Genomic DNA, 55,510 nt, shown 5'->3' with positions numbered 1-55,510 from the left:
CGCTGGTCGACATGGCGTTGCTGCTGGCCATGCTGACCTCGGCCGCCGCCCTGGTCGTGCACCAGGCCGAGGAGCTGATCGACCTGCGCCGCTCGTTCGCCGCGCTGGCCGCCGCCGGCGTGCCGGAGCGGTCGCTGGGCCGGGTGCTGGTGCGGCAGGCGGCCATCGCGGCGCTGCCCGTCTGCGCCGTGGCCGCCGCCGCGGGGGTCGGGGTGGTGGTGTTCTCCGTGCTCGACATCTACCAGGCGCGGTGGCTGGTGTGGGCGCTGACCAGGGCCGTGGCCATGACGGGCATCGGGGTCCTCACCGCGATGCTCATGGCCCTGGCGGCTCGCCCCCTGCTGCGCGGAGCCCTCCGGTTGGAGACGCTGCGGGCAGGCCGCTGACGGCTTCTGCCCCGCCCGCCGGGCCGATCGGGCCGGCGGGCGGGGACCGGAGCCCTCGGCAGGCGCTCGGCGAGCATCACCCGGTCCGGCCGTGCGGCGGGTCCTGATCGGGATGCTACGCTACTGTTCGTTCGGTAGTGGATCAGCGTGGAAGGGAGGTGAGGTTCGATGACCGCGGTGAAGACCGCTGCCCTGCGCAGCGCCCGGACCGACCTCACGTCCCGGGTCCCGGTCTGACCCTGCTTCCTCCCAGCCTCGAGCCGTCGGGCTCGCCAGGCGGGGTGACGTCCGCGTCTCGTCGGGGCCCCTTCTCCGCAAGGGTCTCACTTTGCCACACACCAACACTGATTCATCCGGCCTGTCCAGGTACGGGTGGACCGACGCGCTCGACCGCGCTTTCACCGAACACTCCGCAGCGGGCCTCGTGCCGGCCCGGGTCTCCCGGGTCGATCGCGGCCTGTGCACGGCGATCACCGCGTCGGGCCCGGCGCGGGCCACGTTCGCCGCGCCGCATCCGCCCGGCTCGCTCCTGACCCCCTGCACCGGCGACTGGGCCGCGCTGCGCCCCGGCGCCGAGCCGCATGTGGTGGCGCTGCTGCCGCGGCACAGCGCCATCGTGCGCTCGTCGGCGTCCAGGTCCTCGCACGGACAGGTGCTCGCCGCCAACGTCGACACGGTCGTCATCGCCCTGTCCCTGGCCACGCCCCTGGACGCGGCCAAGCTGGAGCGGCTGCTCGCCCTGGCCTGGGAGAGCGGGGCGCAGCCGGTGATCGTCCTGACCAAGGCGGACCTGGTCGACGCGCCCGATCCCGTCCGGGCCGAGGCCGAGGCGCTGGCGCCTGGCGTGGACGTCCTCATCACCAGCGTCGCCACCGGTCACAACGTCGACGTGCTGGCCGCGCGGCTGCGCGGCACCTCGGTGCTGCTCGGCCCCTCAGGTGCCGGCAAGTCCAGCCTCGGCAACGTGCTGCTGGGCGAGGAGGTGCTGGCCACCGGCACGGTACGCGCGCAGGACGGCAAGGGCCGGCACACCACCGTCCGCCGCGAGCTGCTTCCGCTGCCCGGGGGCGGCGTCCTCATCGACACCCCCGGCCTGCGCGGGATCAGCCTGCACGACGCCGCCGACGGCCTGGAACAGGTCTTCGCCGAGATCGAGGACCTGGCCGCGCACTGCCGCTTCGGCGACTGCGGCCACGACACCGAGCCGGGCTGCGCGGTGCAGGCCGCCATCGCGGCCGGTGAGCTGCCCGAGCGGCGCCTGCGCAGCTACCGGAAGCTGCAACGGGAGAACGCCTGGGCGGCCTCGCGGACCGACGCCCGGCTGCGCGACGAGCGCGTCCAGCAGAAGAAGGCCATCACCAGCCACCTGCGCGCCACCTACAGGTTCCGGGACCGGCAGCCATGACCGGCCGAGCCCCCTCCCGCCCAGACCCCTCGTCCATCGGCTATGACCTGCTCCCGCAGCAGGACAAGGAGACGAACCCGACCATGACCTCTTCCTGCACCACCCGTCCCGAAGGCGCCGGAGACGTCGCCGCCGTCCGCGACATCAACCTCGCCGCCTTCCCCACCCCGCACGAGGCCGACCTCGTCGAGGCGCTGCGGGCCGACCCGCTGGCGTGGCTGCCCGGCTTGTCCTGGCTCGCCGAGGCGCCCGGCGGCGAGCTCGTCGGGTACGCGCTGCTCACCCGCTGCCACGTCGGCGACGCCCCCGCCCTCGCCCTGGGCCCGTGTGCCGTCAAGCCCGCCTACCAGCGGCGCGGCGCCGGTTCCGCCGCCATCCGCGCCGCGCTGGACGCGGCCCGCGAGCAGGGCGAGAACCTGGTGGTCGTGCTCGGTCACGCCGAGTACTACCCGCGCTTCGGCTTCACCCCGGCCTCCGGGTTCGGCATCCGGCCGCCGTTCGAGGTGGAGGACAAGTACATGATGGCGCTCGCCCTCGACCCCGCGCGGCCGGTCCCCAGTGGCGTGATCCGGTATGCGGCGGCGTTCGGCGTCTGATCCGCCGGCTTCGTGAACGCGGCGCATGGCCCCCGGCGTCGTCGGGGCCATGCGCCGCGCCTCTCGTCCACCCGCGGCGTCGGCCCCAGCAAGCCGCGCGATCTTCACAAGTGCCCGGTACGGCGAAGCCTGAGGACAGTCAGTGCCCGGCCGACGTCGTGCGGCTACGATCGCCGTAGATACTCCTGAGTACGGGGAGGGATCGGCATGGACACGGCAGCGTCGGCCGGCCGGAGCACCGTCGAGCGGGAGCGGTCACGCCCGCCGATCCAGCCCGTCACCACCCTCGGCGTCGCGGGGCAGGGCGACGACTTCACCGCCCGGCGATGACCAGCCCTCCGGCCCCCAGGAAAGCGGCGGCACGCGGTGAGCGGGCCACCGCGATCGGCGACAACACCGGCATCGCCCAGCAGGGCGACCACGCCGCCGCGGGACAGGTGCGGGCCGAGACCGTGGGCGAGATCCACATTCACAGCGGGCCGCCGTCGCCGCGGAAGAAGGCACCCGACGAGGGCCGACGGCGGCTGCTCTTCATGGCCGCGGTGGGCGGCGCCTGCCTGGCCAGTGGCGCGGTCGGCGGCGGCCTCTGGTTCCAGCGGAGCCTGACAGGGCTGACGCCGGTGTTCGGCGGCGGCTGGGAGGGCCTGTTCGCCAGTGAGGAGATCGGGGACGTCTTCCGCCGGCGGGGGCTCGATGTCGACGTCAACAACCTGTCCGGCATCGACATGACCTACATCAGGGGCAAGGACCTGGACCGGTACGACTTCTTCCTGTGCCCGGCCGACACCATCGTCGCGGCGGTGAAGAACAACTTCAGGATGTCGGGACAGTCGCCCTCGAACCCCCGGCTGGTGTTCCAGGCGCCCATGGTGGTGCTGGTCCACCGGGACCTGCTGGAATGCCTGGCAAGCCAGTCGCTCGTCAGGCTCGAGAACGGCTTCTCCATGTTCGACGTCCGGCACTACCTGCGCCTGCGATTAACGGCGGCGAACTGGACCTGGGGCCGCATCGGAGCGCCGGAAGCGGTCACGCAGGGAGATTCGCAGATAGAAGTGGTCTCCGGCGCCCCGTGTTCCGCCGGCGGCGGCGACCTTTACCTGAGCCTGCTCATTCACGCGCACCGCAAGAGCTACCACGCGGACCGGCCGCGATTGATCAGCGATCTGCAGCGACTGTTCCAGAACAGCTGGCCGCCGAGCAGCTTCGGCCTTTTGCAGGAGTTCTTCTCCAGCCACCAGTATCCGATGGCCTTCGTCTACGAGCACGACGCGCTCAAGTATCTGGCGGACCAGCAGGGAATCGCGGCCGATGACTATCGCCTGCTCTACCCCGATCCCGGGGTGATCTCCAAGCACATGTTCGTCGGGCGCGACGACAAGGGCGGGAGCGAGCTCGTCGGCGACCTGCTCACCTCGCGCGACGTGCAGCGGATCATGGCGCGGCGGTTCTTCCTGCGCGGCGCCGACGCCGGGCTGTTCGAGCAGGCCGTCGTCGCCCACGGCATGACCGGCTGCATCCGGCAGGGCGACGCCCACGGGTCCCTGGCGCTGCCGAACACGTCCGACATCGCCCCGTTCCCCCGCCCGGACCTCATGATCCAGCTCAGGAACGAGATCGTGGCATGCGCCTGAACCGGCCGGCCTCCCGATGGGCGGGCATCGTGGCGGCGACGTCGCTGCTCCTGGCCACCGGGCCATGCGCACCACGCGCTTTGGGGCAGATCACGATCCTGGCCGCTCCCGAACTGATGGATCTGCGTCCCGTCCTGTCCGGCTTCGCCCGCTCCGAGGGGATCCGCATCGAGCTGCGCGAAGCCGGCGGCGCGCCCCTCTCGACGCAGCTGGGCACGCGGCCGCCCGTCGACGCGGTCTGGCTGCCGGCCGGTTTCGAGCAGAGCGGGGACGGCCACCGGCAGCTCGGCGCGGGAAGGACCATCACCTTCTCCCCCGTGCTGCTCGCGCTGAAGGCCCCGGTCGCCGACCGGCTCGGCTGGACCGGCGAGCGGGTCACCTGGAAGCAGATCGCCTCGGCCGCGCGAGGGCACCGCTTCACCTTCGGCATGAGCGCACCGGACTCGGCCTTCGCCGGGCGTGCCGCCGTCCTGGCCGCCGCCAGCGGGTTCACCGAGGTCATCGACTCGGTCGACGACGGCGACATCTATCCGGCGGCGGGCGGGCTGCGGGCGATGTCCACCGCGCAGACCATCACCGCGCCGACCGACGCCGAGCTGATCACCCGCTTCCTGCAATCCGGCGGCGCCGCCGCGGACGGGCTGTTCACCTACGAATCCCAGATCGCCCGCCTCAACGCCTCCGGCCGGCTCGGCCAGCAACTCGTCCCCATACGTCCGAGCGACGGCGTGGTCAACGCCACGTACACGCTGCGCCCTCTTTTGAAACCCCGTAGCCCCAAGGCGGCCGAGCACCTGTCCCGGCTCACCAGCCACCTGCTCAGCGCGGGCGCGCAACGCGAGATCGCCGACCGGATCCGTCACCGTCCCATCACGCCGGGCGTGCGCCCGCCCGCGGGGCTGCCCGCCGATCCGCCCAGGCTGCTCGGCATCCCCCGGGACCAGACCGTCGTCGACCGGCTCGTCGCCGTCTACCTGGGCCGCTACCGCTACGCCACCCGCACCGTGTTCCTCCTCGACGTGTCGGGTTCCATGCGCGGCGCTAGGACCGCGGACCTGCGCCGCGCCGCCGAAGCCCTGGCCGGCGCGCCCGCGGTCCACCCGTCCGGGGGCGCCGCCGACGAGCAGGCGATCTTCCTGCCGTTCGCCTCCTCCCCCGCCAAGCCGGTCATCATCGATCTGCCCGGCGCCCGCGACGCCGTCAGCGACTTCCTCGCCCGCCTCACGCCGGGGGGATACACCGCGACGTACGACGCCCTCGTGGCCGGCCTGCGGAACCTGGCCAGGATCGGCACCGGCGACCGCATTCTCTCGATCGTCCTGATCACCGACGGCATGGCCAACCGGGGCCGCACCCTCTCCGAGTTCATGAAATATCACGACACTCTTCCGCCCGATCTCAAGCGGGTGCCGGTCTACCCGGTGCTGGTCAAGGGCGCCGACGCCCGTTCCATGCGGGAGCTGGCCGACCGCACCGGCGGCCGTCTCCTCGACGCCCGCCACTCCGGCCTCGCCACCGCCTTCACCACCTTCCGAGCGCAGCAATAAGGTCCAGCGGTATGAGGTGACGACCTCGTCACAGCTCCTCGTCCGGGATCAGGCCGGCGCGGTAGGCGGCCAGCGCGGCCTGCACGCGGTTGTCGAGCCGCAGCCGCGTCAGGATGCGGTTGACGCGGCTGCGGACGCTCGTCTCCGTCAGCCCGAGGGCTTCGGCGATCTCCGGGTTGGTGTGGCCCTTGGCCAGGAGGATCAGCACGTCGCGCTCGCGTTCGGTGAGCCGGTCGACGAGGTCGGCTTCGCCGGTCGTCGCGCCGGGGCCGGCCACGGCCGAGCAGGTGAAGGTCTCGATGAGGCGGCGGGTCGTGGACGGCGACAGGATGGACTCCCCCTCCGCGACGGTGCGGATCGCCTCCGCGAGCTGGTCGGGCCGGCTGTTCTTGAGGAGGAAGCCGGCGGCTCCGGCGCGAAGGGCGGCGTGGACGTACTCGTCCAGGTCGAAGGTGGTGAGGATGAGGACCTGTGGGTGCGGGTCGGCGTGCGGCCACTGCCGGGTGATCGCCCTGGTGGCGTCGACCCCGGTCATCCCGGGCATGCGGACGTCCATGACGACGACGTCCGGCCTGTGCTCGAAGGCGGCGGCGACCGCCTGGGCGCCGTCAGCGGCCTCGGACACCACGCGGAGGTCCGCACGGCGTTCGATCACCATGCGCAGCGCCGTGCGGACGACCGCCTGGTCGTCGGCGAGCACGATCCTCAACGGCGGCCTCGTCACGCGGCCTCCGCGCCGAGGGGAAGCGTGGCGAGCAGCCGCCAGCCGCCTTCGCCGGTGGGGCCGGCGCGCAGGGTGCCCTCCAGGACTTTGACCCGTTCGCGTAATCCGGTCAGTCCCATGCCCGCGCCGCCGATGCGGCGCGGTGTGGCGCGGGACGGGCCGTTCGTGAGGGTGATGCGCAGCTCGGGGCCCCGGCGCTGGATGCAGAGCGTGACGTCGGTGGGGGCCGCGTGCTTGATGACGTTCGTCAGTCCTTCCTGCACGATGCGGTACGCGGTGAGGTGGAGCGAGCGCGGCAGCGGGTCGAGATCGCCGTCCATGCTCACCGTGAGGGTGCATCCGGCGCTTTCCGCGGCCTGGGTGAGCTGCCGCAGGTCACCGAGGGTGGCCTCGGGCGGCGGTGCGGCGGCTTCGTCCTCGGCGGCGAGCAGGCCGAGCAGGCGCCGCATGTCCGACAGCGCGGCGTCGGCGGTGCGGGCGATCGTCGCCAGCCCCTTGCGCACGGGGTTGTCGTCCGTCGCGGCTTCGACGTTGGCGTGGGCCACCACCGCGATGGCGCTGAGATGGTGGGCGACCACGTCGTGGAGGTCGCGGGCGATGTGGGCGCGCTCGGCGATGACCGCCCGGTGGGCGCTCAGCTCCCGCTCGGCCCGCAGCTGCCCGGTCAGCTCGCGCAGCCGCCGGACGTCCTCGTCGATGCGGCGCCGGCCCTGGCCGAGCAGCCAGACGCAGACCGGGAAGGCGAGCAGGATCAGGGTGCTCAAGGCGGAGGACAGCCCGTCCGGCCAGGACGAGGTGGCGACGTCGGCGAGGACGACGCCGCACAGCACGACCAGCCCCGCCAGCGACCGCGCCGGCGGGGCGTACCGGGCGAGCGAGTACAGCGCGACCGCCAGGAACACCGGGACGATCCGCACATCCGTGGCGGGGCCGATCACCATCGACCAGGCCACGCACGCGACGGCCACCGCGGCGAACGACAGCTGCGGATGAGTGCGGCGCCACAACAGCGGCACGGTCGGCGCGATCCACATCAGCACCGTCAATGGCATCGCGAATGGTCGCCACTCACCGTCCACCATCCACACCAGCAGATTGCACATGGTCGCGCCGGCGGCGAGGAGAGCGTCGCCGGCCCAGCGAGGAGGTCGCATAGCGTCCTTTGCTGAAAGCCTATGGAGCGCGTACGTCGAGGATAACGTGGGCCCGCGCCCCGGGTGCTCCTCCGCGAGAATGACCCGGCACGCGGCACCCGTTGCGCGGCAATTCCTGCTGTACGCCGAAGAGAACGTCGTGCGGGCCCGGCTAGGTTCGTCGGCATGAGCCTGAGCGACATCGGGAAAGACTGGACCGAGCTGGGAAAGAATGACCCGCTGTGGGCCGTTCTCACCGAGCCGGGAAGACGCCACGGCAAATGGTCCGACGCGGAATTCATGGCCACCGGAATCATCCAGGTGAACGACGACCTGGACTGGCTCGAAAGGCACGGGATATCCGTTCCGCGCGGGCGGGCACTCGACTTCGGCTGCGGCGCCGGGCGACTGACGAACGCGCTGGCCAAGCATTTCCCGGAGGTCGTCGGGGTGGACATCGCCGAGCCCATGCTGCGGGAGGCGCGCCGCCTGGATCGCAGCGGCGGCCGGGTGCGCTTCGTGCACAGAGCGGCGCCCGATCTGGCCTGCTGCGAGAATGACAGTTTCGACCTGGTTTATACGGATCGGGTGCTGCAACACCTTCCGCCGGACCTGGCGCGTGGATATCTGCGGGAACTGCTCCGGGTCGCCCGGCCTGGCGGAGCGGTCGTGGTGGGCATTCCCGACCGGGCGAAACATCCACTGGTGGGGTTGGGGGCGCGAATGATTCCGCCATCAGTTCTGCGTTTCGTTCAGCGTAGGGTGCTGCGTTATCCCGCTCCGATGCGTATGCATCCGATGCCCCGGCACGACATCGCGGCCGTCGCGGCCGCGCACGGCGGATCACTGCGCGGCACCAAACAGTACGGTCGTGACCCCATATGGCGGCACGTCAGGCACGTCATCCTGATGGGCGGCGGCGTGGAAACGGGTCTCCTTTCCGCCGCGTCCGCGCCCGCCGCAGCGCCGGCGCGTCCTCCTGGGCGACGCCGGCCGGTGACGCAGCCGTAGAGCGTGCGGCGAGGGCCAGGTGCTCGGCCTCACAGGAGCACGCAGCCCCGCGATCTCCCTGCCGGACGCCCGCCGCTCGCGCAGGGCGAGCCACGCTCCGAGGTGGAACCGCGCGTTGACGGCGAACTGCCGCCGGAACGCGGTGGCCCGCACTACCCAGGCACGGTGCGCGTCCTGCCGCACGGCGCGCCACGAGACGGCCGGCACCAGCAGCATGAGCGGGATGCGGTAGGCGGCGAACATGCTCGTGGTCTCCGGCCCGAAGTGGCGAGTGTCCCAAGAGGGGAAGCCGGGCAGTTCCTCCAGCGTGTGCAGGACGTAGACGCCGAACGGCTCCCGCAGCTCAGCACCGGCTGGCCGCCGGCTCGGTGCCGCAGGAGTTCTACACGGCTGCCTGAGCGGCGCCGCCCCTGACCGACAGTTGTCGTACGTGCCGTACGGCGACGAGCGGCACCGTCACACCGATCAGGTTGCAGTACGCCACCGCGGCGTAGAAGCCGTCCGCGCTGCCGGCGGCGTGTGCGGCCGCCGCGCCGACCGCGACGATCAGGCCGAAGTAGATGGCGTTGAGCGTGATGGCCCGGAAGCCGCCGCCGGTCTCCTCCATGACGGTCAGCGAGGCGAGCACGGGCCCCTGGACGGCGTAGGTGAGCGCCACGGCGCCCAGGTAACCGCCCGCCGCCGCGGCCACCCCGGCGTCGCCGCCTATCAGCCGCGCCACCACGTCATGCAGCGACCACACCAGCACCGCGATCACCACGTAGGTCGCGACGGTGACCTCGATGCCGCCGCGCATCGACGTACGGATCCGTCCCCATTCGCCCGCGCCGCGTTGCTGGTTGATGGTGATCGCCGTGGCCGTGCCCAGGACCATGCCCGGCAGCAGCACCAGGCCCTGGAGGGTGGACACGACGGTGAACCCGGCCACGGCGTCCTGCCCGTACTTTCCGAGGACGGTGATGACCGCGAAGTTGTAGGCGGAGAGCACGAGAAAGGACATGGCGATCGGTACGCCGATGCGGCGCAGGTCGGTGACCACCTCGCGCCGCCAGACCCGTACGGCCGGCGGATGCCACAGCTCGGTGCGGCGCAGCAGCACCACACCCATGGCCAGGCCGATCACGCCCGCTGCCGCCTCGGCGACGGGCACCGCCGCGATCCCGGCGCCGGCCCCGAGCCCGAGGCCGGCCACGACACCGATCCGCACGCCCGCCGTACAGATGACCAGCGCGGTGGCCTGCCGCACATACCCGTAGCCGCGCAGGCTGGACGCGCACAGCTCCACCCCGACCGCCAGCAGGCCGGCGGCGCTCGTCCAGCGCAGGAAGGAGGCGACGGTGTCGCGCAGCCCGGCGTCCACATGGAGGAGCCCAGGCACAAAGGGGGCCGCGACCGCGAGGACCAGGCACAGGGCCGCGCCGAGCCCGAGCCATACCCGGGCCAGGCTGGCGGCGTTCGACAGGACGTCCTGGGGCCGTCCGGCCCCCTTGCTGATGGCGGCGGCGACCTGGTTGCAGACCGCGAAACCCACACCCAGAGCAAGGACGATGAGGCTGACCGGCTGATACAGGGAACGCACATAAACAGCCTCGCCTCCCATGCGCCCCAGAATGGCGACAATTCCGAGCTGGGCGGCGAAATTAAGGGACTCGGCCGCAAAAAGAGGAATAGCGAGGCCGGAGACGGCCCGCCACACCCCGCTCCTTTTATGCGCGGCAAAGGAAAACATGCGAACCTCCGGGGACGCAACGGGCTCGGCACGCCAATTGACTGTGGGACCATAGCGAAATTTCTCAAGGAATGTCCACAGGGGGATGAAGCCCCGCGCAATCTCGATCGGCATCGGGACCTTCACCTCGGATACACCGCCCTCAGAACCCGATCTACACAGGATCTCGACGTCTCTTTCTCAAGAGCTGCATCTGCGTGTGATGGGCTGTCGGCATGATCGACAACGACTCTCGTTCTCGTCCGGACCCGATCGCCTACCTCGACCACGTCGCCGCCGGCACAGCAGGCCGGGACTACAAGCAGCAGGTCCTGGAATTGATGGATCTCCACCGGGGGCAGACCGTGCTCGACCTCGGTTGCGGACCGGGGACCGACCTGGCGGCGATGGCCACCGCCGTCGCCCCGGCGGGCCAGGTCATCGGGGTGGACCGGGACCCCCTGATGGTCGCCGAGGCCCGCGCCCGTCTGGCAGGACGACCCTCGGTCGAGATCCGCTCGGGAGACGTCCATGCGCTGCCGCTGGACGATGGGAGCGTCGATCGGGCACGCACCGACCGGGTGCTCCAGCATGTGGCGGATCCGACGCGGGTACTGGCGGAGTTGCGCCGGGTGGCCCGCCCTGGAGCGCGGATCGTCATGGCCGAACCCGACTGGGAGGGGCTGCTGATCGACTCCCCGCAACCGGCCATGAGCCGGGGACTGGTCCGGTTCCTGACCACGGAGATCATCCGCAACCCGGCCATCGGCCGCGGCCTGGCCCGGCTGTGCCGGGAGGCAGGACTGGTGGTGCGGTCGGTGATCACGGCCGCGCCCGTGTTCCGCGACTTCACGACCGCCGACCACCTCTTCGGGCTCCGCCGCAACGTCGCCCGGGCCATCGACGCCGGCTACCTCACGCAGGACGCCGAAGAATGGATCGACGACCTCAGCTCTCAGCCATTCCTGGCCTCGGCCTTGTTGTTCTTGGTGGTGGCCGAGATTCCTGGATGATGGGCCATCGGCTTATCAGCCAGCACCATGCTGTGCTGGGCGCCGTGCTGGCGATCAGGGCCGCTCTCTGGAGCCGTAAAAAGAAGGCTCAGGAAGAGACGCCCTCGTTAACAAGTCGGCGCCCGCTTGCCGGTGCGATTCGAGCCGCACCCGCTCGGCGCCGACCGTCAGGCTCCGGCGAGGGCGACTTGCCCGTTCCAGGGCGCGGCGGGCGTCAGTGACACGTGGGCTTACTTCAGCGGCCCCACAATTCTCAGGAGCGGCCCATGACGGGCGCCTAATCAATCGCGGGGTGAGCGGGTTTTGCTGCCGCGATGATACTACTCAGCTTCCTGTTATGAGGATTGACGCTACGCCAGGCCTCTACTGCGGACGGGCGGAGACGATGTGGAAACCCCGTAAGATCTCGTCAATGGGGTGGGAAGCACTGGCGCAGTGGGGTGACGACGTCGCCCGTATCGAACCGCTCACGGGCGGAGTAGCCAACGACGTGTGGAGCGTGCGCATCGACGGGCACCGTGCCGTCGGTCGTCTCGGCACCAGGAGCGACGCCGATCTCGCATGGGAGACCGACCTCCTCGTGTACCTCGACCGTGCGGGCATGACCGTGCCGGTGCCGATCCCGACCAAGGACGGCCGGCTCTTCGCCGACGGCCTGGTGGTGATGACCTACGTGGAGGGCGGGCCACCCGAGTCGCAGGCCGACTGGCGTCGTGTGGCCGACACGCTCCGCGAGCTGCACCGGTTGACGCGGGGCTGGCCGCAGCGCCCAGGGTGGCGATCGTCGACCGACCTCCTGCACGCCGACACCGGGACCAGGATCGACCTCGGCGCGATGCCCGCGGAGGGCGTTGCCCGGTGCCGGGCAGCGTGGGCGCGACTGTCCGGACGTCCGACCTGCGTCGTGCACGGCAACCCCAACAATCCCGGCAACGTCCGCATGACCGCGGACCAGGTCGCGCTGATCGACTGGGACGAGTCGCACGTCGACGTCCCCGACCTCGACCTCGTGCTGCCCGGCAACGCCGCCGGCCTCGACGACGCCGCGCACGACATCGCCGCTCAAGCCTCGGCCGCCTGGGAAGCCGCCGTCTGCTGGGACGACGACTACTCGGTCAAGCGACTCGCCGAGGTTCGCGCCGTCTGAGCACGCATGCGCCGAATGGCTGAGATGCTCCCACCGCGCAAGTGGACGTTCCGGGCGGACGACGTCGCATGCCCTCGCCTCTTGGGCCGATAAGCCCGCTGACACCTCTGCGCGATACTTCACCGAGGGCGAGCGGTGGTCCGGTAGCCGACCGTCCCCGTCATGACACGGAACTGCGACAGTCGTCGACGCATTCGCACCCTCCCCTGGGAACGCAGGGCTATCCGAGGAATGCCCATTGTTCGCGGAGATGCGTCTTCGTGAAGAGGCGGCGCGGCCATGCGCCGATGAAACTTTCATCAATGCCGGTGTGCGCTGGTCGAACCGACCATTCCAGAACGTGCACGTCCGACCGAAAAGGTGCGGCATAGCGCCCAGAAGTTCGCCAAGCACGGACGCGGCGACAATGGCCTTTTTAAGCTCTCGCTTCTGCGCAGAGTTCGGAATATGGACCAGAATAAATCCCGCCCCCTCCGAGCCCGAAAGCTCACCGCAGAAAGGGCCTTGTCACAACCGTTGACAGCGGTTCCCGGCAACGATCAAAGTATGCATGCTTGTCAAGCACTCGAGGGCGACTCAGCAGCGCAGTCAAATGTCCGAGCCGGTCGGTATTCGGGCCGGCCGACCCGAGGTGAGCGGAGGCAACGGCCGACAGCTTCTCGTGACAAATGGTCAATACTGCCGCTGCATTCGTATGGATCGACCAAATACCCTTCCCTGTAAGGAGAAGCATGCGAAACGTCACGTTGCTCCGCCGATTCGGCCTCGTCTCAGCGCTGGCGGTCGGCCTGGCAACCGCGCCGGCGGTCGCGCACGCCGACGGCTACGACACTCCCCGCAGCGCCACTGCTGTGGGGGCGGGCAACACCTACGCGGAAGGGGTGGCGGCGGCCGAACGCCGGGCCCGGCAGGCCGTCCTCGCGGTCGGCCACGACTGCACCCCGGGGACCTATTACACTTCCGGCGTCTACAGCTCTCCGGGTGGCGGCACCTGGGTCTTCCAGTCCACACACGAGGCGATGTGCGTGGACTGATCACGTTCCAGCAGATCGGCCTCCGCCGGCGTTGCCGGGGCGCTGCAGCGGAGGCCGTTCCACGGCAGGCGAATACGGCCAGCCTGGCGACTGCCTCACACATCCCCGGCGCGCACCGGTGAGGGTACGAGCCCGCACGCTCCCGAGACGCGCTGGCCGCGGCGTGACGGCGCCGCAGACATAGGCTTGATGGACGTGTGCACCGAATGAAGCTCCATGAGGCGCGTCAGCGCAGCTCGTCCCAAGCGACCCACGCATCAGAACCAGGTCCGCGAAGCTGCCCATGCCGCCGGAGAGTCTGAGGATGCCACGAACCGCGTACTGGAGCAGTTCGGGCGAGCCACGATCTCGGGCCTCCTCGACCTCCAGGAGGTGGCGCCGCAAGGCGTCGGCCCACCCGGTCTCGCCGACGCGGTCGAGCAACTCGATCAGGGCGACCAGCGCAGTGTGCATGCGGTCTTCCTCTAGCGGAGCGGCCATGAGTCCAGCACCTCTACGGCTGGCACACCTGAGGGGATCGATCTTGGCGGCGGTGACCGGGTTCAGGACATCGTCCCCGCCCTGTACGCCGTAGGGGGCCAGTCCCAAGGGGTCGGCGCCGGTGGACAGGGTGCTCAGGTCGCTGCCCCACAAGGTGGCGGGTGCGTGGCCGAGCAGGACACCGTCTCCTGAGGCGCCGCCGTCTCCTGTTCCTGCGGAAGCCAGGCTCTGCCGGGCGTCCATGGACGTGAATTCCGCATGGTGCCGGCCTCTCGTACCGTCGCTTCAGCGACCCGTTCGACGAGGTGGCGATGCCGCCCGGCTCGACTTTGAGCTGGAGCTCGTGGTCGGCGGCTGCTGCGTCGTGAACGGCTGGTCAGCCCGCGGCGGGCTCGGGCCCTCAAAGGGCGAGGGCTTCGCTACCACGATCGGCCCCTGGGGGGTCACACCAGACGAACGGGAGAGTCTGCGGGACGACGTCGTCGAGCTGGCCGTGGAGGGGGATCGGCGCCATCCGCGATCGGGTGGTGGCCTGGCAGGAGGACGTTCCGGCCCTCCCGGCGGCGTCAGGAGGGAGCGTGATGCCGTTCGACAGCCCTCATGGTCCGTTCGACATCCCCCGCGATGATCGCGTCCACCAGTTCGGCGTGCACGTCCAGGCGCAGGCGGAGATAGTCGGCGTCGCGGCCGTCGTCGGGGTCGGCGTGCTCCGACAGGTCGGTGATGAAGCGCGTCATGCTCAGGTAGACGGCTCTGGCCAGATGGTTGGGGCTGATCTCGGCGATGCGCTCGTGCAGGGCCCAGTTGGCTCGCATGAAGCGATCGGTGCTGGTCATCGCGCGTTTGAGGCCGGTCAGGTGCTTGCGCAGGTCGGAGATGTCCTGCCGGCTCCGGTGCTGGGCCGCGTCCGCCGCGATCAAGGGCTCCAGGGCCTCGCGCACGGCGATGGCGTCGGCCACGGTGGTGGGCATCTTCCGTACGGTGAGCAGGGTGTGCCGGAGCCGCACGATCGGGTTGGGCTGGGCCACGAACAGGCCGCCGCCGCGACCTGGCCGGATCTCGACACTGCCGCGATCGTTGAGCAGCCGGGCGGCTTCGCTGATGGTCGCCCGTCCGTAACCGGACCGGTCGCGGAACTCGTCCATGGTGCCGATCAGATCGCCGGGGCCGAGGCCTCGTTCGACGATCATCGACTCGATGTCGGCGGCCAGCGCCTCGGCGCGCGTCAGGGGTTCGGCGTTAACCACCCGAATAGTTCTAGCAGATTCCTAGCGAATCCGGCAGTCGGCCAGGTACGCTCCGCCGGAGACATAACACCCTAAACATCCGGGTGGTTAAATCGGGAGGCCGGCGTTCTGGCCTGCGACTTCGTTCGCACCAAGGAGGTTACGATGAAGCGTGTGCTCGTCAAGGGCGGCACCGTGCTCACCATGGAACCCGGCGACCGGCCGCGCCTGGCCGACGTGCTGATAGAGGACGACGTGATCGCCGCGGTGGAGCCGGGGATACAGGCCGACGCCGACGTGATCGACGCGACCGGGACCATCGTGCTGCCCGGGCTCGTGGACACGCACCGGCACGTCTGGCAGGCCGGGCTGCGCGGGCTCACCGGGGACTCGGTGCTCAAGGACTATTTCCGCAGTATCAGGTTCCAGGCCTCCGCGGTGTACCGGCCGGAGGACATCCGGGTGGGCAACCTGGCGGGCATGCTGGAGGCCATCGACGCCGGAGTCACCACGGTGCTGGACTTCTGCCACGCGGTCAGCACGGCCGAGCACGCGGACGCCGCGATCGAGGGCAGCCTGGAGTCCGGCATCCGCACGCAGTTCGCCCTCGGCTTCAGCGACGTGCCCGGCCAGGACGCGTCGCTGGCGAGCGCCGAGGGCCGGCTCGCGCTGGCGGCGAGACTGCGTGAAGGGCGGCTGGCCTCGGACGACGCGCTGGTCACGCTCGGGATCGCGCTGTCGGACCTGCCCGAGGTCGGCATCGACCGCATCCGGACGGAGCTGACGGGCGCGCGGCGGCTCGGCGTGCGCAGCACCACCAACGGCCTGGCGATCCTGTTCCACGAGCCGGTGGACGATCTGGCCGTCTTCGACGAGGCCGGGCTCCTCGGCCCCGACCTGGTGTGGGTGCATCTCAACTACGCCACCGCCGAGCAGTTGCGCATGGTGGCCGACTCCGGCGGCTCCGTGGCGACCTGCACCGAGGCCGAGATGGCCATGGGCATGGGCCGCCCGGCCACCGAGCGGGTGCTGGCGGCCGGCGGGCACTGCACGTTCGGCTGCGACGTCACGACGTCCGTCTCCGGCAACCTGCTCCAGCAGGCCCGCACCGCGATGCAGGTGGGACGCCTGCTCGCCGCCGATGAGGGCATGGCCGCCGGACGGGCCCCCGAGTCGGTGCCGCCGTCGTGCGAGACGATGCTCAAGGCCGCCACCATCTGGGGCGCCGAGGCGCTGGGCCAGTCCGCGCGCATCGGCAGCCTGCGGGCGGGCAAGCAGGCCGACGTGATCCTCGTGCGCGCCGACGCGGTGAACACCGCGCCGGTGCACGACCCGTACGCCACCGTGATCACCCAGGCGCATCCCGGCAACATCGACACCGTCATCATCGCGGGCCGGGTCCGCAAGCGCGCCGGCGCGCTGACGGCCGGGTGGGGGCCGGTGCGCGAGGCGCTGGAGAAGTCCAAGGAGTACGTGGCGGCGACCGTGGAGAAGAACGGCGGCTTCTTCCCCGACCCTCCGCTGTACCTGCCCTGGTAGTGCGAAAGGACCTTCGTTCATGACGGAACTTCCCGACTACGACGACCTGCCGCCGGCACCGGACGGAGGCCGCAGCGCCTGGGGGCTGTTCGGCGAGCAGGACCAGCTCGGCCTGGTCAACCTGCTGACCCCGGAACGGGTCGCCGCCGCCGCCAAGCTGGTACGCAAGGGGGCGAGCTTCCCGCTGGACGCGCCCCTCGGCATGTTCTCCCCGCCGCTCAACAGCAACAGGGGCAACCCCCGCCACCATGTCATCGCCCAGCCGGGCGGCATCGGCTTCGACGACGTGTGGGACAACGTCTACCCGCAGGCCGGCAGCCAGTGGGACTCCCTGGCGCACATCGGCTACAGCCGTCAGGTGTACTACAACGGCGCCACCTCGGACGACATCGTCTCCGGCCGCCGCAACACGATCGACCGCTGGGCAGAACACGGCATGACCGGCCGGGGCGTCCTGCTCGACATGCCCGCCGCGATGCGGGCCCTGGGCCGTCCCTACGATCCCGGCACCACCGTCGAGTTCGGCCCGGAGGAGCTGGAGGTGGCCCGGCGGATGGCCGGCGTCGACTACCGGACCGGCGACATCCTGCTGCTCCATACCGGCTTCACCGGCTGGTACGCCGACCAGCCGGACGACGTGCGCAAGCGGCTCCCGCGGGAGCTGCGCGCGCCTGGCCTGGCGCACTCGGAGGAGGTGTGCCGCTACCTGTGGAACGCCCACTGCGCGGCCGTCGCCTCCGACACCTTCGCGGTCGAGGCCTGGCCCGCGGACACCAGCCCGCAGGCGGCGCCGTTCGGTTTCATCCATCAGATGCTCATCGGCAGCTTCGGCATGGCCCTGGGCGAGCTGTGGTGGCTGCGGGACCTGGCCGAGGACTGCGCGGGCGACGGCGTGTACGAGGGGATGCTCGTCAGCGTGCCTGCCCGCGCGCCCGGCGGGATCGCTTCGGCCCCTAACGCGACTTTCCTGAAATAGGACGTAACACGCTCTTGACCCGCAGGTCACCGGCGGGCCACACTCACTTAAAACACCCGAACCTTTAGATGGTTTTCGGGCATCGGGGGGCTTGCGGCTTCTCGTCCGGCGCCCGGCGCGCCGCATCATTTGGGAGACATCGTGCCTGATATCTACGACGTAGCGATCGTCGGTTACGGGCCTGCGGGCGAGGTGGCGGCCGCCACGCTCGGCGCGGCCGGCCACCGAGTGGTGGTGTTCGAGCGGCACAGGGAGCTGTATCCGCTGCCGCGCATGGTCACCTTCGACGGTGAGGCCTGCCGCACCGTGCAGGCCACCGGCTCCTCCGTCGACAAGGCGCTCAGCACCGCCGTGCGGCTGGACGCGTGCCACTTCGGCGACGCCGCCGCCGAGCCCCTGCTCAGCATCGACTGGAGCGGCAGCCAGTGCGGCTTCCCCGCGCACTCCTCGATCTTCCAGCCGGACGTCGAGGCGGTCGTGCGGGAGAAGGTCGACACGATGCCCAACGTCGAGGTCAATCGCGGCACCGAGGTTTTCGGCCTGACGCAGCATGACGACTTCGTCGAGCTCACGGTGCGTCCCAAGAAGTCGACCGACCCGGCCGAGCAGCGGACGGTCCGGGCCCGTTACGTCATCGGCGCGGACGGGACAGGCAGCTTCGTGCGGGAGGCGGCCGGCATCACCATGCGCGACTACGGGCTGCACGAGCGCTGGCTCAACTTCGACATGAACAAGCTCGGCGACCTGCCCGAGCGGTTCGACCGCCTCATCATGATCATGGACCCGAAGCGGCCGCACATGTACATGCCGCTCGGCACCACCCGCCAGCGCTTCGAGATCCGCCTGCACGACCACGAGGACGAGGCGGCGATGTACGACCCGCAGGTGGCCTGGGACTTCCTGCGCGAGGAGCACGGCCTCGGCGAGCAGCACATGTCGATCTGCCGCCAGGTCGTCTACCACTTCTACACGCGGGTGGCCGAGCGGTGGCGCACCGGCCGGGTCTTCATCGCCGGCGACGCCGCCCACACCATGACCCCTTACATGGGCCAGGGCGGTTGCTCGGCCATCCGCGACGGCCGCAACATCGGCTGGAAGCTGTCGCTGGTGCTGTCCGGCGCCGCGGGCGAGGACCTGCTGGACGCCTACCAGGCCGAGCGCGAGCCGCACGTGTCCGCGATCGTGTTCGCCAGCGACGCGCTGTCGCGCCTGGTCAACATCGTGGACGAGGACGAGGCGGCGCAGCGCAACCACGCCATGCGCAACAACCTCAGCCCGCCCCCGCCGCCGTTCCCCAAGCTGGAGCACGGTGTCCTGCACCGCGAGCCCGACGGCTCGATCGCCGCGGTCACCGGCTCGCTGTCCCCGCAGGGCCGCCTGCGCAAGGGCGAGGTGGAGGGACGCGGTGACGACCTGCTCGGCCACGGGTTCCAGCTCATCTCCCGCCACGCCCCGCAGCTCACCGCGGCGCAGCTGCACACGCTGGAGACGATCGGCTGTTCCATCGCCGTCCTGGAGGACCCGGCCGACCCCCACGCGGTCACCGACCTCGACGGCGTCTACAGCCGCTTCCTCAAGGACCACCACGCCTACGCCTACATCACCCGCCCGGACTGGTACGTCTTCGGCGTCGCGCTGCACTCCGGCCTCCCCTCGCTGGTGGATGAACTGGCCGCCCGGCTTCACCTGAACAACGAAAGGCAACCCGCGTGACGAACGTGCGCACGGAGCCCGACATCGAGTACGCCAACGCGGACGGCGTCCCTCTCGCGCTCGACCTCTACGTGCCCGAAACGGACGGCCCGGCGCCGGTCGTGCTCTACCTGCACGGCGGCGGCTGGCAGGTGGGCGACAAGCGCGACGGCGCCACCGAAAGGCTGGAGCGGCTGGCCTCCTACGGCGTCGCCGTCGCCTCCGCCAATTACCGCTTCGCGACTCAGGCGACCTACCCGGCGCAGGTGCACGACGTGAAGGCCGCCGTGCGCTGGCTGCGCGCCAACGGCGCACAGCACGGCCTCGCCGCCGAGAAGGTCGGCGCCTGGGGCGCGTCCGCCGGCGCCTACCTGGCCAGCATGGCCGGCCTGACGGCCAGGAACGCCGACCTGGAGGGCTCGGTCGGCGACCACCTCGACCAGCCCAGCCACGTGGACGCGGTCGTCCACTGGTTCGGCCAGAGCGATCTGCTGGCCAACTCGCGCCGCACCTGGCTGGAGAAGGAGATCCTCAACCCGCCGTTCGAAGGCCCGCTGCTCGGCCTCGGCGAGGTGTCCGAGAATCCCGCCGCGGCCCGCGTCGCGAGCCCGCTCACCTGGGTCAGCGCCGACGCGCCGCCGTTCCTGATCGCCCACGGCGACCGGGACCGGGTCACCCTCGCCTCCGAGAGCCTGGCCCTGCATGACGCCCTCGTCCGCGCCGGAGCGGAATCCACGATGATCCTGCTCGGCGGCGCCGGGCACGAGGGCGAGGAGTTCGATCGCCCCGACCACCTGCGGCTCACCGCGGCGTTCCTGCTCAGCCACCTCGGCGGCACCGCCTGACTCCGCTCCTCCGCCCGCGACCCACAGGAGAACGCACGATGACCATTGCCCACTGGATCAACGGCAAGCGCGTGGCCGGCACGAGCGGGCGCACCGCACCGGTCACCGATCCCTCGACCGGCGCCGTCACGGGCCAGGTGGCGATGGCCTCCACGCGCGACGCCGACACCGCCATCGCCGCGGCCGCCGCGGCCTTCCCCGCCTGGCGCGACACCTCACTCACCCGCCGCACACAGATCATCTTCGCTTTCCGCGAGCTGCTCAACGCCCGCAAGGGCGAGCTCGCCGAGATCATCACCGCCGAGCACGGCAAGGTGCTGTCCGACGCTCTCGGCGAGATCACCCGGGGGCAGGAGGTCGTCGAGTTCGCCTGCGGCATCCCGCACCTGATCAAGGGCGAGTTCACGGAGAACGCCTCCACCCGCGTGGACGTGTCCTCCATCCGCCAGCCGGTCGGCCCGGTCGCCGTCATCAGCCCGTTCAACTTCCCCGCCATGGTGCCGATGTGGTTCTTCCCCGTCGCGATCGCCGCCGGGAACACCGTGGTGCTCAAGCCCAGCGAGAAGGACCCGTCCGCCGCGCTGTGGATCGCCGAGCTGTGGGCCGAGGCCGGCCTGCCCGACGGCGTGTTCAACGTGCTGCAAGGCGACAAGGAAGCAGTGGACGCGCTGCTCGTCTCCCCCGCGATCAAGGCGGTCTCCTTCGTGGGATCCACGCCCATCGCCCGCTACGTCTACGAGAGCGCCACCGCCCACGGCAAGCGCGTCCAGGCACTCGGCGGGGCCAAGAACCACATGGTCGTGCTGCCCGATGCCGACCTCGACCTGGCCGCCGACGCCGCGGTCAACGCCGGCTACGGCTCGGCCGGTGAACGCTGCATGGCCGTCAGCGCGCTGGTCGCGGTCGGAAACATCGCCGACGAGCTGGTCGCCAAGATCGCCGAACGGACCGTCAAGCTCCGCACCGGCGACGGCATGACCGGCGTCGATATGGGCCCGCTCATCACCCGCGCCCACCGCGACAAGGTCGCCGGCTACATCGCCGAGGGCCAGAGCGCCGGCGCCCGGCTCGTCATCGACGGGCGGGAGGTGGAGGCGGAGGGCGAGTCCGGCGGATTCTGGCTCGGCCCCACCCTGTTCGACCACGTCAGCACCGACATGAGCATCTACACCGAGGAGATCTTCGGCCCGGTCCTGAGCGTGCTCCGCGTGGACACCTACGAGCAGGCGGTCGAGCTCATCAACGCCAACCCCTACGGCAACGGCACTGCCATCTTCACCAACGACGGCGGCGCGGCCCGGCGCTTCCAGAACGAGATCGAGGTCGGCATGGTCGGCATCAACGTGCCCGTCCCCGTGCCCATGGCCTACTTCTCCTTCGGTGGCTGGAAGAACTCGCTCTTCGGCGACCTGCACGCCCACGGCATGGAGGGCGTGCGCTTCTTCACCCGCGCGAAGGTCATCACCAGCCGCTGGCTCGACCCCAGCCACGGCGGCATCAACCTCGGCTTCCCGGAGAACACGTGAGCCACGGACCGCTCGCCGGGATCGTCGTGACGGACCTCACGCGAGCCCTGGCAGGACCGCACGCCACCATGATGCTCGGCGACCTCGGCGCCACCGTCATCAAGGTGGAGACCCCCGGCACCGGAGACGACACCCGGGGCTGGGGGCCGCCCTTCTGCGACGGCGAGTCCACGTACTTCCTGTCCGCCAACCGCAACAAACGCTCCATCGAGCTCGACCTGAAGTCCGACGACGGCAGGTACACCCTCGAGGCGCTGGTCCGCAGATCCGACGTGCTCGTGGAGAACTTCCGCACCGGCGTGCTCGAACGGCTGGGCTTCGGGACGGAGCGGCTGGCCGAGCTGAACCCGCGCCTCGTGGTGCTCAGCATCAGCGGGTTCGGCCACGACGGACCGGAAGGCGGCCGCCCCGGCTACGACCAGATCGCCCAGGGCGAGGCCGGGCTCATGTCCCTGACCGGCTCGGCGCCGGACGACCCCCAGCGCGTCGGGGTGCCGATCGCGGACCTGCTGGCCGGCATGTACGGCGCCTACGGCGTGCTCGCCGCCCTCATCGAACGGCAGCACACCGGAGCCGGCCAGGTCGTGCGCACCTCCTTGCTGGCGGCCGTCGTCGGAGTGCACGCCTTCCAGGGCACGAAGTGGACCGTGGCCGGCGAGGTCGGTCACGCCCAGGGCAACCACCATCCGTCCATCTGCCCGTACGGGCTGTTCCGCACGCGGGACGGCGCCGTGCAGATCGCCGTCGGCAGCGAGGGCCTGTGGCGGCGCTTCTGCGCCGCGTTCGGCCTCGATCCGGACCGGCCGGGCATGTCCACCAACCCCGAGCGGGTCGCGCACCGCAGCGCCGTCATCGAGCTGGTCGAGGAACGCTTCGCGGAGCACGACACCGCGACGCTGCTCGGCCTGCTCGCCGAAGCGGGTGTGCCCGCCGGAAAGGTACGCGACGTGCGCGAGGTCTACGAGTGGGACCAGACCCGCAGCCAAGGGCTCCTCCTTGAGGTCCGGCATCCCGCGCTGGGGCCGATCACGCTGCCGGGGCCGCCGCTGAGGTTCTTCGACCCCGGCGGGGCCGAGCAGACCTACACCGGACATCTCCCGCCACCCGTGCTCGGCGCCGACTCCGCGGCGGTCCGCGCCTGGCTCTCCGACGAGGCCCCGCTGGCGACGCCTCGGGCGCACCCGCCCTCACCGGCGTCCGGGTGCTCGACCTGACGTGGGTGCTCGCCGAGGAGTGGACGGCGCTGCGCACGGTGATCGGCCGCCCGGACCTCGGCGACGTCGAGCTCGACCGGCCCGGCATCGTCCACCAGGCATGCCCACCGGTCCTGGTACAGGTCGAGGCTCGAACAGCCGGTGAGGATGCCCTGCGGCAGCACCAGCACGTCGGCGTCGCGCAGGTAGGTCTCCGCCTGCAGTACCACGGACCTGGTGCTGTGCTGGAAGCGGACCGCGGGCTCGGTGCCTCGCGCCTGAGCAGCGCGGTCAGCGCCCGGCCGAAGCTGGGCAGCTGTGCGTCGGAGGCGGTGACGGTGCGTCGATCGGCTCGGTCCTGGTCCGCCGCAAGGGCGCCCGGTATGCGCTGATCGCCGGGCTCGTCGTCGCCACCGCCGGGTCCGCAGCGCTGCCGGCCGCCGGACGCGGGCGATGCGGGGTTGGCGCGGCGCGTTCCGGCCCTGCCCCCTCAGGTCAGCTGGTGCCGGTCGCGAGGGTGGGTGGTCGTGGCGGGCAGGTCGCGCAGCATCGGCTCGGCGTCGCGGACGGCGTGCAACGTCCGAGGGTCGAGGTCTGCCGTGATCAGCTGGGGCTGGTCCGGGCCCGCCTCGGCGAGCGGCCGTCCGTCCGGGCCCCAGATGGCGCTGGATCCGCAGGTGTTCCAGCCGCCGGTGGTGCCGATGTGGTTGGCCATGACGGCGTAGCAGGTGTTGTCCAGGGCCCGGGCCGGGAACCAGGTGCGGGATTCGTGGTAGCCGTTGCCGGCGCTGAACAGCGCGCCGACGACGTAGGCGTGGCAGCCGTCCAGCGCCGCCGCGCGCGCGTGCTCGGGGAAGCCCGAGTCGTAGCAGATGCCCAGGCCCAGGCGCCAGCCGTCGAGTTCGAGGGTGCAGCCGGCCGTGCCCGCGCGGTAGATCTTGCGTTCCGACTTGAACAGGTGCTGCTTGTCGTAGCGGGTGACGAGCTCCCCGCGCGTACCGATGACCAGCGCCGAGACGTACAGATCGCCCTGGTCGTGGAATGCGGCGCCGACGACGGCGGCGACACCGGTCTCCCGGCACGCGTCGGTGATGGGGCCGAGCCGCGGGTCGTCCGGCTGGACGGCGTGGCGCAGCGGGTCGCTCTGGATGAGATCGGGCTCGTAGCCGCTGAGGAACTTCTCCGGGAAGACCACCAGCCGGGCGCCGGCCGCGGCGGCCTCGCGGATCATGGCCGCCGCGGTGGCGGTGTTGGCCTCGATGTCGCCGGCTCGCGCCTGAGCCTGCGCAGCGGCTATGCGGATCGGACGGGCGGGAAGCGGATGGTGGCCCGGCCCGTCGGCGTGTTCTGGCATGATGTGCATGCTAGTTCCCAGCGGGCGAGTGACGTTCAGCGGCCGGTGTCGAGGACGAACGCGTCGGCGGCCAGCTCGGTCAGGAAGGCGATCGGGTCCACCAGCTGCTCGATGTGGCGCACGCCGGCCGGCAGCCCCGGCAGGCGGCGGACGATCAGCGCGGCCGCACGGCCGGTCGCGCGGCTCTGTGAGTGCCCGCTGAAGGACGCCTGAGCCGCCCCGGCGCCGACGGTCACGGCGAAGCCGTCGCCGCCGAGGTGAATCTTCGTCAGCGCCTTGAGCAGCAGCTCTCGTGTCCGGGGACGGCGCAGCAGCCCCGCGATCGCGGGCCGCCGGGCGGCGGCCAGCAGCGTGGTGAACAGGCGCGAGTCGAGGCACAGGCCCGTGCGGGCGGCCGGCACGGCGATCGTGCGGGGCAGCGTGTACTGGTCGGAGAACGGGAAGCGATGCACGGTACGGGTTCCGTACGGCTCGGGGAAGGCCATCGTCCACGATCCTTCGAGCACGCCGAGCCCGTCGAGCGTCCAGGCGATCGCCGCGGAGCCGTGCTGCTCCCCCGAGCCGAGCAGCACGCCGATGCGCAGGTCGCTGCCCGGAGACCGCTCGGCGACCACCCGGGCCAGCAGGTTGGTGACGCCGGGGACGAGGCCGACGCTCAGGGCGGCGGTCGTGCCGTGTGCCGTGGCGAGGTCGTCCAGCTCCTCGATCGAGGTCAGCACGTCGAGGGAGGCCGACACGTCGACGTAGCCGATGCCGCGCTTCAGGCAGGCGCGGGCGACGGAGGCGTTGCCGGTCTCGGCGCACATGAGCACCGTCGTGACGCCTTCCAGCGCTCTGGCCAGGTCGGCGGGGTCGGCGGCGTCCACGCGTACCGGTGTCACGCCGGGAAGGGGCCGGGCCCGGCCGGGATGGCGGCCGGCGACGATCACCTGCGGACCGGGACGTCCTGACAGGGCCAGCGCGGCCTCGCGGCCGACCGCGCCGTAACCGCCGAGGATCAGGACGACGCCACCGCTTCCCGCACTTTTCGTAGTCACACTACAAGAATGTTTTCGTAGTGCCGCTATAGTCAAGTCGTGAGCGCGCGACGACACGGCAGCGGCCGTACCCCCGGGAAGGAGGACGGGAGGGCGGCGCGGGCCAGGTCGACCCGCGCCCGCATCATCGCGGCGGCCACCGAGCTGTTCACCACGAGCGGCTACGCGAGCACGAGCGTCAACGCCATCGCGGCCGAGGCGCGCGTCGGCGAGCAGACCGTCTACTACGCCTTCGGCACCAAGCGGGCCATCCTCGCCGCGGCCCTCGATCGGGCCGTCGCGGGCGACGACGAGCCGGTGCCCACCCTCGAACGCCCCTGGGCGCGGGAGGCGATCGCCGACCCCGACCCGCTCGGGCAGCTCCGCCGCCAGGTGGCCGGCGCGGGCGAGATCTACGCGCGGGCCGCTCCCCTCCTCGACGTCGTGCGCAGCGCCGCCAGCACCGACCCCGACCTCGCCGAGGTCTGGGCTGCGAACGTCCGGCAACGCCTCACCGTGCAGCGCGCCTTCGCCGAGGCGCTGGCCCGCAAGACGCCCCTGCGCGACGGGCTCACCAGCGAGCCGGCGGCCGACGTCGCGCTGACGATCCTGTCCCCCGAGACGTACAACCTGCTGGTGCACAGCCGCGGCTGGAGCCGGGCGCGCTGGCGCGGCTGGGCGTTCGACGCCCTCGTCGGCCTGCTCACCACCCTGCCCCGCCCCGACCGGACGTTCGACGGCTGACCTGCCGGCCTAGCCGTCCCGCCTCCGGCCCGCGGCGGTCATGCGGTGGACGGCCTCGGCGAGCCGGTCCGGGGCGGTGGCGAGGTTGAGACGCACGAACCCGTGCCCGGGCGGCCCGAACCGCGTACCGGAGGACAGCCCGACCCTGCCGTGACGCAGGAACACCTCGGCGGGGTCGTCGTCCCAGCCGAGCGGGCGGCAGTCGAGCCAGGCCACGTATCCCGCCTGGGGCGGGTGGTAACCGATGGCGGGCAGGTGCTCGGCGAGCAGGTCGGCCAGGAGGCGGCGCTTGCCGTCGAGGCCGGTGAGCAGCCGCTCAAGCCAGGGGCCGCCGTCGGTGAAGGCGGCCTCGGAGGCGAGCACCCCGAAGAGGCCGGCCCCCTCGCTGACCTCCTCGTGGATCCGCGCCACGTCGGTACGGGCGGCGGGCCCGGGCACGGCGAGGGCGGCTTTGAGCCCGGCGATGTTCCACGCCTTGGACGTCGTGTCGATCAGACCTGCGCGTCCGTACGCCTTCCATCACCCCGGGACAAGGCGCTTCCCCGGGCAGGGATCGCGCTCACTCGGGCACGGCGGCCGGCGCCGCGCTGGGCGAGGCGAGCCTGCTGGTGACGGCCGCCAGGATCGCGCCCGCACCGGCCGCCGCCGCGGCCACGGCGAGGGCGGTGGCGCCGGTGTCGTGGGGGCCGGTGAGGTGGCCGGCGACGGCGGTGCCGAGGCCGTAGCCGGCCCACATGAACGTGTTGAGCCAGGCGAAGACCTCCGTACGGTAGCGGGCGGGGGCGTGGTCGGCGAGCAGGGCGGGCACGGCGGCGTCGCGCGGGCCGGTGACCAGGCCGGCGAGAGTGACGAGGACGGCGAGCGGCACGAAGCCGGGCGCCCAGGCAGCGCCGAGCAGGACGGCGGCTTCGGCGAGGGAGAGCAGGACGAGCAGGCGCCCGCCGCTGAGGGGCCAGGCCCGGGCGCCGTAGCCGAGGGTGCCCAGGAGGGCGCCGGCCGACAGCAGGCCCATCAGCAGGCCGGCGGAGGCGGCCGAGCCGGAGGCGGTGGCCGAGGCGACCGTGGCGATGCGCAGGCAGCCGAAGGTGAACGTGCCGAAAGCGGCGATGGCCAGCAGCAGGAGGGTGTGCCGGTGGGTGAGCGGCCCGGCCAGGCGCAGCCTTCCGGGCGGGGCCGGCTCGGCCTGCCGCACCGCCGGGCAGGCCAGCAACAGGGCGGTGCCGGCCAGGACGGCGGCGCCCGCCACAGTCACCGCGCCCTGGGCGGGGACGACCCAGACCAGGACCGGCACGAGCAGCGGCCCGGCGATGAACATCAGCTCGTTGACGGCGTTGTCCACGGCATAGGCGGCCGGCAGGGAGGCGGCGGGGACGAGGCGCGGCCAGGCGCTTCTGACGACGGACCCGGCGGGCGGCGTGGTGGCGCCGAGAAGCACGGCGGCGCCGATCATCAGAGCGGGCGGGGCGAGCAGGAGCAGGGCGTAGGCGAGGGTGTGGGCGGCCAGGTAGCCGGTCAGGGCGGGGCGCGGGCCGTACCGGTCGGCGAGGCGGCCGCCGAGCGGCGCGCACAAGGCCAGTGCCAGCGCGTGGCCGGTGAGCACGAGCCCGGCGGTGGCGTAGGAGCCGAGCCGGTCGACGGCGGCCAGGAGCAGGGCGAGGCTGAGCACGGGGGTGCCGAGCTTGACGAGAAGGGCGGCGGCGAGCAGGCGGGGGACGCCCGCGTGGGTGAGCAGGCGGCGATAGGGCGCGAACATGGCGGCTCCGTTACTATCTAACTGGATTACGCCTATGACACGCTGAAGGAGTGTTACTAGTCAAGTGGAAATAGCCTGTAACGTGACCCGGCAGGCCCCGCTGATCGCCGAACTGGTCAATCTCGCCACGGCACACCAGCGGGGCGGCGCCTCGGTGCGACCCCTGACCGGCGAGGACCTGGCGGCCGCGTTCGCCGCCCAGCTCGGCGAGCGCACCGGCGCCGCCCTGCGCGCCGTCCCGGACGCGGGCCGCCGCCTGGGCGAGCTGGCCGCCGAGCTGCGGCAGGCGCTGCTGGCCGAGCATCCCGCCGACCAGGCCGGGCGCATCAACGCCATGATCCGCAAGTACGGGGCGCAGCCCTACCTGGTCGAGGATGTGGGCCAGCCGTTCCACCTGCACTTCCACGGCTCGGGCGGCACCGAGGTGGAGGCGCTGGGCGGCGAGTTCGCCACCGCGCTGGCCCTCATCGTGGACGGCTACGGCCCCGGCCGGTTCGGGCGGTGCGAGGCGCACCAGTGCGAGGCCGTCTACATCGACCTGACCCGCAACGGCTCGCGCCGCTACTGCGGCGCGGCCTGCACCGCCCGCGCCAAGACCGCCGCCTACCGCAGCCGCCGTGGTGGAGGGACGACCTGATCGGCCTCAGAGCCGGTCGAGGATCTTCCGCAGCTGCTCCACCTCGGCCCGCTGCGCCGTTTCGATGGTCTTGGCCAGCTCCTTCGCCTCGGGGTTCGAGCCGCTCGACTGCTCGGTGCGGGCCATCGCGATGGCGCCGTCGTGGTGGGCGATCATCTGCTGCGCGAACAGCTTGTCGAACTCCGCCCCCTTGGCCGCCTTGAGCCTGGTCATGTCGTCCTCGGACATGACGCCGGGCATGTCATGGCCCATGCCGCCCTCGGGTGCGGCCTTGCCCCACGCGGCCAGCCAGCCCCTCATGGTCCGGATCTCCGGGTCCTGGGCGGCCTTGATCTTCGCCGCCAGCTCCTTGATCTCCGGGTCGGCGGCGCGCCCAGGCGCCAGCTCGGCCATCTCGACCGCCTGCTCGTGGTGCGGGATCATCATCTGCGCGAACATGACGTCCGCGTCGTTGAACGCGGCCGACGGCTGGGCGCTCGCGGTCGTGGCGGCGGGCGCGCTGCTGCCGCCCATCCCTTCGTGCTGCGTCATGGGGTCGCCGTTGCCGCCACAGGCGGCCACCAGCGCGAGCGCTCCCGCGGCGATGGTGACGGACGTTGTGCGGTTGATGCGCATTGCTTCTTCGTTCTCTCGATCGTGGTGAAGGTCCGGACCTGTCCGCGGGCAGGCGGGAAGCCTGCTCCGCACGGGCCGCCGGCCTATATGCGCAGCACCGAGAGAATCGCCAGGCGCCGGGACGTGAGCTTCGGCGGAGGTCTGGCGACCTGGCGGGCGGACGCGCACGTCTCGCCGTTGCCGTCGCCCCGCCGCCCCACCCGGGCCCAGGTGGCGATCAGCAGCAGGACCATGAACGTCATGAGCACGGCCAGGCAGACGTCCGTGGGGTCGAACCCGGGCATCGTGCCGTCGGGGACCAGCGCCCCCATGCCCGCCGGAACCGCGGACACGACGGCCGGTGCGGCCCGCATGCCGTGGGAGGAGCCGCCGTGCCGGCCGTCGAGGTGACCGAGCGTGTGCATGCCGCAGACGCCCAGGGCGAGGGCCACGAGCAGGACGGCCCGCAGCGCGCGCACCGCACGACGCCGCCCCATAGATCCCACCACCCCTCGCAGACTCCCGGCACTTCCCAGTGTACTAACGCTGATCGTAGAGCTTGCCGGAAGCGGGCGATCGGCCAGGCTCCCTGGCATGACGAGCAGGTTCTACGACCCCGGTCATGACCTCGCGATCGAGCCTGCGATGGGAAGGGTGCCGGCGTTCACGCCGGCTGCAGGCGGCGAGACGCCAGCTACTACGATTGACGATAGCAGTAAGCGGTCGCCTGCCGGGAAGCCGCCTGGCAGGGCGGCCGCGTTCACCGCCGTGGACCGTCAGCGGTGCGTCATGCGGGCCCGGTGGCGGTGAGGGAGCCTTCGCCGCGGTCGATGTGGTCGGCGTGGAACAGGCCCTGGGTCAGCAGCCGGCGCACATGCTCGTCGGCGGCGCTGTAGTAGACGAAGGTGCCCTCACGGCGGCCCTTGACCAGGCCGGCCAGGCGGAGCTTGGCCAGGTGCTGGCTGACCGCGGTGGGCGCGGCGTCGGCGAGCTCGGCCAGGCAGGCGACGTTGGACTCGCCCTGCAGCAACGCCCACAGGATCTTGATCCGGGTGGGATCGGACAGGAGCCGGAAGGACTCGGCGGCCAGGTGCACCTGTTCCTCGTTCGGCATGTCGAAGTCGGGCAGCGACGTGTGCATGGTCGCCAGCATACCCCGCAATCCTGCTGCTTGCGTATCTGCGTGACTGCGCATATATGCTGCCAAGGTGACTGCTGACGTGAGAACCTTCCCCGGCCCGCAGGCCGGCGACGCCGTCCCGGCGCCGCCCCGTCCCGGTGACGCCGTCCCGGCGCCGGCCGGGTCAGCCTGGCGGGCCGGGATGTGGTCGCTGCCCGAGGTGCGCTGGGCCACGGCCGCCACCCTGCTGTTCGCCGCCGGCGGGAGCTGCCAGCTGGCCGGCGCGCCGCCGTGGCTGTGGTGGGGCCTGTACCTGGTCTGCTACGCCGCCGGCGGCTGGGAGCCGGGCCTGTCGGGGCTCAAGGCGCTACGCGACAGGACCCTGGACGTCGACCTGCTCATGGTGGTCGCCGCGATCGGCGCGGCCGCCATCGGGCAGGTCTTCGACGGCGCGCTGCTGATCGTCATCTTCGCCACCTCCGGGGCGCTGGAGGCGCTGGCCACCAAGCGCACCCAGGACGCCGTACGCGGCCTGCTCGACCTGACCCCCGACCAGGCCACCCGCCTGTCCGAGACAGGCGGCGAGGAGCGGGTCGCCGCCGTCGACCTGGCGGTCGGCGAGGTGATCCTGGTACGGCCCGGCGAGCGGATCGGCGCCGACGGCCACGTCATCGACGGAGCCGGCGCGGTCGATCAGGCCGGCATCACCGGCGAGAGCGTGCCGGTCGACAAGGGCGCGGGCGACGAGGTGTTCGCCGGCACGGTCAACGGCACCGGCGTGCTGCGCGTGCGGGTATCGCGCCCGGCGGCCGAAACCGTGATCGCCCGGATCGTGGCCATGGTGGAGCAGGCCGGCGCCACCAAAGCGCGGACCCAGCTGTTCATCGAGAAGATCGAGCAGCGCTACTCGGTCGTCATGGTGGCGGCCACGGTCGCGCTGTTCGCCGTTCCGCTGGCCTGGGGCGTGCCGCTGCAGGACGCCCTGCTGCGGGCGATGACGTTCATGATCGTCGCCTCGCCGTGCGCGGTGGTGCTGGCCACCATGCCGCCGCTGCTGGCCGCCATCGCCAACGCGGGCCGGCACGGGGTGCTGGTCAAGTCCGCCGTGGTGATGGAGCAGCTCGGCACCGTCACCCGGGTCGCCTTCGACAAGACCGGCACCCTGACCGAGGGCCGCCCGCACCTGACCGGCGTACACGTCCTGCCGGGGGCCAAGCTGCCTGGGACCGAGCCAACCGGGCCCAAGCCAACCGGGCCCGAGCCGGCCAAGTCCGAGCCGGCCAAGTCCGAGCCGACCAGCGCCAAGCCGACCAGGGCCGAGCTGCCCGAGCGGCGCCTGCTCGCGCTGGCTGCCGCCGCCGAGCGGGGCTCCGAGCACCCTCTCGGCCGCGCGATCGTCGAGGCCGCCCGCGCCGAGGGCCTGACGCCTTCCCAGGCTCAGGAGTTCGGCTCCGAGCCGGGGCGCGGCGTGCGGGCCCGCGTCGACGGCCTCCTGGTGGAGGTGGCCAGCCCAGCCCACCTGCTGGGCAACGACGGGGACGGGGACGGCGGCGGCAGCGACGGTTCGGCCGCGCGGCTCGTCGCCCGCCTTCAGGAGGACGGGCACACCGTGGTCGTGGTCCGCGTGGACGGCGAGGTGGCCGGCGTCCTGGCCCTGGCCGACCGGATGCGGCACGGCGCCGCCGGGACGGTCGCCCACCTGACGGCACTGACCGGGGCCGCGCCGGTGCTGCTGACCGGTGACAACCCGCGCGCCGCCCGCCGCCTCGCCGCCCAGGCGGGCATCACCGACGTACGCGCCGGCCTGCTGCCGGCCGACAAGGTGACGGCCGTTCAGCGGTTGCAGGCGCAAGGCACCCGGGTGGCCGTGATCGGCGACGGCGTCAATGACGCGCCCGCGCTGGCCGCCGCGCACGCCGGCATCGCCATGGGCCGCGCCGGATCGGACCTGGCGCTGGACACCGCCGACGCGGTCATCACCCGCGACGAGCTGGCCACCGTGCCCGCCGTGATCGCCCTGGCCCGGCGCGCCCGCCGCCTGGTCGTGGCCAACCTCGTCATCGCCTTCACCTTCATCGCCGTGCTGGTCGCCTGGGACCTGCTCGGCGACCTGCCGCTGCCGCTGGGCGTGGCCGGGCACGAGGGCTCCACCGTCATCGTCGGCCTCAACGGGCTACGCCTCCTCCGCGACGCCGCCTGGCGACGCGCGGCCAGTCCCGCCAAACCCTGATGGCCACTCGCCCCGTGGCGGGCCTGGTAGCGATCGGCCCACCGCTCGCGGCACCCGGCGGCCGAAGGAGGCCGGCCGGGAACGACCGCCCCTCGCACACGCACGACGACCAGCCGGAGACCATCGGCGGCGCCCCAGCGCAGGCGCTCATCCCGTGCACGCTGCCGTGCGCGGGCGGCCTGATCGGCGGCGCGGGCGTCATCGCGGTGGGGCGGTGGCACGGGCCGTGCGGAATCGGGCCAGGGCGAGCAGCAGCGGGCCCGCGGCCAGCAGCGCGGCCAAGGCGGCGTAGCCGTGGGTGAGCGTGGCGGTCGCGGCGATGGCGCCGACCAGCAGGGGGCCGCCGGCGTCGCCCAGCTCGCGGCCGAGTTCGGCCGAGCCCATCGTCTGGCCGAGCCGTTCCGGGGGCGTCACGGCGGCCAGCGCGGCGAACCCGAGCGGCGTGATCAGGCCGGTTCCGGCGCCGATGAACGTGGCGGCGAGCAGCACCCCCGGCAAGCCGGGCAGCATCGCGGCCGCCAGCCCGGCGGCGGCCAGCGCGAGCCCGGCGGCCAGCCCGGCACGGGTCGTCAGCCTTCCGGCGTCCAGCGCCTTGCCCGCCCAGGGCTGCACCACGGCCGCGCACAGTGCCAGCACGGAGACCGCCGCGCCCGTGGCGATGGTGCCCAGCCCGGCGGCGGCCCCGGACACCGGCAGGAACCCGACCCCCACCGACAGGGCGGCGGTGGCCGCGGCCAGCGCGCCGGTCGGGCCGAGGAAGGCGGGGTCGGACAGCCGGCGGGCCAGGTCGCGTACGGTCTGCCGGGCTCGTGGCAGCGGCGGGACTCCTGGCACCACGGCCAGCGCCCAGCCGGCCACGGCCGCGCCGAGCACCGCCATCACCGCGAACAGCAGCCGCAGCCCGCCGGCCCACACCAGCACGCCGCCCAGCAGCGGGCCGAGGGTGTAGCCGATCGACTTGTAGAAGCCGTAGCTGCCGAACGCCCGCCCGTGCCGGGCCGCCGGGTTGAGCCGGGCCACCAGCGAGGAGGCGGACGGGGAGAACGCCGAGGCCGCCGCGCCCTGGCCGAGCCGGGCCGCCCACAGCCAGCCCGGCTCGCCGGCCAGCGCGTACGCGGCCGAGGCGAGCGCGAAGGCGGCCAGCCCGCCGACCATCACCGGCCGGGCGCCGATCCGGTCGGCCAGCGTGCCGAACAGCGGCTTGAGCAGCACCTCGGCACCGTCGTACAGGGCCAGCAGCAGGCCGAGCGCCAGCAGCGAGCCGATCGCGTCGCCGGAGAAGCCGCCCAGGTTGGCGGCGATGCCGTGGGCGCCGAAGGCGGTGGTGAACCCGGCCGCGTACAGCGGCCACATGACCCGCCTGGGTACGGCCGGCGTGCTCACCGGTCCTCCCCCGGGGCCTGGTGGAGGGCGGCGAAGACCCGTTCCGCGTAGTCCTCGCAGGCGGCCGCGCACTGCTTGAGCCGTTCGCCGGCCTCCGCCGACTGCGGCGAGCCGAACACGTCGCGCGCCATCAGCTCCCGGTGCCAGCGGCGCAGCCGCTCCAGCGACTGCTCCTCCTCTTCCAGCTCGGCCAGGGTGAACTTGGCGTTGCGGATCTCCTTGGCCAGCTCCGCCTCGTACTTGCCGCAGTCGTCCAGGAACTCCGCCCAGTCGTCGGCCCGGGCGGCGGCGAACAGCTCCCTCAGCCGTGCGGCGTCGGCGTCGGTGCGGCCGCCGGCCACCAGCGTCACCACCTCGCCGCCGGCCTCACCGGCCAGCCGGGTCGCGCGCGCCAGGCCGTCGGCGAACACCGGCACGTCCGGCACCGCCCACGTGCCCTGGCCCAGGGACAGCGCGCCGACCCGGCGCAGCTCGCGCCACACCGCCACACGGTGCCGGGAAGGAGCGGCCGGGAGCCGCACCAGCAGCACCACCCAGCCACGAGTGTCAGCAGTCACGTGAGGAAATGTAGCACTTGTTACATCCCGGCCTCGATCTGGGCCACCCGCCTGGCAGGCCAGGAACGCACCAGCCTGGCGATGGCGCGGTTGGTGACCACGCGTCGGCCGCCCGGTGAGACTAGAGGAACTCGACAGCCCGTCGGCGGGACTGGCGAGCCTGGCGCTCGTCGCCGTCACCGGCCCGGTCCCCCTCCGGCTGGCCGATCGGTGGCGGGATGGCCGTCGGCTTCGCGCCGGCCGGCCTCGCGGCGCTGATCGTCCTGGCGGTGCCGCGGAGTGCCCGGAGGCCGCAGGCTCTGGATCGGATCAGCTACGGCCGATAGTAGTGGGCCTGCCCGCCGGAATTACCCGGATCAAGGCGGTTGCCGCCATGATTTCTGTACTATTTCCGCCCAGGCGCAGAGATTTACGAGGAGGCATCGTAGTGGCCGTGTGGACGACGAGGCTCGGGCGAACAGCGGGAACCGCGGCGTTAGCCTTGATCGCACTGGCCGCGACCCCGGGCGGTGCCCGCGCCGAGCCGTCGCCGGCCAAGGTCCGGGCCAGGCTCGTGAAGCTCAACGAGCAGGCCGATCAGCTCGTCGAGCGGTACAACCAGGCGAACGAGGCGTACAAGTCGGCCAGGAAGAAGCACGACGCGCTCAACGCCGAGCTCGGCCGCAAGGACGCCCGGGTCGCCGACCTGCGCGAGGAGCTGGCCACGATGGCGAGCACCAGCTACCGGACGGGGCCGTTCGGCGGCTGGCCGGCGTTCGCGCTGCGGGGCGACCCGGAGACCGCCCTGAGCAGCATGGCCTCCCTTGAGCAGCTGGCGCGGGACCGGGCGGCCAAGATCCTCGCCTATGAGACGGCGACGAAGGACCTGCGCGACCGGCGCGCGGAGGCGCAGCGGGTCGTGGCGGCGGCCGACGACGCGCGCGACAAGGTCCGCGACGAGAAGGCGAAGGTGGACAAGCTGGTCAAGGAGCAGACCAAGCTGCTGCGCCGGCTGGGCACCTTCCGGACGGGTGACCCCAGCAGCCCCGGCATCCAGTACACGGGCCCGGCCTCCGGGAACGCCCGCCGGGCGCTCCAGTTCGCCTTCGCCCAGGTGGGCAAGCCCTACCGGTACGGCGGCACCGGCCCCGGCTCCTACGACTGCTCCGGTCTGACGCAGGCCGCCTGGCGTAGCGGCGGCGTCGAGCTGCCGCGCACGACCTGGACCCAGTGGTCCTGGGGCGCCGGCCGCCGCGTCCCCTTGGACGCGCTGCAGCCCGGCGACCTGCTCTTCAGCAAGGGGCTGGGGCACATGGGCATGTACGCGGGCAACGGCAAGATGGTGCACGCTCCGCAGACGGGGGACGTCATCAAGGTGGTCGACCTCGACGACTACTGGCGTACCCGCCTGCTCGGCGCCGTCCGCCCGTGATCCGCGTGGCGGCGACGCCCAACTACGTAGCGTAGGAGAGCAGGGCGCCGCTGCCCGCGCCCAGGAGGAGGGAGACGGCGGCGGCCAGGTACGCGATGCGCGCCGCCGTCCGAGTGACGGTGGCCGGGCCGGCGCCCTGGAAGGCGGGGGGATCCAGCGGAGGTAGGAGAAGACGCTGGCCACGGTGTTGACGACGGCGACCACGGCCGGCCAGGCGTAGCCGCCGTCCCAGGCGGCGGCGAGGACGACCGCGAAGGCGCCGAGGTTCGTGATCGCGTAGGCGCGCGACGTAGAAGAGCAGGGCCGGCTTCAGGGTCACCGCGTACCAGCGGACGACGAAACGCGAGAGGGCGTGCTCCTGGGGGTGGTTGCCGGACAGGAACGGGCGGGCGTCGAGGACCTCGTGGGGGCTGAGCAGCAGCGAGACCAGGTAGATCGCGAGCACGCCGGCGGCGAGCAGGGCGATCAGGCCGAGAACGGCCGTCCAAGGCGACATGGGCCTTCTCCCGGGGCGAGTCTACTAAGATCGATAGTTTCCCTGCCGGGTGACGGCAATCATCCGGTTGTCAAGATCCTTTGCAGGTGAGGCGCGGCTCCGGGTCGTACACGGTGTGGAAGCGCTGCTTGCGGACGACCTTCCCGTCCTTCTTGAAGATCCGCCACACGTCGATGGCGAACCCCTCGACGCCGCCCATGGGGATGCAGTCGGGGCCGGACTCGGTGAGCTCGGTGACGGGCTTGATGGCGTAACGCCCGGAGCTCTTCGACTCGATCTCGTACCGCTTGGTGCTCCAGAAGTCCACGGTGACGGAGGTGCTGGTGTAGGACGTCTTGATGAGCACGCCGTAGCGGGAGTCGTTGCGCCAGCGGAAGTCCGGCTGCGGGTAGGAGACCGTCGATTCGCGGCCGGCCGGGTAGCGGGAGATGTAGTACTGGTGGGCGCGGTGCTGCACGTCCTCGAAGCCGCCGAAGAAGACGGCGTTGAACATGGTGGTGGCGAACTGCGAGACCCCGCCGCCGACGTCGTTGACGAACCGGTTGTTGAGGATCATCGGCGCCTCGACGAAGCCGCGCGCCTTGTCCCGCTTGCCGACCACGCCGTTGAGGGAGAACGTCTCGCCGGGCCTGACGACGTGGCCGTCGACGATGTCGGCGATGCGGTGGATGTTCGTCACGCGGGGGGCGCAGCAGGGGTGCCGGGTGGTGAACGAGCTGACCTTCTCCTTGACGCCCAGCTTCCTCGCCTGGGCCGTGGTGACGCGCGGCTGCCGCGCCACCGCGGGCAGCTCGACGCGGCGGACGCCGCCCGCCACGGCCTGGGCGATCGCCGGGCCGAGCGCCTTGACGTCGATGCCACGCCCGGGACGGGACGGGACGACCTGCGGCCTCCCCTTGACGATCATGAAGGAGGCGTCCTTCGGCGCGGCGATCAGCAGGGCCTTGGCGAGCCCCGGGGCGACCTCGGCGGCGTCGAAGGACGGGCGCAGGCCGCCCTTGCCGTCACTGACGAAGCGCAGGCCGGCCGCCAGTTGCTCCCTGGACACGGTGGCTTCCTTGCCGCCGGTGGCGACCTTGAGCGGGGCGGCGACCGCCGTGCGGGCCGTGGTGACGGCGGCCGGGATGAGCACGCGCCGCGAGCGGGCCGGCCTCCTGGTGTCACCGGACGGAGCACGACGATGCCGCGTGTTTCCGGCTATCTTGGTGTGAAATGCAGGACTAAGGAGGAACGTCCATGCCACTGCCCTCGCGACCGCTGCGCAAGCTGGGCTTCTTGACGATCGGGCTGTTCGACGAGGCGGACCCGCGCCGGGGCCACGAGTCGACGCTCGAGATCATCCAGCTGGGCGAGCAGCTGGGCTTCGACAGCGCGTGGGTGCGGCACCGCCACCTGCAGTACGGGATCTCCTCCCCCGTCGCCGTCCTGGCGGCGGCCTCCCAGCGCACCAGCCGCATCGAGCTGGGCACCGCGGTCATCCCCCTGGGCTGGGAGAACCCGCTGCGGCTCGCCGAGGACCTGGCCACCGTGGACGTCCTGTCCGGTGGCCGCCTCAACCCGGGCGTCAGCGTCGGTCCGCCCCTCCACTACGACCGCGTCAAGGACGCCCTCTACCCCGGCACCGGGGACGCCGAGGACTTCGGCTACGAACGCGTCCGGCGGCTGCTCGGCTTCGTCCGCGGCGAGCCGGCCACCGGCTTTCGCGGCGCCGACGGCTTCGAGGTCTTCTCCGACCGGGTCCAGCCCTACTCCCCTGGCCTCGGCAGCCGCATGTGGTACGGCGGCGGCAGCCTGCGCTCGGCCCGCTGGGCGGGCGAACACGGCATGAACTTCCTGACCAGCAGCGTCGTGAAGGCCGAGGAGTCGGAGGACTTCGCCGAGATCCAGCTCTCCCACGTGCGGGAGTTCCGCGCGCACCACCCCGACGGCGAGCGCGCCCGCGTCTCGCAGGGCCTGGTCGTGATCCCCACGGACTCGGCCTCGTCCGGGCAGCGCGCCAAGTACAAGGAGTACGCCGACCGGCGCACGCCCCGCACGTCCTCACCGCAGGGGCCGGCCCGGATGATGTTCGCGCCCGACCTCGTCGGCAGCTCCGCCGAGATCGCCGAGCGGCTCTACGACCATGCCGCCTTCCGGGAGATCGACGAGGTCGCGTTCGCGCTGCCGTTCACGTTCGAGCACGAGGACTACGTGCAGATTCTCACCGACCTCGCCACCGGGCTCGGCCCCGCGCTCGGCTGGCGGCCCCGGCACTAGAGACTCTTCCGCCGATCACCCGTCGCGGTGCGGGCGGCCGTCCCTCCTGCTCGCGGGCACCTCTCCGACGCCGAGCGCCCGCAGCAGCTCCGCCCGGACCTCGGCGGCGCTCCGGGCGACGTCCAGGCGCTGCTCGGCGGCGATCCTGCCATGGTCGAGCACGAGCACGCGGTCGGCCAGCGCGATGGCCTCGTCCACGTCGTGGGTGACCAGCAGCACGGCCGGCCGGTGCTCCTCGAACAGCCGGCGCAGCAGGCCGTGCATCTTGAGCCTGGTCAGGGCGTCGAGCGCGCCGAACGGCTCGTCTGCCAGCAGCAGCCGGGGCTCCCGGACGAGGGAGCGCGCCAGCGCCACCCGCTGCTGCTCCCCGCCGGACAGCTCGTTGGGCCAGGCCCGCTCCCGCCCGGCCAGACCCACCTCCGCCAGGCTCCGCCGGCCGCGCTCCACGGCGCCGTCGAGACCCAGGATCACGTTGTCCAGCACCCGCTGCCACGGCAGCAGCCTGGCGTCCTGGAACACCACCGACACCTGCTCGGGCACCTCGACGAGACCGGCCCCGGCGACGTCCGCGTCGAGGCCGGCCAGGGCCCGCAGCAGCGTGCTCTTGCCCGACCCGCTCTGCCCGAGCAGGGCCACGAACTCCCCCGGCGCGATCTCCAGATCGAGGCCGTCCAGGACCGCGCGCTCACCGTACAGGCGGGTCAGGCCCTTGACGCGGATCGGCTCGCCGGCGCGCGTCGTCACGATGGCGCCCTCCTTCCCGCTCAGCTCGCCGGCGCGCGTCGTCACGATGGCGCCCTCCTTCCCGCTCAGCTCGCCGGCGCGCGTCGCCACGACGGCGCCCTCCTTCCCGCTCAGCTCGCCAGCGTGCGTCGCCATGACAGCGCCTTCCTTTCCACCAGGCGCACCCCTGCGTCGGAGAAGAGGCCGAGCAGGCCGTACAGGACGATGCCGACGAGGATCACGTCGGTCTGCCCGTACGTCCGCGCGAGGTCCATCATGTAGCCGATGCCGGTGGTGGCGTTGATGAGCTCGGCCACCACCAGGAACAGCCACGCCGTGGTGACCGCGAAGCGCATGCCGAGCAGGAACCCCGGCAGCGCGCCCGGCAGGACCACCTTCCTGATGAACGCGCCGCGCCCGAGGTCGACGGTCTCGGCCAGCTCGACGTAGCGGCTGTCGATGCTGCGCAGCCCGTTGTGGGTGTGGATGTAGATCGGCACGAGCACGCCCAGGGCGATCATGGTGATCTTCATGCCCTCGCCGATGCCCAGCCACAGGATGAGGAGCGGCATGAGCGCGAGCGCCGGGATGGCCCGCTTGATCTGGATCGGCCCGTCGATCAGGGCCTCACCCCACCGGCTCAGCCCCGACACCAGCGCGAGCAGGGTGCCGAGCGGCACGCCGAACGCCAGCCCGAGTGCCACCCGCTGGACGGAGGCCAGCAGGTTGGTCTGCAGGCGGCCGGATTCGACCAGGTCGGCCGCGGTGGTGACCACGGTCCACGGCGCCGACAGGAAGCGCGGATCCAGCAGGCCGGTCGCCGAGGCAACCGTCCAGATCGCGAGCAGCAGGAGCGGGCCCGCCAGGAAGCCGAGCCTGATCCGCGGGCCGGGCCGCAGCCGGCGCCGCTTGCGCGTGCGGACGTCCACGGCCGGGCGGGAGGCGACGAGCGTCATCACGCACCATCCTTGATCGCGTCCGCGCCCACCGTCTGGTAGCGCAGGTCGTACAGGTCCTCGGCCTTCAGCGGCGGGTTGCCGGTCTCCTTGGCCAGGATGTCGATGGTCTCCTGGTGCCTGGCGATCGCGTCGGACCAGTCGGCGGGGATGTCCGGCTCGCCCGCCAGCTCGGCCAGGTACCGGCCGTCGGCGGCGCTGAGCCCCTGGTCCTTGACGTAGTAGCCGGCGATCCACTCCTCCGGGTGCTCGTAGACCCAGCGGGCGGCCCTGGCCCAGGCGGCGACGTACTCGCGGATCGCGGCCGCCTTGGCCGGGTCCTGGAGCGTCTTCGTCCGTACGTACAGGTGGCTCGGGTCATCGCGCAGGCCGTGGCGGATGGTCGTGGCGCCGTCCTTGCCGAACTTGGCGGTGTAGCGGCGGATGTTGACGCCGCCGATCGGGGCCACGTCCACCTGCCTGGAGGCCAGGGCGTTGGGGTAGACGTCGCCGGTGCTCGGCAACTCGACCAGGGTGACGTCGTCCTTCGTCAGGCCGGCCTGGTGGAGCACCTTGAGGACGAGCGCGCCCTGCGCCTGGCCCGGGCTGTAGGCGATCTTCTTGCCGCGCAGGTCCGCGAGGGTCTTGACGGTCACGCCCGGGGCTATGCCGAGCTCGTACGTCGGGTGCTGGAGCGGATCCTTCCGGAACTTGGACGCGACGATCTTCACGGGCAGGCCCGTCCAGGTGGCGTGGATGGGCGGGATCTCCGCGACCGCGCCCACGTCGAGCGCGTCGGCCCGGAACGCCTCGCTGGTCTGGGGGCCGCCGCTGATGTTGGCCCACTCGATGGCGAACGAGAACGTGTCGATCTCGCCGGACAGCTGCAGCGCCACCTTGGTGGCCGGGTCTCCGACGATCAGCTTGGTGCCCTTGGGGACGGTGACCGGCAGCGGCGCGTCGGCCGCGAGCGCCGCCGCCGCGGTGTTGCGCTGCTCGCCGCCTCCGGCACATCCGGTCAAGGCCGCCAGCAGGAGCACGGCGAGCGCGGGTCTCATGAGAGCGGGAACAGGCATACGGCGTGGCCTTTCACGTGCGAACATGCGGATCCTTCGATGCGGGCGGGCCCGGCGTTCCTTCATCAGGGCAGCGCGGCCACCAATTCCGCGGCGCCTCGGGTCGCGTAGCGGGAGGCGGGGCGCGGCAGGCCGTAGTTTCCGCGCAGGGTGCGGCTCTCGTACTCGTGCCGGAACAGGCCCCTGCGCCGCAGCTCCGGCACGACGTGGTCGACGAAGTCGGCCAGGCCGCTGGGCAGGAGCGGAGGCATGATGTTGAAGCCGTCGGCGGCCCCGCCCTCGAACCATTCCTGGATCTCGTCGGCGATCCGCTCCGGCGTGCCCGCCACCACGCGGTGGCCGCGGCCGCCGGCCAGGCGGGCGAGGAGCTGCCTGACCGTGAGGTCCTCCCGCCTGGCCAGGTCGACGACGAGCTTGCGGCGGCTCTGCGCGCCCTCGGTCTCCAGGGGGACGTCCGGGAGCGGGCGGTCCAGCGCGTCCTCGGTCAGCTCGATGCCGGTCAGGTGGGAGAGCTGGCTCAGTCCGTACGCGGGGATGATGAGCTCTTCCAGCTCCCGTTCCAGCCGGCGCGCCTCGTGCTCGGTGGAGCCGATGATCGGCGAGATGCCCGGCAGCACGAGCAGGTCTCCGGGCTGCCTGCCGTGCGCGGCCAGGCGGCGCTTCAGGTCGGCGTAGAACTCCCGCGCCTCCGGCAGGGTCTGCTGGGCGGTGAAGACGGCCTCGGCGAACCGCGCGGCGAACTCCTTGCCGTCCTCCGACGAGCCGGCCTGCACCAGGAGCGGGTGGCCCTGGGGCGGGCGCCGGGTGTTCAGGGGGCCGCGCACCCGGAAGTGCTCGCCCGCGTGCTCGATCGGGTGGATCTTGCTGGTGTCGGCGTAGAGCCCGGCCGCGCGGTCGTCCAGGACGGCGTCGTCCTCCCAGCTGTCCCAGAGCTTGGTGACGACGTCCAGGAACTCGGTGGCCCGGGCGTAGCGGGTGGCGTGTGGCGGCCGTTCGACGCCGAAGTTGTGCGCTTCGGCCTCGCTGGCGGAGGTGACGATGTTCCAGCCGGCCCGGCCGCCGCTGATGTGGTCGAGCGAGGCGAACTTGCGGGCGACGTGGTACGGCTCGTTGTAGGTGGTCGACACGGTGGCGATGAGGCCGACGTGCTCGGTGACGGCGGCCAGCGCCGACAGCAGCGTCAGCGGTTCCAGGCCGCCGAGCGCGTTGTGCCGGACGTTGCCCCGCAGGGCGACGCCGTCGGCCAGGAAGACCGAGTCCAGCCTGCCGCGTTCGGCGATCCGGGCGAGGTCCTGGTAGTGCCGGACGTCGGCGATTTTGGCCGGCTCGGTACGGGGGTGCCGCCAGGCGGCCTCGTGATGGCCGACGCCCATGAGGAAGGCGTTGAGGTGGAGCTTTCTCGTCATGTGGTCCTCCGGGTGGAGAAGCGACGCTCGATCCTGCGCGGAGCGTGGTGAAGAGCTTCGCCGGCGGGCCGGCCGGGTGCGGTTCCCGAACTTACGAGCCCGGTTTCGTAAAGTCAATATTTCCTACTTGATATACATGGTTTATGGTGACCCGTAGAACCACCGAGCAGGAAGAGCGACCGATGAACCTCCAGCTCCTCTGGTACATCCCCAACCAGGCGCAGCCCGGCCACCGCGGCGACGCCGTCACCGCCGACCACAACAGCCTGGAGACCCTCACCACGCAGGCCAGGGCCCTGGAGGAGCACGGGTGGGGCGGGGCGCTCATCGGCACCGGCTGGGGACGGCCCGACACCTTCACGGTCGCCACGGCGCTGGCGGCGCGCACCACGACGTTCCAGCCGCTGATCGCGGTGCGGCCCGGTTACTGGCAGCCGGCCCAGCTCGCCTCCGCCGCCGCCACGCTCGACCACCTCACCGGGGGCCGGGTGCTGATCAACATCGTGTCGGGCAAGGACGACCTGGCCGCGTACGGCGACCGCGAAGGGGACCAGGCCCACCGCTACGCCCGCACCAGAGAGTTCCTCCGGATCGTCCGCAAGCTGTGGACCGAGGAGAACGTCACCTACCGCGGCGAGCACTTCACCGTCACCGGCTCCACCGTCGTGCCGCGCACCGTCGCCCGCGATGACCGCCGGCACCCCCGGCTCTACTTCGGCGGCGCCTCCGAAGCCGCCGAGCGGGTGGCCGCCACCGAGGCCGACGTCCAGCTCTTCTGGGGTGAGCCGCTCGACGACGTCGCCGAGCGGATCGACCGGCTCAAACGGCTCGGCGAGAAGCTGGGCCGCGAGCTGCCTCCGCTGGAGTTCGGGCTCCGGGTCACCACGGTCGTCCGCGACACCACCGGCCAGGCGTGGGCCGACGCCGAGGCCAAGGTCGCCCAGATGGCGAGCGGCGGCATCGCCCGCGACCCCAACCGGTTCACCGCCGTCGGCCAGCAGCGGCTGCTCGACCTGGCGGCACGGGGTGACGTGCTCGACGACAACCTCTACACCGCTCCCGGCAAGGTCGGCGGCGGCGGCGCGGGCACCACGTGGCTGGTCGGCTCGGCCGAGGACGTGGCGAAGTCGCTGCGCAAGTACCAGGCCCTCGGCATCACCCACTTCGTCCTCTCCGACACCCCCTACCTGCCGGAGATCAAGCGCCAGGGAGACCTGCTGCTACCGCTGCTGCGCGGCTGAGCACAGCGTCCGGCGCGCCACGTCACCGGCCGCCGATTCGCTCAGGGGCCGTGTCGCGGGGATAGCGGGCCCGCACGGCGGGGCCGGCGGCCGGGCCCGCGGCGAAGACGTAGGCGTCGCTGTCGTTGCCCCAGGCTGCCATCGCGACGATGACCGGCCGCAGCGAGCGGCCCAGGTCGGTCAGCACGTACTCGTGGCGCACCGGATGGGTCTGGTACGGGTGCCGCTCCAGGATGCCGTCGGCGACCAGGGCCTTGAGCCTGCTGGAAGAGATGCCCAGGTTCTTTCGGCGGCATCGACGTGCTGGTCAACAACGCCGGGCACGGCTGGTACGGCTCCGTCGAGGGCATGGACGAGGCGCGGCGCGTTCCGTACCCGCGCCTACGCCCACTTCGACGACCAGCCCGCCACCGAGACGATCGAGGACTACCGGCCGATGCTCGACGCCGTCCGCGCGACGATGGTCGCGCAGGACGGCAAGCAGCCGGGAGAGCCGGTCAGGGGCGCGCGAGCGGTGGACGCGGCGGTCGGCGGCGCCGACACGCCCCGGCGTCTGGTGCTCGGCGGCCCCGGCTACGAGGCGGTGACCCGCGAGCTGGAGGCGACGCTCGCCGACGTGCGGGCCCGTGAGCAGGTCTCCCGCTCGGCCGACCACCCCGCTGCTCGGCGAGCGGGCGTCACCAGGGCAGGAGCACCGTGCCGATGCCGAGCAGCGCACAGATGCCCAGGATGCGCAGCATCGGCCATTTCAGCATGAACGTCATGACCAGCGCGGCCACGGTGATGACGACGGCGACCAGGTTGAGGGTGCCGAGGTCGGGGACCTGCGTGTCGAACGGCCCCCACGCCCAGGTGAAGGTCCGGCCGAACAGGGTGTGCTGGGCGAAGTACACCGCCAGGTTCGCGATGACGCCGACCACCGAGGCGGTGATGCCGGTCAGCGCCGCGCTGATGGCGGCGTTGTGCCGCAGCTTCTCGACGTGGGGGGCGCCGAGGAAGATGAACAGGAAGCACGGCACGAACGTCACCCACGTCGTCAGCAACGCCCCCAGCAGCGCGCCCGCCCACGGCGTCAGCGCGCCGGGGTCGCGGTAGGCGCCGAGGAACGCGACGAACTGCACCACCATGATCAGCGGCCCCGGGGTGGTCTCGGCCAGCGCCAGGCCGCGCACCATCTCCCCCGGCGTCAGCCAGCCGTAGACCTCCACGGCCCGCTGGGCGACGAACGCCAGCACGGCGTACGCGCCGCCGAAGGTGACCAGCGCGGTGCCGGAGAAGAACAACCCCTGGGTGGTGAACACGCTGTCCGTACCGAGGAAGAGCGCTACCGCCGCCACCGGCACCCACCACACGACCAGCCCGATCGCCAGGATCCTGCCGGCCGACCGCCAGCTCGGCCGGGCGTGGTGCAGGGCGTCGTCGGGGATCAGCGGTGCCGGGCCGCCGTCGCCGCCGTGCCCGTTCGAGCGCTTGAAGACGTGCGGCGCCAGCCGGTGCATCAGCCACCCGGCCAGGCCCGCGACGGCCACCACGACCGGGAACGGCACCCCGAACAGCGCGAGCGCGACGAAGGCGGCCACGGCCAGGGCGACGAACAGCGGGTGGGTGAGCGAGCGCTTGGCGACCCGGATGACGGCCTGGGCGACGATGGCCAGCACGGCCGGCGCGATGCCCGCGAACAGCGCGGTCACCACCGTGGTGTCCTGCCACAGGATGTAGACGACCGACAGGAGCAGCAACGCCACCATGCCGGGCAGCACGAACAGCGTCCCGGCCACCAGCCCGCCCCGGGTGCCGTTGAGCAGCCAGCCGACGTAGATGGCGAGCTGCTGCGCCTCCGGGCCGGGCAGCAGCATGCAGTAGTTGAGCGCGTGGTTGAAGCGCTGCTGCCCGATCCAGCGTTTCTCCTCCACGAGCGTGCGCTGCATGACGGCGATCTGCCCGGCCGGGCCGCCGAACGTCTGCAACGAGATCAGGAACCAGGCCAGCACCGCCTGCCGGAACGGGATCACATCACGGGTGGCTTCGATCGTCATGGCAACCTTCCGGAGAGCAGGTGGACGGGCGTCAGGATCGCCGGGGAGGCCGGCCGGCGCGTCACGCCGGCTCCCGCCCCAGCAGCAGGGCGCGCCGGTGGAACTCGTACAGGCCGTCGAAGATCGGCCCGGTGATCTCCAGCACCCGCTCGTCGTCGCAGATCATCGACAGCCCGCGCAGGATCACGTCCACCCCCGGAGCCTCGGGCGCGTCGAAGCGCTCGTCGTCGAGGTCGGCCTCGTGCACGATCTCGGCCAGCTTCCACAACACCGGATCGTCCAGCTCGTACCGCCGCAGGATCGTCTCGAAGCTGCAGTCGCCGCCATGATGGGACAACTCGGCCCCGCGCATGTCGAACGGCGTCGCGTCCGAAGGCACCAGCGCCGGATCGTCCACGAACACGAACTCGGCCTGCGCATCGAGGTGCCGCCGGATCAACCAGGCGCATGCCGCCCGGTCGATGTGCACCCCTGCCCGCGTCGCCCATCTCATCCGGCGCCCTCCACCACCTGCACCAGCGCACGCACCGCCCGCTGCGCCGCCTCCCGCTCGACCGGCGGGAAGTGGTCACGCCGGCCGATCCGGCGCAGCTCGGCCTGCAACCGCTTGATGGTCCGGCTCCGCTCCCCCGGCGGCGCCGACGCGGCCGCCTCGGCCTGCTCGGCCACCGCCCGGTACTCCGCCGCCCGCGCCCGCCGCATCTCCTCGGCGATCGCCTTCTCCTGCGCGGCGCTGCCGGGCACGGCCAGCCACACGGTGGCGCTGCCGCCCATCTCGCCGATCTCCTCGGCGATCCAGTCCAGTTGCTCCCGGGTACGAGCGTCGGCGGGCAACGCCACCAGCCCGTCACCGAGCCGCGCCACGCCGAGCCGGTCGAGCTTGCGCCAGATCGTGATCCGCAGCGTGGACGGCTGGCGCGGGATCCGGTACGCGAGCAACACCCACTGCCCACTGCCAGTTGTAACCACGGTTACATACTAGATCCCTGTGCGGCTCCCCGTCACCACCCCGCGAGGTGCCGCGCTCAGGAGCGTCGCGGCTGAGCGAAGGGACGTATCGTTCATCCCGTGGAACTGCGCTTCAAGACGCGCGAATCGGACTCGCCGTGGGTCGACACCGTGTGGACGTGCACGAGCGAGCAGGTCACCACGATGACGTCCGTCGCCGGGGTGCGCTGGGGGCTGGTGTTCTGGGAGCAAGCCGGGCAGGCGTACACGACCATCACCGGCCCCGAGACCCGGGCCGGGACGGCGCCGGTACCGGAGGGCGCGAGGTTCACCGGCATCGACTTCGCCGTGGGCACCTCGTTACGGGCCGTGCCCACGCCGGCGCTGGTCGATGCCGGCATCGTGCTGCCCGACACCACGCGCCGGACGTTCCGGCTGGACGGGACGCGCTGGGAGACGCCCGGCCCCGACGACGCCGAGGCGCTGGTCGAGCGGCTCGTCCGGGCCGGGATCGTGGTGCGTGACCCGCTGTGCGGCGAGATGCTGCGGGGTCACCGCCCGGCCGTGTCGGGGCGCACGGTCGAGCGCCGCTTCCGGGCCGCGACCGGGCTGACGCAGGGCGCCGTCCGGCAGATCGAGCGGGCCCGCACGGCGGCGCGGCTGCTGGCCTCCGGCGGCGCCGCCGCCGACGTCGTCGCCAAGCTCGGCTACTGCGACGAGCCGCACCTGGCCCGCGCCCTGCGCTCCTACGTCGGACGTACGGTCGGGCAGCTGCGCGCGGGCACCGGCGGCGCGATCGGCCTCGACCTGGATCCGCGCCTCGACCTCAATCAGCGCCTCGACCTGGGCCAGCGCCTCGATCCGGGTCAGCGTTTGACGTCGTAGACCAGCTTCAGGATCCCGTTCGCGTAGCTGTCCGACTCCCGCAGCGTCAGCATGTACTTGTCCCGGTCGGCCCGGCCGAACAGGCTCTTGCCCGCCCCGAGCAGCACGGGGAAGACGAGCAGGTTGTACTGGTCGATCAGGCCCTCGTCCGACAGCCGCCGGGCCAGCTCCGCGCTGCCGTGGATGAAGATCGCGCCGCCCTCGCTCTCCTTGAGCGCGGCGACGTCCTCGGTCGAACGCAGGATCGTGATCGGCCCCCACCCGTCGATGACGGCGTCGTCGGACAGCGTGGCCGACACCACGTACTTGGGCAGCTCCTTGTAGTCGGCGTGATCCGGCGAGTTGGGCCAGGTCTGCGCGAACGACTCGTAGCTGCGGCGGCCGAACATCAGCGCCGTCGTCTCGGCCAGCTCCTCACCCTTCAGCGTCCAGGCTTCCGGGACGAACTCGAGATCCTTGAACACCCACCCGCCGCTGCGGTGCTCCTCCCCCGGCCCGCCGCCGGGAGAGTCGACGACGCCGTCGAGCGACATGAAACCGGTGTAGACCAACTTACGCACTGTGCTGTCTCCTCATGCTCGGGCGAGCTGCCGGGTCCACGCTAGATCATGGCCGTGGTCGCCGTCTTGAACGAAAACGACAACAGCGCCGCCGGAACGCGGTCAGGTGGCGGTGATGGTCAGGTTGTTGGTGACGAAGTCCTTGCCGCCGGCCGACGAGGTGATCTCGTAGCCGAACTGCACGTTGCCGATGGTGACGTCGCCGAACCAGCCGCGGTTGCGGATCCAGGCGCAGATGGCCTTGATGTCGACGGTGCCGGAGGCGGTGTTGGTGGTGCGGACGAAGGAGTAGACGGCGTTGTGGCCGTTGGAGCCGCGGTAGACGTTCCAGGTGTGGCCGCCGACCGTGGCCGTGGCCTGGAAGGTGCCGAGCGGTCCGACCGCGCCGTACTTGTTCATCCAGAGCATGATCTCGTGCTGGTTGTCGCTGGACCACACGTCGTAGGCGCTGGTGAAGGCGACCCCGCTGGTGGGCACGGTGACGTTGAAGGTGCTGCTCAGGGTGCCGAGGGCGCTGACGGGCCGGCCGGACCAGCGGGTGGAGTTGGGGTAGGCCTTGACGCCGCCGGTGTTGGGATGGTTGGCCCACACGCCCCAGTTGGTGGCGGAGTCGGCCCAGACGCACTGCGGGCCGGCGCCGGAGCCCCAGATGTTGTTGTAGAGGGTGTAGCCGCTGCTGGACCAGGTGGCCCACTGGTCGCACGACGACCAGACGGCGGCCTGCGCCGGAGCGGACACGAGGCCGGACAGGATGATCGTCAGCCCTGCCGCGAGGGAGGCCAGGCTTCTGCGGGTCATGAGCTTCGTTCCTTTCGGCAGACGGACGGTGCGAAGGACAGCGCCTGGTCGCGGACCGCCTCGGTGACCGGTCCCGCGATCCGGCGGGCACCCGGGGCCAGGACGGGGCGTGGAGGTCACGGTGTCCAGCGGACGCCGGGGTTGATGTGGCCGGTCCAGTTGAAGACGGCCATGTTGTCCCACCCGTCGCCGCTGGTGGCGAGGTCGGCCGGGTCCCAGCCGTTGCCGGGGACGGCGTACCAGGTCGGCTCCCAGTAGAAGACGCCGATGGCGCCGGCGTTGCGCGCGGTGCTCTGCACCGCCGCGAACTGCGCGCCCTGCCCCTGCCAGGTGAGGCCGTACCCGGAGCAGCCCGAGGTGACCGCGTTGGGGGTGGAGTCGGCGTCGTCGGCGGTGAACGGGTAGGCGGTCTCGGCGATGACCACGCTCTTGCCGTAGCGGGCGCGCAGGTCGGCGATGACGGTGGACAGGTTGGACAGCGTGCCGTGCCACATGCAGTAGTACGACAGGGCGGTGATGTCCCAGGGGACGCCTTTGGCGCGGATGCCGTCGTAGAACCAGCGGGCGGAGGTCAGGCTCCCGGCCAGGGCCGTGTGGATGATCACTTGGGTGCCGGAGTTGCACGCCTTGGTGGCGTTGTAGCCGGCCTTGAGGAGCAGGCTCAGGTTGGTGGAGTCGTTGTTGACGACCTTGCCGTCGTTCCACAGCATGCCGGTGTTGATCTCGTTGCCGATCTGCACGCTGTCGGGGGTGGTGCCCTGGGCCTTGAGCGCGGTGCACACGTCGTAGGTGTGGTTGTAGACGTCGGTCTGCAGCTGGGCGATGCCGTGGCCGGCCCAGGCGGCGGGCTTGTCCTGCTTGCCGGGGTCGGCCCAGGTGTCGGAGTAGTGGAAGTCGACCATGAGTTTCAGGCCCTTGGCCTTGATCGCCCTGGCCTGCTGCAGCACCTTGGCCTTGTTGTTGTAGCCACTGGCCGGGTTGTGCCAGATCCGCAGCCGGGCGTAGTTGACGCCGGCTCCCTTGAGGATGTCGAGGGGGTCTCGCCGGGCACCGCCGGCGTCGTAGTACGTGGCGCCCAGGTCGAGCGCGCGTTGCAAGGTGGAGACGTCGGCGCCGAGCATGCTGAGCGATGCGGCGGCGTGGGCGGGCTGCCCGGCGGGGACGGTCGCGGCGGCGCACAACGCCAGCACCACCAAGATCCTTCTCATGGATCCTCCGAGGTGAGGACAGGGCTGCGATCAGGGCGCTCTGTGAACGTGCACAGTAACCCGGGAAACGACGCAGCTGGAAGGAATCGCCTGCAACACGTGCAGCCACCCGCTCATCGACAACGGGCCCTCGATCGAGGGCACAGGTGCCGCCATCTGCGCCTGAACGCTCCCACGGCGATCGAAGCGCCCATCCCGGGCCGGCATGAAAGTTCCATCGGGCGCGTAGCCACCGTGCACGTTCACAGAGCCTGAGGGATCGGTGTTTCGGCCATGCGCGGATATGTCACTTATTGTGGCGATCCGTATTGCTCTGATCGGTCATAAAGCCACTGCACTGGCGATACAGGACTGTAAGCACTACGGAAAGTAACCAACATGCCGAGAAATGGAAATAAAAGAGGTGACCATATCGGCAATCCAAGGAGACGCCTCCATGGCTCCCCCCAACCCCGTCCACGGCTCACCCCCCACCGACCAGGAGCTGCTGCTCATCCACCAGGTCACCGGCACGTTCCTGCAGTCGGAGAACCAGACTGACGACACCCTCAACGACGAGGTGCAGAACGAGAACCACTGGCCGCTGCCCACCAACAAGTCCGTGGTGTGGCAGCTCCACAAGGTCGACCTGGGCGAAGGCCGGACGACGTATCTGATCGAGAACCGCGCCAAGGGCCACTACCTCACCTTCCGCCCCGGCAACACCCCGGCGGAGATCCCCACCCTCTCCCCTGTGCTGCGGCAGCGCAACGGCGACACCGGCAGCTCCGACCAGCGCTGGGACTTCCACCCGATCCCCGGCACCGACGCGGCCTACTGGGCGATCATGCCGCACGACTACGACACCTACGCCCTGAGCGTCTACAACAACCACCTGGCGGACGACCAGTGGATCGTCCCCACCCCCACCTGGAACGGGCCGCCGGCGCTCGCGCACGCGTGGGGCGTCGTCCTGCGGCACCGCTCCGGGACCGAGGCGAGCAGCAAGATCTGATGACGAGCATCTCGATCAACGGCTACTCCTTCGACCCCGTCCTGGACGCCGCGCGGCTGCCCGGCCCCGCCGCCACCGGGGGCGAGCACGTCCTGGTGCAGGTGGAGGGCCTGCTGACCGGCCCGCGCAGGGCCGAGCTGACCGGCATGGGCGTGGAGATCGCCGAGTACGTGCCCGACGACGCCTACCTGTGCCGCTACCGCGCCGCGGACCTCGGCGCCCTGCGCGCCCTGCCGTACGTGCGCTGGGCCGGCCACTACCACGCCGCCCTGAAGATCGAGCCCGCCGTGCCGGGCGGCCTGCCGGGGGCCACGCCCCCGCTGCCGCCCGGCCCGGTCGAGGTGGTCTTCCACGAGGGCGTGGACCCGGCCGCGCCCGGCCTGTCCGAGCGGCTGGCCGCCTGGACGCCGCGGGTCGGCGCGCACAAGGCCCGCATGACCCTGACCGGGGACGCGATCCGAGAGCTGGCCACCTGGGACGAGGTGCGCCTGATCCGCCGCGTCCCCCGGTACGGCCCGGTCAACAACGTCGCCCGCGTGGTGCTCAACGCCGACGTCCGCGTCGCCGACGCGACCTACCAGGGCGAGGGCCAGGTGATCGGCGTGGCCGACACCGGTCTCGACAAGGGCTCCGCCACCGACGTGCATCCGGCCTTCGCCGGACGGGTGGCCCGGCTGTACGCGCTCGGCCGGCCGGGCCGGGCCGACGATCCGCACGGCCACGGCACGCACGTGTCCGGGTCCGTCCTCGGCAGCGTCGACTCGCCGCGGATGGGCGGCCGGATCGAGGGCACCGCGCCGCGCGCCCGCCTGGTGCTGCAGTCCGTCCTCGACGACGACGGCGAGTGGAGCGGCCTGCCGGAGGACATGCGCGAGCTGTTCGCGCCGGTCTACGACGCCGACGGGGTGCGCGTGCACAACAACTCGTGGGGCCTGCGCGAGCCCGGGCTGCCGTACGACACGGCGGCGTGGGAGCTCGACGACTTCGTCTGGCACCACCCCGACATGGTGATCTGCTTCGGCGCCGGCAACGACGGCGTGGACGCCGACGGCGACGGCGTCGTCGATCCCGGCTCGGTCGGCTCGCTGGCCGCGGCGAAGAACTGCATCACGGTCGGCGCCACCGAGAACGCCCGCCCCGACATCCCGATCGCCTACGGCGACCAGCACGCCGACCACTTCCCCGCCGAGCCCATCCGCTCCGACCGGATCGCCGACGCCCCGCACGGCATGGCCGCCTTCAGCAGCCGCGGCCCGACCAGGGAGGGCCGCTACAAGCCGGACGTGGTCGCCCCCGGTACCAGCGTCCTGTCCGCGCAGTCGCGCGTCGCCGAGCCCACCACCTCGGCCGGCGTCTCCCGCGACCCGCTGCTGTCGTTCAAGAACGGCACCAGCATGGCGTGCCCGCTGGTCAGCGGCTGCGCCGCGGTCGTGCGGGAGAGCCTGATCGCGAACGGCACCCCGCAACCCTCGGCGGCGCTGGTCAAGGCCCTGCTCATCAACGGCGCCGTCGAGCTGACCGGCCAGTACGCCCCCAGCGAGGCGGGCAGCAGCCCCAACCACGACTCCGGCTTCGGCCGGGTCGACCTCGCCCGCGCCATCGTCGTCCCCGGCCGCTCCCGCGACGCGGGCTTCCTCCAGGGCGACCCGCTCGACCAGGAGCAGGAGCACAGCACGACGATCACGGTGCCGGAGCGGGCCCGCAGCACCGGCGCCACGCTGAAGGTCACCCTCGTCTGGACCGACCCGCCCGGCGCCGGCCTGCAGAACGACCTCGACCTCATCGTGCGCGCCGGCGGCGGCGAGCGCCACGGCAACATGGGCAGCGGTGCCGGCTACGACCGCCGCAACAACGTCGAGCAGGTCTGCTGGAGCGGCGTCCCCACCGGTCAGGCCGTCATCACGGTCCGCGCCCACCGCATCACGCGCGGCCCCCAGCCGTACGCGATCGCCTGGCGCGTCACCTGACAGACCCTGCGAACCTGGCCGGCCGGCCCATCTTCGGGCGCGGGCGTGCCGGCGACGATGAGAGGGGTGGCGCGAGATGCGCAGGACCGCCGCCCGCGCCTCCGGGAGGAGTACGTCTCATGCCCTCTCTCCGTCCGGCCCGCGCGTCGCGGACCGAGCAGGTGGAGCGCTTCCAGCAGGTGGCCTCCGACGCGTTCGCCCCCATGCGCATCCGCCCCACCGGCCCGGGACCCGACGGGAAGCTGCACGGCGCCCGGTCCGGCGGTCCACTCGCCTCCGATCAGCATGTCCGTACGCATCTTGCGACCTCTCCTGTTCACCTACGCGGACCGGTGAGACCTCCTTCGCCCGTCGCCATGGACGCACCGTACGACGGGCCGGGAGGGGCGAATCTCCAGTGCGCGCACGGGCGCTCTCCAACGCACGCACCCCGGCCGGGCATGGACGAGCAGGGGTACCCGCGCCGCGACCGGAGACCGAGGGGTCGTTCGGCATGGACGGCAAGTACTTGCCCTACCAGTGGTGACCGGCCCCGGGGGGCGAGGACGCCCAAAAGCAGTCGCCTCGCCGGGTGGTCCGGCGCGAAGATCTCCGGTGTGACGCTGCATGAGAACGAGGTGCCGATCGACGAGGCGACGGCCGGGGCGCTCCTGAGGGAGCAGTGCCCGCAGTGGGCCGGCCTGCCGTTGTCGCCGGCGGGGACGGGCACGGACAACGTCATGTACCGGCTCGGTGACGACCTGCTCGTGCGGCTGCCGCGAACGGCGGAGAAGGCGCGCTCGGTGCGCAAGGAGCAGGAGTGGCTGCCCCGGCTGGCGCCGCAGCTCGCGCGGGCGGTCCCGGAGCCGGTGCATGCCGGGGCGCCGGGCGCGGCGTTCCCGCTCGCCTGGTCGGTCTACCGCTGGATCGACGGGGACGAGGCCCGGCACGACACCGTCCACGACTGGGCCGCCTTCGGCGCCGACCTGGCGGCGTTCGTACGGGAGCTGCACGGCATCGACCTGAGGGGCGCGACGCGTGCGGGCGACCTCAGCTGGTACCGCGGAGGCCGCCTCCAGGACTGCGACGCGTGGGTCGCCCCGTGTTTCGCCGACTGCCGGATCGCCTCCGACGCGACGCTCGACGCCGAGACCCTGCAACGGCTGTGGCGGGCCGCGCTCGCCCTGCCCGAGCCCTCCGGGGCGCACGTGTGGCTGCACGGCGACCTCAAACCCACCAACCTCCTGGTGCGGGAGGGCAAGCTGCACGCGGTCATCGACTTCGGGTGCCTGTCGGTCGGTTTCCCCGACGCCGAGCACGCCACCGTCTGGGACCTGCCGCCCCAAGCGCGGCAGGCCTACCGCGACGCCCTCGACCTCGACGATCTGGTCTGGGCGCGCGCCAGGGCCTGGGCGATCGCGGTGGGCATCACCGGAGTCTCGTACTACTGGCACACCTATCCCGCCTTCGTCGCCGAATGCCGGGCCCGGCTTCAGGCGATCGTCGCGGCAGAGGCTTGAGAGCACGGTCACGGGGTGTCGTGGGTGACGAGCCCGTGCTCGTGCGCGTAGATCGCCGCGTGCACGCGGGTCCGGAGGCCGAGCTTGGTGAGGATCCGGTTGACGTGGGCCTTGACCGTGCCCTCCTCGAGGGTGCACGCGGCGGCGATCTCGCCGTTGCTCAGCCCCGGGCCAGCAGGCGCAGCACGTGGTGCTCGCGCGGGGTCAGCAGGTCGAGCTCGGGGGTGGCGGGGCGCGGGGACAGCGCGGCGAGGCGGCTGATCAGGCGGCCGGTGACCTGCGGGTCGATCAAGCCCCTGCGATGATCGTCTCCTTCATGGCACCTCAGCCTGGCCGACGGACCTCGCGCCGGTCGTCCACCTTTCGCTAGATCCTCGGGCCCGGTATTTGTCTGTCTTCTGGCGTAATGTCACATCGCGGGGCCTTCGCGCCTGTTAGATTCCGTTGTCATGATCAAGGAGAGGCGCGTCAGCGGCCCGGCCACGGGCCGTTGAGGCGCGCGGGGTTGCTCCACGGGGGTCTGTTCCAGGTACAGCGAGGCAGGACCGATCGAGCAGCCCGGCGGGCCCGGCGACGTGCCGATCGACGAAGAGGAGCAATGTGCTGAGAAGAACTCCCCTGCTCGCCGCCATCCTGATGATGATGGCGACGTTACTGGCGGTCCCCATGGCGGGGGCGGCCGGCGCGGAGGCGGACGAGCAGGACGTCACGGATGCCGTCGGCAGGCGCGGCATCACCTGGGGGCCGTGTGAGGAGGAGCCGAGCGTCGAGTGCGGCACGCTGGCCGTGCCGATCGACTGGTCCCGGCCGTACGGGCCGACCGTCAACCTGGCCGTGGCCCGGCGCAAGGCCACCGACCCGTCCGCCCGCG

The 55,510-nt window shown here is 71.9% G+C and carries 57 protein-coding genes and 1 pseudogene (1 of these 58 cut by a window edge); 29 read left to right on the top strand and 29 right to left on the bottom strand.

The features are described 5' to 3' along the window. The 6 genes from HCN51_RS24095 to HCN51_RS24075 form a co-directional block, all read left to right on the top strand. Positions 1-386, top strand: partial view of a hypothetical protein gene (locus HCN51_RS24095; protein ID WP_168011731.1) — the 3' end only. It extends 880 nt beyond the left edge of the window; the window shows 386 of its 1,266 coding nt (coding positions 881-1,266); its start codon lies off the left edge, out of view; the stop codon is at positions 384-386. A gap of 328 nt (positions 387-714) precedes the next feature. Beyond that, the gene (gene rsgA, locus HCN51_RS24090; protein ID WP_168011730.1) at positions 715-1,791 is read left to right on the top strand and encodes a ribosome small subunit-dependent GTPase A; all 1,077 of its coding nucleotides are present in this window, start codon (positions 715-717) and stop codon (positions 1,789-1,791) included. A gap of 83 nt (positions 1,792-1,874) precedes the next feature. Then, complete coding sequence (locus HCN51_RS24085; RefSeq protein ID WP_168011995.1) at positions 1,875-2,387, top strand: GNAT family N-acetyltransferase; 513 nt, start codon at positions 1,875-1,877, stop codon at positions 2,385-2,387. 207 nt (positions 2,388-2,594) lie between these two features. Further along, complete coding sequence (locus HCN51_RS61455; RefSeq protein WP_277350074.1) at positions 2,595-2,717, top strand: hypothetical protein; 123 nt, start codon at positions 2,595-2,597, stop codon at positions 2,715-2,717. Beyond that, on the top strand, positions 2,714-4,018 hold the full coding sequence (locus HCN51_RS24080; protein WP_168011729.1) for a hypothetical protein: 1,305 nt from the start codon (positions 2,714-2,716) through the stop codon (positions 4,016-4,018). The genes HCN51_RS61455 and HCN51_RS24080 overlap by 4 nt, the downstream gene beginning before the upstream one ends. After that, positions 4,009-5,565, top strand: coding sequence for a vWA domain-containing protein (locus HCN51_RS24075; RefSeq protein WP_168011728.1), 1,557 nt, complete (start codon positions 4,009-4,011; stop codon positions 5,563-5,565). The genes HCN51_RS24080 and HCN51_RS24075 overlap by 10 nt, the downstream gene beginning before the upstream one ends. Positions 5,566-5,593: 28 nt before the next feature. Here the strand turns inward: HCN51_RS24075 and HCN51_RS59660 are convergent, their stop codons facing one another. Together HCN51_RS59660 and HCN51_RS59655 are read right to left on the bottom strand one after the other, a co-directional pair. Next, a complete protein-coding gene (locus HCN51_RS59660) occupies positions 5,594-6,289 on the bottom strand; it encodes a response regulator transcription factor (protein WP_346433767.1) in 696 nt (231 codons plus the stop codon). Next, positions 6,286-7,443, bottom strand: coding sequence for a sensor histidine kinase (locus HCN51_RS59655; RefSeq protein WP_240973188.1), 1,158 nt, complete (start codon positions 7,441-7,443; stop codon positions 6,286-6,288). Before HCN51_RS59655 ends, HCN51_RS59660 begins: the two co-directional genes overlap by 4 nt. A gap of 165 nt (positions 7,444-7,608) precedes the next feature. Between HCN51_RS59655 and HCN51_RS24065 the strand changes: the two genes are divergently transcribed. Then, positions 7,609-8,433 carry a class I SAM-dependent methyltransferase gene (locus tag HCN51_RS24065; RefSeq protein ID WP_168011726.1) on the top strand — a complete coding sequence of 275 codons (825 nt, stop codon included), beginning with the start codon at positions 7,609-7,611 and terminating at the stop codon, positions 8,431-8,433. A gap of 382 nt (positions 8,434-8,815) precedes the next feature. Here the strand turns inward: HCN51_RS24065 and HCN51_RS24060 are convergent, their stop codons facing one another. Further along, positions 8,816-10,162 carry an MATE family efflux transporter gene (locus HCN51_RS24060; RefSeq protein ID WP_240973206.1) on the bottom strand — a complete coding sequence of 449 codons (1,347 nt, stop codon included), beginning with the start codon at positions 10,160-10,162 and terminating at the stop codon, positions 8,816-8,818. A 215-nt stretch (positions 10,163-10,377) separates the two neighbouring features. Between HCN51_RS24060 and HCN51_RS24055 the strand changes: the two genes are divergently transcribed. The 3 genes from HCN51_RS24055 to HCN51_RS24045 all read left to right on the top strand — a co-directional run bounded on the left by HCN51_RS24055 (position 10,378) and on the right by HCN51_RS24045 (position 13,335). After that, positions 10,378-11,154 carry a methyltransferase domain-containing protein gene (locus HCN51_RS24055; protein WP_168011724.1) on the top strand — a complete coding sequence of 259 codons (777 nt, stop codon included), beginning with the start codon at positions 10,378-10,380 and terminating at the stop codon, positions 11,152-11,154. A gap of 412 nt (positions 11,155-11,566) precedes the next feature. Next, positions 11,567-12,301: a phosphotransferase enzyme family protein gene (locus HCN51_RS24050; RefSeq protein WP_168011723.1), complete on the top strand. Its 735-nt coding sequence runs from the start codon at positions 11,567-11,569 to the stop codon at positions 12,299-12,301. A 731-nt stretch (positions 12,302-13,032) separates the two neighbouring features. Then, positions 13,033-13,335 carry a hypothetical protein gene (locus tag HCN51_RS24045; RefSeq protein ID WP_168011722.1) on the top strand — a complete coding sequence of 101 codons (303 nt, stop codon included), beginning with the start codon at positions 13,033-13,035 and terminating at the stop codon, positions 13,333-13,335. Here HCN51_RS24045 and HCN51_RS63025 read toward each other — a convergent pair whose 3' ends face one another. Then, positions 13,336-13,788: a DUF6966 domain-containing protein gene (locus HCN51_RS63025; protein WP_428981548.1), complete on the bottom strand. Its 453-nt coding sequence runs from the start codon at positions 13,786-13,788 to the stop codon at positions 13,336-13,338. Between the two features lie 593 nt (positions 13,789-14,381). Beyond that, positions 14,382-15,062, bottom strand: coding sequence for a FadR/GntR family transcriptional regulator (locus HCN51_RS24035; RefSeq protein WP_346433766.1), 681 nt, complete (start codon positions 15,060-15,062; stop codon positions 14,382-14,384). A 144-nt stretch (positions 15,063-15,206) separates the two neighbouring features. Here HCN51_RS24035 and HCN51_RS24030 point away from each other — a divergent pair, with 144 nt between their 5' ends. The 7 genes from HCN51_RS24030 (at position 15,207) to HCN51_RS24000 (ending at position 23,204) form a co-directional block, all read left to right on the top strand. Beyond that, positions 15,207-16,580 (top strand): amidohydrolase family protein, encoded by a 1,374-nt coding sequence (locus HCN51_RS24030; protein WP_168011720.1) that lies wholly within the window; start codon positions 15,207-15,209, stop codon positions 16,578-16,580. A gap of 19 nt (positions 16,581-16,599) precedes the next feature. Continuing rightward, entirely contained in the window at positions 16,600-17,556 is a 957-nt protein-coding gene (locus HCN51_RS24025; protein WP_168011719.1) for a cyclase family protein, read from the top strand. A 141-nt stretch (positions 17,557-17,697) separates the two neighbouring features. Further along, on the top strand, positions 17,698-19,269 hold the full coding sequence (locus tag HCN51_RS24020) for a bifunctional 3-(3-hydroxy-phenyl)propionate/3-hydroxycinnamic acid hydroxylase (protein ID WP_168011718.1): 1,572 nt from the start codon (positions 17,698-17,700) through the stop codon (positions 19,267-19,269). Beyond that, entirely contained in the window at positions 19,266-20,093 is an 828-nt protein-coding gene (locus tag HCN51_RS24015; protein WP_168011717.1) for an alpha/beta hydrolase fold domain-containing protein, read from the top strand. Before HCN51_RS24020 ends, HCN51_RS24015 begins: the two co-directional genes overlap by 4 nt. A gap of 38 nt (positions 20,094-20,131) precedes the next feature. Beyond that, a complete protein-coding gene (locus HCN51_RS24010; protein ID WP_168011716.1) occupies positions 20,132-21,619 on the top strand; it encodes a CoA-acylating methylmalonate-semialdehyde dehydrogenase in 1,488 nt (495 codons plus the stop codon). Beyond that, on the top strand, positions 21,616-22,833 hold the full coding sequence (locus HCN51_RS24005; protein WP_168011715.1) for a CoA transferase: 1,218 nt from the start codon (positions 21,616-21,618) through the stop codon (positions 22,831-22,833). Before HCN51_RS24010 ends, HCN51_RS24005 begins: the two co-directional genes overlap by 4 nt. Then, a complete protein-coding gene (locus tag HCN51_RS24000; protein WP_168011714.1) occupies positions 22,821-23,204 on the top strand; it encodes a hypothetical protein in 384 nt (127 codons plus the stop codon). Before HCN51_RS24005 ends, HCN51_RS24000 begins: the two co-directional genes overlap by 13 nt. Positions 23,205-23,302: 98 nt before the next feature. On the opposite strand, the gene HCN51_RS23995 is transcribed toward HCN51_RS24000, so the two are convergent. Beyond that, a complete protein-coding gene (locus tag HCN51_RS23995; protein WP_168011713.1) occupies positions 23,303-24,166 on the bottom strand; it encodes a carbon-nitrogen hydrolase family protein in 864 nt (287 codons plus the stop codon). A gap of 35 nt (positions 24,167-24,201) precedes the next feature. Then, a complete protein-coding gene (locus HCN51_RS23990) occupies positions 24,202-25,203 on the bottom strand; it encodes a saccharopine dehydrogenase NADP-binding domain-containing protein (RefSeq protein ID WP_168011712.1) in 1,002 nt (333 codons plus the stop codon). Positions 25,204-25,242: 39 nt separating this feature from the next. On the opposite strand from HCN51_RS23990, the gene HCN51_RS23985 reads away from it, so the two are divergent. Next, positions 25,243-25,926 (top strand): TetR family transcriptional regulator, encoded by a 684-nt coding sequence (locus tag HCN51_RS23985; protein WP_168011711.1) that lies wholly within the window; start codon positions 25,243-25,245, stop codon positions 25,924-25,926. Between the two features lie 9 nt (positions 25,927-25,935). Here the strand turns inward: HCN51_RS23985 and HCN51_RS23980 are convergent, their stop codons facing one another. After that, positions 25,936-26,364 carry a beta C-S lyase family protein gene (locus tag HCN51_RS23980; protein WP_168011710.1) on the bottom strand — a complete coding sequence of 143 codons (429 nt, stop codon included), beginning with the start codon at positions 26,362-26,364 and terminating at the stop codon, positions 25,936-25,938. Positions 26,365-26,485: 121 nt separating this feature from the next. Continuing rightward, a complete protein-coding gene (locus HCN51_RS23975; protein ID WP_168011709.1) occupies positions 26,486-27,679 on the bottom strand; it encodes an MFS transporter in 1,194 nt (397 codons plus the stop codon). Positions 27,680-27,761: 82 nt separating this feature from the next. On the opposite strand from HCN51_RS23975, the gene HCN51_RS62355 reads away from it, so the two are divergent. Continuing rightward, positions 27,762-28,316, top strand: coding sequence for a CGNR zinc finger domain-containing protein (locus HCN51_RS62355; RefSeq protein ID WP_206067659.1), 555 nt, complete (start codon positions 27,762-27,764; stop codon positions 28,314-28,316). A 6-nt stretch (positions 28,317-28,322) separates the two neighbouring features. Here HCN51_RS62355 and HCN51_RS23965 read toward each other — a convergent pair whose 3' ends face one another. The 3 genes from HCN51_RS23965 to HCN51_RS23955 form a co-directional block, all read right to left on the bottom strand. Beyond that, positions 28,323-28,931: a DUF305 domain-containing protein gene (locus tag HCN51_RS23965; protein WP_168011707.1), complete on the bottom strand. Its 609-nt coding sequence runs from the start codon at positions 28,929-28,931 to the stop codon at positions 28,323-28,325. A gap of 83 nt (positions 28,932-29,014) precedes the next feature. After that, on the bottom strand, positions 29,015-29,407 hold the full coding sequence (locus HCN51_RS23960) for a DUF6153 family protein (protein WP_168011706.1): 393 nt from the start codon (positions 29,405-29,407) through the stop codon (positions 29,015-29,017). A gap of 290 nt (positions 29,408-29,697) precedes the next feature. After that, entirely contained in the window at positions 29,698-30,051 is a 354-nt protein-coding gene (locus HCN51_RS23955; protein WP_168011705.1) for an ArsR/SmtB family transcription factor, read from the bottom strand. A 181-nt stretch (positions 30,052-30,232) separates the two neighbouring features. Here HCN51_RS23955 and HCN51_RS23950 point away from each other — a divergent pair, with 181 nt between their 5' ends. After that, positions 30,233-32,260: an HAD-IC family P-type ATPase gene (locus tag HCN51_RS23950; RefSeq protein ID WP_168011991.1), complete on the top strand. Its 2,028-nt coding sequence runs from the start codon at positions 30,233-30,235 to the stop codon at positions 32,258-32,260. A 198-nt stretch (positions 32,261-32,458) separates the two neighbouring features. Here HCN51_RS23950 and HCN51_RS23945 read toward each other — a convergent pair whose 3' ends face one another. Continuing rightward, on the bottom strand, positions 32,459-33,643 hold the full coding sequence (locus HCN51_RS23945; protein WP_346433765.1) for an MFS transporter: 1,185 nt from the start codon (positions 33,641-33,643) through the stop codon (positions 32,459-32,461). Beyond that, positions 33,640-34,200, bottom strand: a complete 561-nt coding sequence (locus tag HCN51_RS23940; RefSeq protein ID WP_168011704.1) for a Chromate resistance protein ChrB — start codon at positions 34,198-34,200, stop codon at positions 33,640-33,642. The genes HCN51_RS23945 and HCN51_RS23940 overlap by 4 nt, the downstream gene beginning before the upstream one ends. 481 nt (positions 34,201-34,681) lie before the next feature. On the opposite strand from HCN51_RS23940, the gene HCN51_RS23935 reads away from it, so the two are divergent. After that, complete coding sequence (locus tag HCN51_RS23935) at positions 34,682-35,611, top strand: C40 family peptidase (RefSeq protein ID WP_240973186.1); 930 nt, start codon at positions 34,682-34,684, stop codon at positions 35,609-35,611. Between the two features lie 22 nt (positions 35,612-35,633). Here the strand turns inward: HCN51_RS23935 and HCN51_RS58170 are convergent, their stop codons facing one another. Then, a complete protein-coding gene (locus HCN51_RS58170; RefSeq protein WP_206067656.1) occupies positions 35,634-36,107 on the bottom strand; it encodes a hypothetical protein in 474 nt (157 codons plus the stop codon). A gap of 70 nt (positions 36,108-36,177) precedes the next feature. Continuing rightward, a complete protein-coding gene (locus HCN51_RS62350) occupies positions 36,178-37,239 on the bottom strand; it encodes a VanW family protein (RefSeq protein ID WP_168011702.1) in 1,062 nt (353 codons plus the stop codon). A 104-nt stretch (positions 37,240-37,343) separates the two neighbouring features. On the opposite strand from HCN51_RS62350, the gene HCN51_RS23920 reads away from it, so the two are divergent. Next, positions 37,344-38,363: an LLM class flavin-dependent oxidoreductase gene (locus HCN51_RS23920; protein ID WP_168011701.1), complete on the top strand. Its 1,020-nt coding sequence runs from the start codon at positions 37,344-37,346 to the stop codon at positions 38,361-38,363. Between the two features lie 15 nt (positions 38,364-38,378). Here the strand turns inward: HCN51_RS23920 and HCN51_RS23915 are convergent, their stop codons facing one another. The 4 genes from HCN51_RS23915 to HCN51_RS23900 all read right to left on the bottom strand — a co-directional run bounded on the left by HCN51_RS23915 (position 38,379) and on the right by HCN51_RS23900 (position 42,503). After that, positions 38,379-39,242: an ABC transporter ATP-binding protein gene (locus HCN51_RS23915; protein ID WP_168011700.1), complete on the bottom strand. Its 864-nt coding sequence runs from the start codon at positions 39,240-39,242 to the stop codon at positions 38,379-38,381. Then, positions 39,218-40,042 carry an ABC transporter permease gene (locus HCN51_RS23910; protein WP_168011987.1) on the bottom strand — a complete coding sequence of 275 codons (825 nt, stop codon included), beginning with the start codon at positions 40,040-40,042 and terminating at the stop codon, positions 39,218-39,220. Before HCN51_RS23910 ends, HCN51_RS23915 begins: the two co-directional genes overlap by 25 nt. After that, positions 40,042-41,079 (bottom strand): ABC transporter substrate-binding protein, encoded by a 1,038-nt coding sequence (locus HCN51_RS23905; RefSeq protein ID WP_206067654.1) that lies wholly within the window; start codon positions 41,077-41,079, stop codon positions 40,042-40,044. The genes HCN51_RS23910 and HCN51_RS23905 overlap by 1 nt, the downstream gene beginning before the upstream one ends. 83 nt (positions 41,080-41,162) lie before the next feature. Continuing rightward, complete coding sequence (locus tag HCN51_RS23900; protein ID WP_168011698.1) at positions 41,163-42,503, bottom strand: LLM class flavin-dependent oxidoreductase; 1,341 nt, start codon at positions 42,501-42,503, stop codon at positions 41,163-41,165. A 182-nt stretch (positions 42,504-42,685) separates the two neighbouring features. On the opposite strand from HCN51_RS23900, the gene HCN51_RS23895 reads away from it, so the two are divergent. Further along, a complete protein-coding gene (locus tag HCN51_RS23895) occupies positions 42,686-43,744 on the top strand; it encodes an LLM class flavin-dependent oxidoreductase (protein WP_168011697.1) in 1,059 nt (352 codons plus the stop codon). Between the two features lie 22 nt (positions 43,745-43,766). On the opposite strand, the gene HCN51_RS23890 is transcribed toward HCN51_RS23895, so the two are convergent. Continuing rightward, positions 43,767-43,976: a winged helix-turn-helix transcriptional regulator gene (locus tag HCN51_RS23890; RefSeq protein WP_240973199.1), complete on the bottom strand. Its 210-nt coding sequence runs from the start codon at positions 43,974-43,976 to the stop codon at positions 43,767-43,769. Here HCN51_RS23890 and HCN51_RS23885 point away from each other — a divergent pair. Then, positions 43,950-44,501 carry a Rossmann-fold NAD(P)-binding domain-containing protein gene (locus HCN51_RS23885; RefSeq protein WP_168011696.1) on the top strand — a complete coding sequence of 184 codons (552 nt, stop codon included), beginning with the start codon at positions 43,950-43,952 and terminating at the stop codon, positions 44,499-44,501. The genes HCN51_RS23890 and HCN51_RS23885 overlap by 27 nt on opposite strands. Here HCN51_RS23885 and chrA read toward each other — a convergent pair. The 3 genes from chrA to HCN51_RS23870 form a co-directional block, all read right to left on the bottom strand. Continuing rightward, positions 44,422-45,780 (bottom strand): chromate efflux transporter, encoded by a 1,359-nt coding sequence (gene chrA, locus HCN51_RS23880; protein WP_168011695.1) that lies wholly within the window; start codon positions 45,778-45,780, stop codon positions 44,422-44,424. The two genes, HCN51_RS23885 and chrA, sit on opposite strands and share 80 nt — an antisense overlap. A 61-nt stretch (positions 45,781-45,841) precedes the next feature. Continuing rightward, a complete protein-coding gene (locus HCN51_RS23875; RefSeq protein WP_168011694.1) occupies positions 45,842-46,273 on the bottom strand; it encodes a chromate resistance protein ChrB domain-containing protein in 432 nt (143 codons plus the stop codon). Continuing rightward, positions 46,270-46,749 carry a Chromate resistance protein ChrB gene (locus tag HCN51_RS23870; RefSeq protein WP_206067646.1) on the bottom strand — a complete coding sequence of 160 codons (480 nt, stop codon included), beginning with the start codon at positions 46,747-46,749 and terminating at the stop codon, positions 46,270-46,272. Before HCN51_RS23870 ends, HCN51_RS23875 begins: the two co-directional genes overlap by 4 nt. A gap of 99 nt (positions 46,750-46,848) precedes the next feature. Between HCN51_RS23870 and HCN51_RS23865 the strand changes: the two genes are divergently transcribed. Further along, the gene (locus tag HCN51_RS23865; RefSeq protein WP_168011693.1) at positions 46,849-47,613 is read left to right on the top strand and encodes a helix-turn-helix domain-containing protein; all 765 of its coding nucleotides are present in this window, start codon (positions 46,849-46,851) and stop codon (positions 47,611-47,613) included. Here HCN51_RS23865 and HCN51_RS23860 read toward each other — a convergent pair. The 3 genes from HCN51_RS23860 to HCN51_RS23850 form a co-directional block, all read right to left on the bottom strand. Beyond that, positions 47,595-48,173 (bottom strand): dihydrofolate reductase family protein, encoded by a 579-nt coding sequence (locus HCN51_RS23860; RefSeq protein ID WP_168011692.1) that lies wholly within the window; start codon positions 48,171-48,173, stop codon positions 47,595-47,597. The two genes, HCN51_RS23865 and HCN51_RS23860, sit on opposite strands and share 19 nt — an antisense overlap. Before the next feature lie 102 nt (positions 48,174-48,275). Next, positions 48,276-48,971 (bottom strand): glycoside hydrolase family 12 protein, encoded by a 696-nt coding sequence (locus tag HCN51_RS23855; protein WP_168011691.1) that lies wholly within the window; start codon positions 48,969-48,971, stop codon positions 48,276-48,278. A gap of 116 nt (positions 48,972-49,087) precedes the next feature. After that, positions 49,088-50,179, bottom strand: a complete 1,092-nt coding sequence (locus HCN51_RS23850) for a glycoside hydrolase family 53 protein (protein ID WP_168011690.1) — start codon at positions 50,177-50,179, stop codon at positions 49,088-49,090. A 436-nt stretch (positions 50,180-50,615) separates the two neighbouring features. Between HCN51_RS23850 and HCN51_RS23845 the strand changes: the two genes are divergently transcribed. From HCN51_RS23845 to HCN51_RS23835, 3 genes are all read left to right on the top strand, one after another. Continuing rightward, a complete protein-coding gene (locus HCN51_RS23845) occupies positions 50,616-51,173 on the top strand; it encodes a hypothetical protein (RefSeq protein WP_168011689.1) in 558 nt (185 codons plus the stop codon). Further along, a complete protein-coding gene (locus HCN51_RS23840; RefSeq protein WP_168011688.1) occupies positions 51,173-53,140 on the top strand; it encodes a S8 family serine peptidase in 1,968 nt (655 codons plus the stop codon). Before HCN51_RS23845 ends, HCN51_RS23840 begins: the two co-directional genes overlap by 1 nt. 596 nt (positions 53,141-53,736) lie before the next feature. Further along, on the top strand, positions 53,737-54,639 hold the full coding sequence (locus HCN51_RS23835) for a phosphotransferase (protein ID WP_168011687.1): 903 nt from the start codon (positions 53,737-53,739) through the stop codon (positions 54,637-54,639). An 8-nt stretch (positions 54,640-54,647) separates the two neighbouring features. On the opposite strand, the gene HCN51_RS59635 is transcribed toward HCN51_RS23835, so the two are convergent. Then, positions 54,648-54,788 carry a LuxR C-terminal-related transcriptional regulator gene (locus tag HCN51_RS59635; protein WP_346433774.1) on the bottom strand — a complete coding sequence of 47 codons (141 nt, stop codon included), beginning with the start codon at positions 54,786-54,788 and terminating at the stop codon, positions 54,648-54,650. 11 nt (positions 54,789-54,799) lie between these two features. Then, positions 54,800-54,931: a hypothetical protein gene (locus HCN51_RS61450; protein ID WP_277350073.1), complete on the bottom strand. Its 132-nt coding sequence runs from the start codon at positions 54,929-54,931 to the stop codon at positions 54,800-54,802. 308 nt (positions 54,932-55,239) lie between these two features. Here HCN51_RS61450 and HCN51_RS23825 point away from each other — a divergent pair. Further along, a pseudogene (locus HCN51_RS23825) lies at positions 55,240-55,510 on the top strand (hypothetical protein); the annotation flags it as partial.

The sequence above is a fragment of the Nonomuraea composti genome (assembly GCF_012034275.1).
Classification (GTDB): domain Bacteria; phylum Actinomycetota; class Actinomycetes; order Streptosporangiales; family Streptosporangiaceae; genus Nonomuraea; species Nonomuraea composti.
Note: the sequence above shows the minus strand (reverse complement) of the source record. Positions and strands in the feature narration are given on the sequence as shown.

Coding starts and splice junctions, on each gene's coding strand:
- HCN51_RS24085 (WP_168011995.1), top strand. CDS start 1,875: ATGACCTCTTCCTGCACCACCCGTCCCGAAGGCGCCGGAGACGTCGCC.
- HCN51_RS61455 (WP_277350074.1), top strand. CDS start 2,595: ATGGACACGGCAGCGTCGGCCGGCCGGAGCACCGTCGAGCGGGAGCGG.
- HCN51_RS24080 (WP_168011729.1), top strand. CDS start 2,714: ATGACCAGCCCTCCGGCCCCCAGGAAAGCGGCGGCACGCGGTGAGCGG.
- HCN51_RS24075 (WP_168011728.1), top strand. CDS start 4,009: ATGCGCCTGAACCGGCCGGCCTCCCGATGGGCGGGCATCGTGGCGGCG.
- HCN51_RS59655 (WP_240973188.1), bottom strand. CDS start 7,443: ATGCGACCTCCTCGCTGGGCCGGCGACGCTCTCCTCGCCGCCGGCGCG.
- HCN51_RS24065 (WP_168011726.1), top strand. CDS start 7,609: ATGAGCCTGAGCGACATCGGGAAAGACTGGACCGAGCTGGGAAAGAAT.
- HCN51_RS24060 (WP_240973206.1), bottom strand. CDS start 10,162: ATGTTTTCCTTTGCCGCGCATAAAAGGAGCGGGGTGTGGCGGGCCGTC.
- HCN51_RS24055 (WP_168011724.1), top strand. CDS start 10,378: ATGATCGACAACGACTCTCGTTCTCGTCCGGACCCGATCGCCTACCTC.
- HCN51_RS24050 (WP_168011723.1), top strand. CDS start 11,567: ATGGGGTGGGAAGCACTGGCGCAGTGGGGTGACGACGTCGCCCGTATC.
- HCN51_RS24045 (WP_168011722.1), top strand. CDS start 13,033: ATGCGAAACGTCACGTTGCTCCGCCGATTCGGCCTCGTCTCAGCGCTG.
- HCN51_RS63025 (WP_428981548.1), bottom strand. CDS start 13,788: ATGCACACTGCGCTGGTCGCCCTGATCGAGTTGCTCGACCGCGTCGGC.
- HCN51_RS24030 (WP_168011720.1), top strand. CDS start 15,207: ATGAAGCGTGTGCTCGTCAAGGGCGGCACCGTGCTCACCATGGAACCC.
- HCN51_RS24025 (WP_168011719.1), top strand. CDS start 16,600: ATGACGGAACTTCCCGACTACGACGACCTGCCGCCGGCACCGGACGGA.
- HCN51_RS24010 (WP_168011716.1), top strand. CDS start 20,132: ATGACCATTGCCCACTGGATCAACGGCAAGCGCGTGGCCGGCACGAGC.
- HCN51_RS23995 (WP_168011713.1), bottom strand. CDS start 24,166: ATGCCAGAACACGCCGACGGGCCGGGCCACCATCCGCTTCCCGCCCGT.
- HCN51_RS23975 (WP_168011709.1), bottom strand. CDS start 27,679: ATGTTCGCGCCCTATCGCCGCCTGCTCACCCACGCGGGCGTCCCCCGC.
- HCN51_RS23965 (WP_168011707.1), bottom strand. CDS start 28,931: ATGCGCATCAACCGCACAACGTCCGTCACCATCGCCGCGGGAGCGCTC.
- HCN51_RS23960 (WP_168011706.1), bottom strand. CDS start 29,407: ATGGGGCGGCGTCGTGCGGTGCGCGCGCTGCGGGCCGTCCTGCTCGTG.
- HCN51_RS23955 (WP_168011705.1), bottom strand. CDS start 30,051: ATGCACACGTCGCTGCCCGACTTCGACATGCCGAACGAGGAACAGGTG.
- HCN51_RS23950 (WP_168011991.1), top strand. CDS start 30,233: ATGTGGTCGCTGCCCGAGGTGCGCTGGGCCACGGCCGCCACCCTGCTG.
- HCN51_RS58170 (WP_206067656.1), bottom strand. CDS start 36,107: ATGTCGCCTTGGACGGCCGTTCTCGGCCTGATCGCCCTGCTCGCCGCC.
- HCN51_RS23920 (WP_168011701.1), top strand. CDS start 37,344: ATGCCACTGCCCTCGCGACCGCTGCGCAAGCTGGGCTTCTTGACGATC.
- HCN51_RS23915 (WP_168011700.1), bottom strand. CDS start 39,242: ATGGCGACGCACGCTGGCGAGCTGAGCGGGAAGGAGGGCGCCGTCGTG.
- HCN51_RS23910 (WP_168011987.1), bottom strand. CDS start 40,042: ATGACGCTCGTCGCCTCCCGCCCGGCCGTGGACGTCCGCACGCGCAAG.
- HCN51_RS23905 (WP_206067654.1), bottom strand. CDS start 41,079: ATGAGACCCGCGCTCGCCGTGCTCCTGCTGGCGGCCTTGACCGGATGT.
- HCN51_RS23900 (WP_168011698.1), bottom strand. CDS start 42,503: ATGACGAGAAAGCTCCACCTCAACGCCTTCCTCATGGGCGTCGGCCAT.
- HCN51_RS23895 (WP_168011697.1), top strand. CDS start 42,686: ATGAACCTCCAGCTCCTCTGGTACATCCCCAACCAGGCGCAGCCCGGC.
- HCN51_RS23885 (WP_168011696.1), top strand. CDS start 43,950: ATGGGTCTGGTACGGGTGCCGCTCCAGGATGCCGTCGGCGACCAGGGC.
- chrA (WP_168011695.1), bottom strand. CDS start 45,780: ATGACGATCGAAGCCACCCGTGATGTGATCCCGTTCCGGCAGGCGGTG.
- HCN51_RS23875 (WP_168011694.1), bottom strand. CDS start 46,273: ATGAGATGGGCGACGCGGGCAGGGGTGCACATCGACCGGGCGGCATGC.
- HCN51_RS23855 (WP_168011691.1), bottom strand. CDS start 48,971: ATGACCCGCAGAAGCCTGGCCTCCCTCGCGGCAGGGCTGACGATCATC.
- HCN51_RS23850 (WP_168011690.1), bottom strand. CDS start 50,179: ATGAGAAGGATCTTGGTGGTGCTGGCGTTGTGCGCCGCCGCGACCGTC.
- HCN51_RS23845 (WP_168011689.1), top strand. CDS start 50,616: ATGGCTCCCCCCAACCCCGTCCACGGCTCACCCCCCACCGACCAGGAG.
- HCN51_RS23840 (WP_168011688.1), top strand. CDS start 51,173: ATGACGAGCATCTCGATCAACGGCTACTCCTTCGACCCCGTCCTGGAC.